Genomic DNA, 57,671 nt, shown 5'->3' with positions numbered 1-57,671 from the left:
TGCTCGATATTGGCAACATTCTGCAAACCGGTTTGTTCATTGGTCGCGCTGATCAGTAAGCCGCCTTGATTAATAACTACCACATTATCAATCAGGAACTGTTCGCTGTTCATGGAGTTGAATTCGGCACCCAGCTGGGAACCCGTAATCTGGTTGGTGGTACCGGTCTGGCGTATATCGATACTGCTACTCAGTGCGGATTGTTCTAAAGCCGCGTTGTTGCCCCCACCATTTTGGCGCAACTCAAGGGTATTAAAGGCACCGGTTTGGGTAATCGAGGTGATATTGGCATCGCCGAGCCTTTGGATAATCAGAAGGTCATTGAACAGACTGTCTACTTGGGTCGCAAAGGCGAAGTGGCGATTGTTTGTTTGCCGTAAGGTCATACTGCTGCTGACACTGGCAAATTGTGCGAGCCCGCCATAGATATCGCTGCCATCCTGCAGTATGTCCAAGGTGCCATCGATTGTGGCAACCAGGCTGGCGGTGGCGAAGTCGTCCCGATCAAACTGAAAGATTAAAACGGAACTGCCTATATTGCCTGCGGTTTCCTCTACCACGGCACTTTGCCTTTCGCCGTCCTGGAATACAAAAATGCTGCCGTTAGCACTGGCTTCCTGGCGACCAATAAAAAAGTGACTGTCTCCATCCTGGATATTGGTAATGGTATTACCGCTGCCAAAGCGCTGTTCGATAGTGGAAGCATTGGAGGTACCAAGTTGCAGAATAGAGACCTGGCTGTCGAGAGAGAGTTCTTGGGTGATCTCGGAAGTATTTTGCGATCCGATTTGTGTATTGGTTGCGCTTAGAGAAGCACCACCGGATTGAGATATCGTGGTCTCGTTTTGGCTACCGATCTGGGTACTCTGAATACTACTGTTAATAACACCGCCACTTTGAGTGGCGGTGGCGGTATTAGTATCACCTATTTGGCGTTTGATAATAGTATTGCCGAAACCCGCTTCAGTTTGATCGGAATTTGCTGAGTTACCTGAACCGACTTGTTCCAAGTCAGTAGAGTTGGTGCCCAGCGCATTGCCGCTAAAGGCAACCAGTGCGAGCGTCGCAATACTGGCGCATAACTTCATGAGTAACTCCTTTACTACAAAACTTCCAAGGAGCCCATTCGGGGCTGCTAATGAATATCGCCCACTCGGACTTCACAAGTGGACATCAAAAACTACGAGCCGAATACATCAGTATGGGATCTTAGCTACTTCTAGCCGTCTCTCTAAGCGCCAAATTATCCCTATGGGATAAACGGATGCCAGGTAGCTTTTACTTTCAGTATCTATTTCCCGCCGAATAGAAAAATTATTGCTGGCATCGAAGGGGTAGGATATGAGAAATAAGTATTGAAAATGTAGGAAGAAAGTCCCAGGGATGTGACTGGGAAATGGCGGCGATAACTGCCTTTCATTCTCTCGGGAATTATCGTGGGGACTTTCGACACTCGCGGTCCACGCGTTTCAATAAAGTGGGGATACGGTGGTCTCCATGCATCTTTTTCACCAATTTTTTGGCTTCCGGCAAAGGGAGACCGAGGCTGCTGATATACAGTGGTTTTACACTCTTTCCCCGCAGCAGTTCCGCCTTAACAGGTGTGTCCTTAAACGGTTTCTTGGCGACACCGATGATGGGAACTTCCTGCTGGAGAGCAGAGTAGAGATGGGCACCCAGCCCCGGTTTTTGTTCCCCTCCGAGAAATACATAACCATCGATAACAATCAGTTCTGCTTCTATCTTGTGCTCCTCGATTAGGGTGAGGATACAGGGGAGTTCTCGCTTGTAGAAAGCACCGGGCTCATAGGCCAAGGTACTCTCTATTTTACTGAGATAGAGTTGCTCGGGCTCAGGAGCTGACCAATCGTCAAAGCCGACCCCGGCTACCATTGCTCCGGGGTCCCGGTAATCTACATCTACCGCCAAAATCATATTGGGAGCCTTTTTTTTCCATTGAGCCGAATGTTGCGATTGGTTCAGGATACTTCCAGTTTTGCCTGCTTTAACAGCTGCTTATGAGTCGCTTTGTAGTGCTTGCCCAGTGTTTTGGATTTATCAAGGATTTCATTGAACAAGACATTGGCCTTTTCCACCTGGGATTGATCTTTCAAGAATAAGGCAAAGTAAAAAGTCGCTTCTGGTCCGCTGTAGTATTGGTACAGCGTTTCATACTCGTGGTAGGCCTCTTTTACTTGCTTCAATGCCGCTAGTGTACGAGCGTAAAGTAAGTGAGCATCCTGATTTTTAAAATCGGGGTTCTTTTCGATTAATTGATCCAGTGTCTCCTTGGCCAGTTCAAACAGATTGAGAGCAAACTGACAGCGTGCCAACCCAAACATCAGCTCAGGGTCATCCTGATGAACCCCCTGGAGGCACTTTTCATAGAGAGTTTTTGCCTCGTGATAAAGGCCGCGTTTCACGCATTCATCGGCCATGCGCATAGAGTTTTCCACATTATTGGAACGGGACAATTCTTGCGCAGCCTGATGGATATCCCGATTGGGATTTAGAGTTTCCCGCACCGTCCTGCGCGCATTTTTGGCACTGCGTGACTGGTTTACTTCCGGCAGAATTTCCAGGACCAGGTAAGCAATAACTCCGGCCATGGGCAGCATCACCAGAACCCAAATCCAAGTGGTGTTGCGCCCGGTTTTGAGCACGTGAATTACAAAAGCTGCCTGAATAAGCATGGATAGAATAAGAAACGGCATAGGGATTACTCTTCTTATTTTCACTACTAACTTTTCGTGGGCAAGGTTAACCGAGTTCGCTTAGAACACAAGGGCTGTGGATTACGGAGTTGTGCACCAGGGTACCACTCTGTGTTGAGTGCACAGTTGTCGCAATATACTACTGGGCCATGGGAATAAGCCGTCTAAGATTTCTGGGGATAAAAATGACCAGTGCCCTAGACACTTGGAGCTATGGCGCATAGGGAGGTGAGCCCATGGCTCAATTGTCGCGACGGGAATTTTGTTTTGCCACTGGCGCATTGGGGGCGGCCTTGCTAACAGGGGTGTCGACTTCCAAAGCTGCCCAGGCACAGAAGGGCCGCCGTCAGGCTCTGCCGATTCCCCCGGAACTGCGTGCAGATGGGCAAGGCCGGATTAAATTGGCAGCGCGCCCGGGCAAGCAGTCTTTCCTACCGGGGGTGACTACACGTACTTATGGGTTCAATGGTCCGTTTTTAGGTCCGGCGATACGGGTGCGCAAGGGCGAGAAAGTAACCGTCAGCGTGGTCAATCATCTGCCGCAAAATGTAACTGCGCATTGGCATGGACTAATCGTACCCGGCAATGCCGATGGTGGCCCCTATATGCCATTGAAACCTGGAGAAACCTGGACCGTAGATTGGAACATAATCCAGCCCGCCGCTACCCTGTGGTTTCATCCCCACCTCTACCCGACAACCGCCGAGTTGGTACTCAAAGGCCTGGCGGGATTGATTATCATCGATGATGAAGAAAGCGATGCACTGCCGATACCTTCGCGGTGGGGTGTGGATGACATTCCGTTAGTGATTCAGGATCGCCGCTTTACCGATGATGGTCAGTTCTTCCATCGCTTTAACGAAGTGACGGTTGCGGCGGGCTATTGTGGGGATCGACTTCTGGTTAATGGCGTTATTAATCCGGTGGTCAGGCCACCTAAAGGCTGGGTGCGCTTTCGTATTTTGGATGGCTCCAACGGGCGCAACTATCGGCTTGCCACCAGTGACAAGCGACCACTCTACGTGATCGCCAGCGATGGCGGTTTTCTCTCGGAACCAGTGAAAGTGGATGTACTGCCTATTGCTGCGGGAGAGCGCTACGAAGTAATGATCGACACCCGCGATGGCAAGCCTTTCGACTTCCAAACACTGCCAGTGCCCCAGCCAATAATGCGCCTGCCGCCATTTGATCAGGCTCACAGTTTTCTCAGTGTGGTGCCTGGAACATCTGAGGGAAAAGGACAGTTGCCGGAGAGCCTGGTATCCCTGCCGCAGATCCCCCAAAACCTGCCACCAATCAGTCAGAAGCTGGTGATGCAAATGAACCGACAGAAGCAGGCGCAAGCAGTGATTGCTGCAACGGGGCTACCGCAGATGGTTGCCGCCGGTACGACCAACCCCGATGTGGTGGCCAAGGTATTGAAGCTAATTACTGAGGGGCCGGCATTGCCGTTAAAAGAGCAGCTAACTGCGAATGCGATTAATGGGGTTTCCTTTGCATTTACCGAGCCTGGATTTAAGGTTGCGAGGAATAAGGACCTGCGCTGGGAGATCTCAGAGGGACAGGACCGAATGCTACACCCGGTACATATCCACGGCTGCCAGTTTCGAGTCACGAAATACAATAATGCAGAACCGCCACTCTATATGCGCGGCTGGAAAGATACGATGCCCATATCCGATGGCGGCAAAGCGGAAATATTTGTTCGTTTCCCGCTGCCGGCGATGCCGGATATGCCCTATATGGTGCACTGCCATGTTTTGGAACATGAGGACTCGGGAATGATGACAGAGTTTAGTGTCTCCTGACTTTATTCGCTGCTATTCTGTCAGCGTCGCTTCTGTTTCCTGTCTTCCTTATGCTGTAACTTGGTAGCTTTCCTAATCAGGTTTTGGAAGTTGGGGCACTCCAGCTGATTGACCTCGGGACAGTTGGCCACATGGCGTAGCCCATCGCGCATAGCTTCGAGTCGGCGGATATTCTTTTCCAGATCGTCGGCCCTGGCGAGGAGCTGCTCCCTGTCGATAGCGGGGTTGCCATTAGAGGAAAACATCTCGCCAATTTCATCCAGGGAAAAACCGGCGTAGCGGCCAAGGGAGATAAGGGACAACTGTTCTATCACTGTGGCTTTAAAAATCCGTGTAATTCCCCGACGACCACATGACTTTATCAGGCCTTTTTCCTCATAATACCGAAGTGTGGAAGAGGGGAGTCCCGACAGTTTGGAGACTTCGCGTATATCCAGTTCTTCCCTGTTATTCATCGCTTATTGACCTCAAGCTCACTTGAAGTTGTATGCTAGTTTCACGCGTCATTACTGGCAAGTCAAAGTTCAGCTTATGCACACCGCGAAAAGTTATTCCGAAGATCCAATTTCCCAAGAGGCTGCTCAGGTTTCCAAAAGAGGAGTCCTGGTCACCTTGTGCTTGGCGACCTTGCTCGCAGCCTTGGGAGTCAGCGCAATTAATATGGCGCTGCCTGTATTAATCGAAAGCTTAGGAGCTTCCTTCAGTAATACTCAGTGGATTACCGTGGCCTACATGATGTGTATGACTGCGACCCTGCCTATTGCCGGCAGTCTCAGCGACAAGCTGGGTCGCAGGAAATTGTTCCTAAGTGGCGGATTGATATTCACCTTATCGACATTACTTTGCGCGCTGTCTTTTAATGTTTGGACCCTGGTTTTTTTCCGCGCAATACAAGGGGTCGGTGCCGCGATGTTCGTGGCTGTGTCTATGGCTATTGCCAGCGACGTTTTCGATAAAAGTGAAACGGGAAAGATAATTGGATTACTGGGCAGTCTGTCTGCGGTTGGGACTGGTATGGGCCCTATCGTGGGCGGCTTGATTGTCGAAAATCTGAATTGGCAGGCCATCTTTTGGCTGGTGGTGCCGGTGGGATTGGGGGTGTTTTTCCTGGCATATCGAACTCTGCCGGAAAACATAGTCGGCGAAGTTGTTGATGGCAGAAGTCGATTCAAACGTTACATGGCTGCGGCATTCCTGTTCTTTAGCATTGTTTTTTATACCCTGGCAATTAAACCACTGGGAGAGGGATATTCCGCAGTTAATGGCATTGCTATCGCTCTATCGGTGATATTTGGTGTGGGGTTGTTTTATGTCAGGCAGAAAGTGCACCCCCTGCGTGAAGGATTTACGGAGTCTTCTGGAAAGCAGACATTCCTGGCGAATGTGGCTGGAAACTTTTTGGTGGCTTCATCGGTAATGAGCAGCCTGATTGTAGGGCCTTTTTATTTGACCCTGGCACTGGATCTGGACCTTTTTATCGCAGGGCTGGTGATGACAACCGGTTCATTTATGGTGGCTGCTTGTTCAAATCTTGCCGGTCGAGCAGTGGATCGATTCAATAGTCGGGGTATCGTATTACTGGGTCTGTTAATTTTGCTTTGTGGAGCCATGGGAATGGGGCTGCTCAGGGTAGAGCAGGGCTTGGTAGGCTATCTGGTTTTTTCCGTCACTATGGCAATGGGTTACGGAACCTACCTGTCGACAGTTAATACCATGACCATGAATAGCGCCCGGGCCGAAGTTCGTGGGCGTATTTCCGGGTTTCTCAGCCTTTCACGAGGATTGGGTTTGTTGACCGGAGCTTCAGTGATGAGTGTGATTTTTGTAGGGCTTGTACCCAGCCAGCCCCTGCAAGACATGAGCCCTTCGCAGATAGCGGATGGTCTCAATGCCGTTTATCGCCTGGCATCAGTGTTCTTGTTAACCGCATTAACAATACAGGTGGTGTCTATTCTTGCCAGCAAGCTTGCTTCCAAAGCGCAAAATTAAAGATTACCTCCAGAGCTATAAAGTAAACCCATTAGCGAGTGCTTCGTTTTAGTGAGCACTCGCGGATATTAATAGCTGCTGGAGCTATTAATACCCATCTCTATTTCCTGATTTATTCCTATTTTCCAGTCCAGCGCTTTTACACTTCACCCACTACCTCAATAGCTAAAAATTCAGGCATAGATCTGGTTGACTTAAAGCTGGCTTCAAGTTGTATCTTGAATCTGTGGATTCCAACAAGATATCGAGAGAGCTTTAGGAGGACCAATCAGTGACGAATTCTTTGAGACAGTGTGTTGAAGCACTTAAAGCGAATTGGCAGGGACTTGATACTTCATCGATTGTGAGATGTCGAGAAGCCCTGGGAAAATTGGCGGCATCAAATCCTGATGAAGCATGGTTGGCTGATCTACACAGTCGCCAAGAACCCAGTGTAGAGTTATACCGGGATGAAGGTAAGGGTTTTATCTTGCTGGCTCATGTGGAGCCTCGTGGGCTCTATCGCCCACCACATAATCATGGCAATGGCTGGGTATTTTACGCGGTGCAACATGGTGAAGTGGAGATGTCTACCTATGGTTTGCTCAATCAAGACGACGGTGAACAACTGGTGAGCCGGGGCTGTTATCAAATGAAGCCCGGTGACTGTAGTGCGTTCTTACCAGGGGATATTCACGATACTCATTGCCTTTCCGAATATGTATTGATGTTTAGGTTGACCAGTTGTGACTTTAGCGAGGAGAAGCGTGAGGGACGTCTTAGGGTGTTTGCATCTTAAGCAAGAGTTTAACAATTGCCCGCTGGCCAGTTGCTAACGGGCAATTATCGATTGGGCGGTTCCTAAGCCCAGTACAGTCAAAACTCTCGATTAAAAATCGTAATCTTTATTATTGGGATATCATCCCGATATTGCCATTGCCCACTTGACTGGCTGAGATATTTCCATTGACTTCACTCTGTGAAATATCAATAAAATTATCCAGCCCATTCTGTTGAGATAAGGCGAAACTCGAAGTACCCTCCTGAAATGCAACAGCCTCATTAAACATACCTTCCTGTGTGGTGGTGATGTTCATGAGTTCACCTTCTTGTCGAGAGGAAGAGATATTGTCCGACCCGATCTGACTTGTTTGGGCGTAGCTGTTTTCATTGAATATTTGCCAGAGAATGGCATTGTTGCCATCACCTAATTGGGTGACTTCACTAGTAAGGAACTCGCCAAAGTTCTGCAAGCTGGTCGCCTCATTTCCTGTTCCGTTTTGTGTCACGGTAGAGGTATAGAAGGTACCGCGTAGTTGAATTAGGACACCATCATTCAAGGTTCCTGTTTGGAGAAGTGAGCCTGAGTGGAAATCACCACTTGTGGCGCGAACAAACCCCATATTACTTTGTCCAGATTGGAACAAGTAGCCTGTATTGCCAATGGAGTCACTTTGGAAGAGTCTACCGTTATTCAATAGCCCCTCCTGATAGATTTCCCCATTAGTCGTAGTGGTAAGTATCTGGGTACTGAGTGCGGTCTGATTATCACCCAGTTGCACAATTTGCACCGTGGTTGAAGTGCTTTCTTCTTGGCTGGCGATGGCGCTGTTACTGTCTCCAGTTTGCATTTGAAGTATGTAGCCCAAGGATGAATTCACAGATTGCATCGCTTCGGCAGAGTTGGAGCTACCTGTTTGCCTTTGTTCTATTAAGTTATTTTCAATGGTTGAGTCGGCTTGCTCGGCTGTTGCCAGATTGCTATCGCCGAATTGCTCTACAGTGGCAGTACTTGTGTCCGCGTGGCTAAGAGTACCTAACAACAGAATTGTGGATGAAAAAAGGATAGGGTAAGGCTTCACAAAGATCTCCCTTTGTTGAACTAATTTGAGTTCTTTCCTGCTTGGGGCACGGGGTGCTAGCCAAAGGATAAGTGACAGTCAGTTACGGCTTATTACTGCTGATATTGCCGATCTAAAGTGTCGCTATGGAGTGAGGGAAATACTATGGGCCAGAAGTACTTTTATTTTGAGAGAAAAGTCACTGACGAAAGATACAGGAATTGTGAAAAACTGCATTTATCAGTGGTGGTTCCTGGTTAGATTGGGAACTTTTTCTCACTTAGACGATGTAAAGCGCCATGAACTTGTCTATCGGTGTCTGTTGGCTAGGTAATTATCCTTACATTTTGATCCTGTATTGTTATTGGTAAAACTTTTCTCTTTTATGGTTTTATGTAGATTTAAAAACCTATAATTTCCGCTTTTTACGTGCCTTTGATCTTGAATTTAGACATTTGCTCACTGGCGCACGTGACCTGTGTCGATGTGGTCACGAAATATTCTGTTTAAATCTGGAACCATTCCGTTTGCTATTTATCGAAACTGCTGAGTACGTATGGGGCTATTTGAACAGCGTACAGAAATAAAGTAAGTGTTTGTGATAATTATTAAAGGTGCAGGGGCAGTTGCACCCAGTTGAGTAAATAAAGACGGGGAAGGGAAGTGGGCTCCTTTCAATTTAGAGCATCCTGGCAGTGTATAAATATTTATGCCAAGAATGTCTGCTCTATTTATTAATGCCTTCCGTTATACGTTATTCACACAAGCTCTCGATCTCTATTTTTGCAAATAATACCTGGCAGTTTGGTATTTGCCTCATCGCGTAAAACTTTAAATAGAACCCTAAAAACGACAATTGGAGATTCTATGAGCCATATTTTTATTCGCACAGCCATAGCATCGGCGCTGATGCTGGGCGCTCAAGGCTTGAGTGCGGCACAACCCGCCGACGACTACGTTGCGGGGCAGAGTTATTCCGGTGGCAGCCAGGTTTGCTACGGGGGAAACTTATATAAAGCTCAATGGTGGGCAACAGCTTCTCAAATTCCCTCGGATGCCCTGACAGCAGAAAACCGCTGGGACTCCCCCTGGATTTTGGAAGAGTCAGGTGCGTGCGATACCAGTGGTGGCGATGACTCCAATTCCGGTGATGGTGATAACACTGATTCTGATGATGATACTGATACCGGAAATAACGGAGACACGGATTCAGGTAACAATGATGATACAGGTTCCGGCAGCGGTGGTGGCACTGATGACTCCGATACTTATATTTCCGGTCAAAACTATCGCAAAGGCGAAGAAGTTTGTTACGACGGCGACCTATTTGTTGCCCAGTGGTGGGCTAATGGTGACGACCACCCCACCGATGCATTAACGGCTGAAAATACCTGGGGTTCCCCTTGGCTTCTTAAGGAAGCGGATGGTTGCTCCAGTGATGGCGGCTCCGATGACGACACCGGCACCGGTGGCGATGATAGCGGCAGTGGCAACGATGATAACGACAACAGCGGCGATGGCAACGATAACTCTGACAGCACTCCCATTACGATCAGTGCTTCAGTGTCGCAGTCACAAATTACCGGTGGTGGTACTGTAACACTTGATGCCAGTGCCTCCGGTGGCGACGGCAACTTGTCTTACAGCTGGGCTCAATTATCCCCGGCCTCTCCTGAAGCAGATATTGCCTCTGCGACCAGCGCATCCACCACTGTTACCCTACCTTCAAGCACCTTTGATGTGAGCTATGTCTTTAGCCTGATCGTCAGTGATGGTGACACTACTGAAGAAGCACAGATAACCGTGCAAAACCTCGCGGTGGACGATACCGATGAAGACGACGATGATGATAATACCGATGGTTCTGAAAGCTCAGTAACCGCAAATATATCGGCCTCAAGTATCAATGTAGGCTGTAGTGGAACGGTTAATCTGGATGGCTCAGGTAGTACCGGCGGCAGCGGCATCTCTTATATCTGGAGCCAAACCAGTGGCCCGGTTGTAAAGATGACCAACTATACCGGCAGCGCTACCTCAGTGACCCTGTCTGAGGTATACAGCGATGTAACCTACACCTTCCAGCTGACGGCTTCTGACTCCACCCAAGCCAGTGATGTGGACGAGGTCTCCATTAGCCAGGATGGCTGTGCCGCAGCCGATGGCTATGTGATGGGCATCAGCGAACTGGAAGCTGCAGAAGAGTCGATTACCAGCAGTGATTCCCTGCTTCAGGAAGTAAAGGACACTGTCGAAACCCGGGACAACGCCGTGGTTGAGGCGGTGCAACCTGGCCGCAGTGCAAACCCTGAAAATGTCCTCCGCGTTGAGAGCATCCTGTCTGAAGAAGACTGGGATTACCTTTTCGCCCTCAGAGCGGAAGAGTACACCTACACCAATTTCCTCCGAGCCGTAGCCAAGTTCCCAGCTTTCTGTGGTGACTATACCGATGGCCGCGATGCCGAGGCGATCTGTCGCAAGTCGATGGCTGTCATGTTTGCACACTACGCCCAGGAAACCGGTGCCCACGCAACCGGTTGGGAAGTGCCGGAATGGCGCCAGGGCCTTTACTGGTTGCGGGAAATTGGCTGGACTGAAGATACTTCCGGCGGCTACGGCGCCTGTGATACCAGCAGCAGCTGGGCAGCTGAAGCATGGCCCTGTGCGATCAATAGTGATGGTGGCTACAAGAGTTACTTCGGCCGCGGCGCCAAGCAGTTGAGCTGGAACTATAACTACGGTCCCTTCTCCCAGGCGATGTACGGTGATATTTACACCCTGCTGGAAGCACCGGAGTTGGTAGCGGATACCTGGTTGAACCTGGCAAGCTCCATCTTCTTCTTCGTCTATCCACAGCCACCCAAGCCAAGCATATTGCATGTAATCGATGGCACCTGGGAACCGAACAGTGTGGATCTGGCCAATAACCTGACTGCTGGATTCGGTGTTACCACCAATATTATTAATGGAGCGATCGAATGTAGTTCTGGTACTGAAGACTACCGCTCACAGTATCGGATCGAGTACTACCAGAGCACAGCGGAATACTTCGGTGTAGAAATTCCGGCAGATGAAGAACTCGGTTGTGCCAATATGGGGCAGTTCCAGACTGGTGGTGCAGCATCCCTGGATATTTACTGGGATAAAGATTGGGGATGGTCTGCGGATACCCCAAATAATGAGAGCTACGCATGTCAGTTGGTGAATTACCAGACTGCCTACTCAGCACTGAATGAGGGCGATTATGCCAAGTGTGTTGAGGGCAACTTTGATATGACTATCGATTACCAAGACTAAAAACCAGGGGGCCGAATAGCCCCCACCCAAACCCTTTCAGTGACCTGGTTCTCCCCCGCAGCCAGGTCACTTTTTTATTGCCTTTCCTTCGGTGTTATCTTTCTCTGAATCTATCTACAGGCATATACATTCCTGTTAGACAAAAATTTAATCCAGGCAGCTGGGGTTAGCCGTTGTAAAAGTGTTAGAGATCCATGTATTGGAAGACGTACAGGCATCGGCATTGGCGTCATTAAGGTCGAAGCCAACGCCGAAGCCGCCCGCATCAACTCTGTTGCCAGTGATAAGGTAATTGGTTTGCGCAAACTCCTGCATCAATATGCCGCTAAACATAATATTTAAAACGGTATTTTGCGTAATAATACCCCCGGACGAGCTTCCGATAACGATACCATTCTCTCCTGTTACGAAACTTCCAGTTACTGGCTCTATGGTGTTTTGCGAAACGAGTGCATAGTCCCCTTGGATAACAATAGAGTCCCTCTCGTTATTTACAATTTCATTTGAAAGTATGCTGTTAAAATCCCCATCGGAAGAGATACCCATTTCGGTATTTAAAGAAATTGTCGAACTGCTAACAAAGTTGTTATTGCTGGTTAGGGAAATACCTATTTCGTTAGTTTGCACTAGGATATTGTAAATTCCATGAAATCCCGAGTCCTCTGCGCTGACGCCGGTATAACAATTCTCAATGGTTCCGTTTGCAAGAAATGCCCCCTGACCAGATAAAATGATGCCAGTATTCAGCACTGGAAGTGCGGCACAGTGCACGGTAAATCCATTCATATCCAGATTGCCGCCGGGGCCGGATATAGTGATTGGCGGTGTGGCAGTACAGAATAAAATATCTTCTGTCATTGTTTCAGCGGTGGTAATGGTATCTCCGCACTGAACGTCGGCAAAACATAGGGCTGGTAAAAGCATGGGTGCACAAATTAACGGGAAATATTTTCCGGTTTGCATAGGATTTCTTCTCTGCCAGTTACTTTAAGGTGACGTTTAAAAGAGATCTTTTGAGCGGATCTTCTGAGAAAAATATAGATATGATTGATTGGCGGGTGAGGTAATAGATGACGGAGATCAGGCCTGGAAAACGGGTACATATTATCAATATTTGCATAGATTCCAGCCAAACAAGTAGGAGTAATTAGCGGCTCAGAACTTCCTCAATAGGCTGATTTTATACGTGCAGATTACTCTTTTTAATCTGTGGTATTGTGCTCGCGCCTTGTGTATAAGGCGGAAATATACGATAGGGCTAATAAACTATAATGCCGCCGGATATCACAAAGGATATTGGCGGCATGGTGTTACAACATATTCAAGAGCTACTTAAAAATAGGGGTGCCGGTTTACTCCTACTGTGTGACCTGGGCAAAGTTGGCGCTGCCGATTTGGATCGTGAAAGAGGAATGACCTTCACCAGATTGTGATATCTCCTTGTAATGCCCTTCGCCAATTTGTAGGAGTGTGAGGGAATTATTCAGGCCACTTTGTGAGATCACTGCTTCACTGGAATTGCCAATTTGGGCAACATCTGCACTGAGAATAGTGCCATCCTGCTGTAGGCTGACGGTATTAGCTGTTCCGATCTGTGCAACCAGCAAGTGTACATCAAGCCCTAACTGATCAGTATCCACTGCATTTTGGCTTCCGAGCTGAGCAATCTCACCACTACTTATCAGTGTATTTTGGTCGGCCTCAACACTATTTCCTGAACCGCCTTGGGTAATGATTAGGGAGCCATCTTCAGATAGATTCTGGTTAGTAGTCGCTGTATTTAAGGTTCCTAGCTGGGCAATAAATACACTATTAGAGTTACTAATAGTCTGGGTAGTTTCAGCGGAGTTCTGAGTGCCATTTTGTAATACTTCTGCACTATCAGAAGTGGCATCCAGCTGAGAAATCTTCGCATAGTTATTACCTCCAATTTGGGTAATAGACCCTTGAGCGGTGTCGCTGTCAATTTGATCAATACGGCCTGTATTTAATGATCCGACCTGAAGCAGAGTTCCAGTGCTACCAGACCTTAGCAGTTGCAGAATATTCCCCGTATTTGATACTCCAAATTGTTGAAGTGTGCCACTAGCAGAACTTATATTCTCCTGGTAAATTTCCGCAGAGTTTTGTTCTCCCACTTGAGTGGTGAGTGATGAGATTGAAGAGGTCACAACCTGTTGGGAGGTAGCGGTATTCGATACGCCGATTTGATTGACGATAATCGATCCGTCTGATGAGCTTCCCTGGCCAGCATTAGCGCTGTTACTATCCCCTGTCTGAGAAGTGTTGATATGCCCATTACTGGTATTTTCCTGGGCAGTCTCACTGTCATTGGCGACACCGATCTGGCTTTGCACGATGGTGCTTTCACTGGTTCCATCAATTTGGAGGGCATCCTCGCTGTTATTGACTCCAATTTGAGTTTGTACTATTAAGCTGTTGTTAACATCAGAGTCTGCATTATTGGCTGTGGCGGTATTACCTATGCCAGTTTGGTTTTGGATTACAAAATTGTTTTCGGCAAAAACCACACTGCTGATTGCCAACGCAAGTGAGCTAAAGATAAGTGGTGAGATTTTCATAAGTTACTCCTTTAAACTAAAAATCCCTAAATCATTGTCCGTTCAGTTACTGCTTCCTCCTTGTAAATCGAATTGACCACTGATATCCACTAGAGGCTCTGCCGATGAACGATACTGCATACAGAGCCTAATCCTGTGAGTTTTGGATATAACTATTGCTGCACACTGGCAAAGTTGGCATTACCAATTTGTAACGTAAATGAAGTTTGGTTTACATACACTTTGTGAAATTTCTTCAGAATGACAGCAGCCAATCTGGATTAATATCATCAAATTTCTCAGATCCGTATGGGTATTGTCTGCCTCATGGTACTGCCATTTTGTGTTACAGCGGTGCTCAGAAAGGCCCTACCTTGCTGTGAAGTAACAAAATTATTCTCGGCGATAGCAGCACTGCTGATGGTCAGCGCCAGGGAATCGGTAAGGAAGGAAGAGATTTTCATAAGATACTCCTTGACTACAAAATCTCTATGACAGCATATGGTGATGTTTAGGCGATGTGCTTATTAACTTTTGCATATTGAGTAGGTTAAGATGCCCAAAGGGCACCTTAACGAAAGTCTCTATCAGTCTACTGTATAAATGTAGCGCTATTGCCGTCTCCAAGTTGGGTAACACTGATAGCATCATTAAAGCCAGTTTGCGTAACCGATATGTAGTTACTGCTACCGTCTTGAGATAATGTTGCAGTGTTTTGCATGCCGCTCTGGGCCAATTCAATCAAATTCAAGTTACCTGCCTGCAGCATGGTTGCTGTCTCCATATCTCCATCCTGTGTTGAGGTAATTTCGTTCTCATCACCTTCCTGGGTGATATCCAGTGAGCCACTGAATGCTGATTGGCTAGCTGAAACCATATTCATATTTCCAATTTGTTCAACAGAGGATGTATCCGATGAACCGCTTTGTGTCACAGTAGCATCGTTTTGTGTACCGTCCTGGGAAATAATATTGGAGCTATTGTCAGTCGACGCCTGTAAGGCTGTAGCCATATTGGATGAGCCTGACTGATAAATTTCAATGTTGTCACTGGCTCCTGATTGTGTTGCCAAAGCCATATTATTGTCATCACTTTGGCTAATATAAATGTTACTTTCAAAAGCACTACTTTGTGTGGCAACCGCTGATTGATTATCCCCATATTGGTAGATGGATAATGTATTGTCTGCAGTATCAAAACTAGTAGCACTGGCAAAATTGGAGTCTCCGGACTGTACTACGATAGCACTATCGGAACTTGAGGTGTTTCTGTTAATTGAGGCATTGTTGAAATCACCAACCTGACTTATCAAGTCTGAATTGGTAAAGGAGTTAAGGTGAGATATCCCAGCAGCATTTTGTTGCCCGAATTGAATTGTGGTAGCGCTGTTACCAGAGCTTGCTGTGTTTTGCAATGTAGTTGAAATATTTAAGTCACCGGATTGAGTAATGACTACAATATTGCTGGAACTCGTGTCCTGAGTACTAGTAGCCAGGTTTTGATCGCCATACTGGCTGATTGAAATAGAATCAGAATCTGAGGAGGTTTGTTCAGAGCTGGCAAAGTTAGTGTCACCATTCTGGAGGATTTCACTGCTACCGTTTGAAGCGGTTTCCTGACTGGTTAAAACGATATTGTTATCCCCGACCTGGAGTGCTGATGCCGTAGTGCTGGTTGTGGCATCTTGTGTCGAGGTGACACTATTATTATCTCCCTGCTGTGTTTGATAAATGACGCCGCTGACATTGCCATTAGTTTGACTGGCATCAGCGTCGTTGTTATCACCAATTTGTGTTTGCACAATAAGGTTATCAAACACGGTCGGATCACTTTGATCAGCTGTCGCGTTATTATCTGTACCCATCTGGTTCTGGATGACAGTATTTTCCGCATAGGAAATCCCACTGATCATAAAGGATAAGGCCGTGGCTATAAGGGAATAGGTCTTCATTGGATAACTCCTTTACCAATTTGGACTTTGGGTGGTAAGCATATACTCTGCCTTTAACATCCATATAAAGGCAGAGTGTTTTTCGTGTTTCTACGAAAAATTATGTGCGGTCAATAATGATTGGGAATCTTAAGTGGAGGCTAGTACATAAAAAGTATCACTCTACTACACGATGATATGGTTTAAAGCCATAGGTTGGGTTGTTAGCCATTTGATTTATAGCGTCAGATCAATCAAAGGCTACTTTAATTTTTGTCGATGAATTGGTATGTAGCTATGAGAATTTAGTTTGGCAAAGTTAGGAATAAAGTCGAGTTTGTGTTTTGACTGACTACGTACTAGGCTGATCTATATTTTATAGATTGACAAGAATATAGGGAGGTTGCGCCCTGATGATCACATCAGCTCACCGATCAGCACAGCTTTCGAGACAACCTTGAAAGGGCTAGGTTATTTCTGCTGGTAGTTTGCGCTGTTGTCACCACCTATTCGTAGTATGTCAGCACTGCTATTAACCCCCAGTTTGCATCATTTGTATAAAGTTATTGCTACCAATTGGGGAGAGTTCGACAGTATTTTGTCTCCCACTCTGGGTTAGACTGAGCCTATGATCGCTACCTATTTGGTGAGTGTAGAGGTGAGTCTCTTCTCCACTCTAAGTGACATTTAAACTATTAATATATCCCTCCTGCAGTAGTTACAGTTCGCTACTTGTACCGCCCAAATTCACTATTTTAATATTACTACTGCCGAGTTGATTAATAATGACCTCATTATTAGCTGTAGAGATAAGACTAATATCGATAGTGTGCCTGGCCCCAGCTTGTATAAGCTCTACTTTGTCATTATCATTAACACTGTGAATTAGAAAAACCTGGTTGTCCGCACCAACTTTCTTGATATAGTCTATTGCTGAGTTTGTCGTGCTAATAAATACCTAGTTTTGATTGGTATCACCGATTTGAGCGGAAAGTGTACTATTACTAGAGCCATTGTTTGAATCTAGTATTGTTGGTTTGTTACTAAGTCCTATCTGATGAAATTGCATTTCTCCATTAATAATATTACCTTGTAAACTAGTGACAGAATCTTCTGTGTTTTTTTGATAGATAGAAATAGAAGCATTTTTAGAGTAGGTTTGAACACCTTGGGCGTTATTTTGATGGTCTAACTGGATATAGTTAAAGTGGCTGTTAGTAATGGAGTCTTGTAGTGAACTTCCCTGGTTGCTATCGCCAATCTGGTAGCTAATACTAGTAATATCACTTTGGTCAGTAGTGGCACTGTTAGCGCTACCCTACTGATACAGTGATGTACTATTTGCTTCAGCCAAAGAATTTGTGGCAATAAATGAAGATAGAGAGACGTAAATACCAGCCTTGGTGTACATGATAACTCCTTTCTATGACCGAACATTAAGTAACAGTTTCCCGAAGTTAGTACTTCTATCATGAGTAAATTTTATATAAATAACCTAAGTTATTTCATAATAAGCTGCATGCACTAGCTGGCGAATAAAATCGTACTTTCCAAAATTGGATCAGAGTATGGTGTTCTGGATTAAATGCTAGTAATCATTAAAAAGTAATTGCGCCAGCTTAAGATTCTATTTTTAATCGTTGCTATCGATATAGCTGTGCTAGCTTCTTCAAAAGAATGGCGTAGTTTTTATTCGTTCGAACGTCAATTATTTTAGGAAATTTTTCTTATGGTTGAAGCTATTATTACATCCAAACTTAGGGGACTCAGTATCTCTGTGCTGAGATGTATTCTTTATTCTGAACTGATAGGAGTTGGATGTGAAAATTAAGCAGTCTGTAGATAAGGTGGCACTATTAGCGATAATGGCTTTTTCGGCGTCTTCATATTCATCAATTGCCTTGGCTGAAGTGGCTTGTGGCGATGTAATTACAACTGCAGAAGTGCTCACTGAGGACTTATCTTGTGATCTAACTACCGATGAACCTGATGCACTTACTATTGTCGGCCCAAGTGGCAGCTTAAATATGGGCGACTATTCCCTGACCTGTACCACAGGAGGAGACCTAGGTGGTGCAGGAATTCGAATCGAAGGCAATGGCGCCACCCTCACTGGAGGCGTTATAGATGGCTGTTTTGATGGAATTTTCTTAGAGGGAGAGGGGTATCACAAAGTACTTGGTACCGAAGTTGTTAATAGTGTTAATGATGGGATAGATATAGATAGTATTTACAATACTATAAATGACTGCGTTATTACTGATAGTGGTAGAGTCGGAGTCGATATGGATGATGACTACAATACTTTTTCTGGCTGTACCGTAACAGGTAGTGTTGCCGACGGAATCCAGGTGGATGATAGTTTTTCGCGAGTTTTTAACAACACTTCAAGTGGAAATGGAGGAGCTGGTATTCTGATAGAAGGATCGTCAAATAATGTGATATCACAGAACACAACTACCGATAATGGCAACGGTGATAGCCAAGATGGTGGTATAGTTCTTATTTTTACTAATTCCAACTTCAATATTATTTCTGCGAACTCTTCTTTTGATAATGATCCTTTTGATCTGAGGGATACAGTTGACCCTGATTGCAGTGGTACTAATATTTGGGTAAACAATGAATATCTCACTAAAGATCCAGATTGCCTGGATTGACTATTCTTAATAGACAATTTCTTTTCCATGGGCTGTTAAATTTGGTGGTAACGTTTTGTGGAATTTTATAGATCGATTTACTTAATTTTTTTATAAAGCTTACCAATCAGCAATCTATTAGGGGCTCGTATATGAAATATATGAGCTTCCTTTATATAGCATAATATAAATATATTTATATCTATTATAGTGAAATGTGGTAGAGGTTTAATTAAAATAAAAATATCTCTAAGGTGAGCATCTTGTAAAGGGCTCTCAGGCGTGTATTTTTCACTTTAAATGTTATTGTATGAATTAAATAATATTTGCATCTAAGTGTTGATATGTTTCCATGTATGAGATTTTGATGTGGAAGATTAGATGAGTATTTTAAAAGTTAGGCATTAATAGGATGTTGAGTTGAACAGCAGGTATGCGGTTAGTAAGCATGATCTAAATGTTAAATATATATTCCTAAGTTCACCACTTAAAATACGTTGGATGTCTGATGGCGTATATGTAGCCAGGTATTTGAAATTTTCAAGAGGGGACTTTTTTGGAGAGTACTATGTGAGTGCAGCGATGCTGTAGTGTTTCAGTAATTTGGGGGGGCGCAAACAAACCGAAGAGTGTGAGTAAGTGTGGGTGTAATTTTAAATTGCCTCTTTTTGTGGTATTACCACGATATTCAATGTGCTGATGGTTGGTTCTATAAGAAATAGTAGTTTTGGGGATGCACTGAGACGATAGATATGATAACAAAACAGAATAATATATATTCAATAATTGTATCAGTTCAGTGAATCCCCAATTTATGATCACTAAATATTTTTCTATGAAATTAAAGTGAGCTTGAAGCCAGGCATATTATTGCATTATGTTTCCGCTATTGTTGTCTCCAAACTGTGTCATGGTAGTTGAGGCAGATGGGTTCGCCTGCATGGCCTGTAGAAAATTATTATTTCCACTTTGTGAGAGTGTGGCCCAGCTACTCATACCTGTCTGGTTAAGATCGATTTCGTTGAGCGTACCATTTTGGTCTGTATCAGCAGAAATCAAATCACCATCCTGAAAAATAGAGAGGACATTTTGTGTACCTGTTTGCGTACTTAGAAGGCTATTTGATGATCCAGTTTGGCTAGCCAAGGCCATATTTTGTTCGCCATTTTGTGAAAGGGTTAATATTGATGAATCACTCATAATTTGGAAAGCAATTGCATCGTTGGCAATGCCTATCTGATTGACCTCTACTGTACCATTGCTACTAAAGGCGTGGCCTGATCCCCCGATAATATTTTGATCACCTATTTGAGTGATAGAGCCGATTACATTATTACTTGAACTTATCGATACACCGCCTAAATTATCATTTCCTATTTGCTGGATAAATGTCTGGCTCATCGTGCTATCAATTTGGCTGGAACTTCCTTGGTTTGCATTACCATCCTGATTGGAAAAGGTACTTCCGAAACTGCTACTCGAGTTACTGGCTCCACCAAGGTTGTCTACGCCACTCTGAATAACGGTGCTTGTCATAAAGTCTGAGCTGTTAAACTGGGAAATTCCACCGTTGTTAAGTGATCCAGTTTGTAAAACTACGGAGGTGGTGTTGTCTGTATTAAGGCTTGCAGATGCAGAACTAATATTTTGAGATCCATCCTGGCTAATAAATATGGAGTTGTTATTTGAATTGTTGAAATGAGAAGCCGAAGATTGATTGTCAGTACCAATCTGAATAATATTTGTGCTGTTTGAGCTGGAGTTAAAATTTACAGTCGAAGTGAAATTGATTTCACCGGTTTGGGAGACAAAGTTGGTGTTATTAGAGTCACCAAGCATACTGGATGTAACTTCGTTAGTATTACCCATCTGCAAGGTTGTCAGCGTTGTGCCTGTACTATCCTCCTGGCTCGCGTTGGCTAAGTTTCCATCTCCAATCTGGGTCTGAATAATCACGCCATCACTGCTATTAATGATCTGTTCCGCCTCGGCTGTATTATCATCCCCATTCTGGGTTTGTACAATTAAATTATTGGTAACGGTGGGATCGCTTTGGTCTCCCATGGCCATGTTGTTATTGCCGGTTTGGTTTACAATATATGTATTACTAGCCTGTACTGTAGCGCTGATGCTAATTGCTAAAATACATGGGATTGCTGGAATATGAAAAGGCATTCTCATTGATAAAACCTCGACTTCTTTACTGTAGTCATTTTCCTAAAACAAAATTTTAAACAGGCTTGTTACATATTTAAATTGAGTAGGTACAAGCTTAAATGAATATCATTAATGTCCATTTCTATCTGGAGCTGATAGCAGGTTGGCGCTATAGAGATCAATATTTGCTTGGGGAAACTTCAGAACTGGCAAAAGAAATTTTCCGAAACTGACTAATCGGCATTAATACTTAGCTATGCCTGTTATTGATCAAAGCCGAACACGCTTAAGATATCACCAAATATGGACTACAAATTGTGCGATTACTAAATGCATGCTTACTGTCTAATTGTCCTTTAAACCTCCTGAAATCTATTAATGCCGGGTAGAGCTATTTAATCTTCTACCCTACCTATATATGATTACTGCCTTTGGTTTCCCTGAGTATGTTGAAAGTTTGGTAAAAGTATTGATGAAGCATGAGTCTTTTCAATGAGAGATAAGTGTGTAACTGCTAGTAATAAAGTTTACTTCCAGTGAGTTAGGCCAACTGATATTTTTTGCACTATAATTTTTCTCTTCTAGAATGGATCAAAATTTATCTGGTTGTGAATAATTTTAAATCTAGATAGAGGTTGCAGTCCTAGCTTATGAAAGCTTTAGGCTAACCCTGTTGCCTTGATTTATCAGGAAGATTATCCGGGGATAAACTTACACCCTTTTTTAACAGAAAAAATGATACCAAGCAGAAGCATTTGGTATCATCGACTACATATAAAGAAATTCACGTCTTAAGTGGAGTAAATGATATGAGCATTTCTCCTAATGCATGTCCTTTATGAATGGTCATGTATTCCGCTACTTTGTGTACTTTGAGCTAATAGTGGGTGAGTTACTGCATGATATTACCACTATTGTTTTCGCCAAACTGCGTCACAGTGGATGAGGCAGATGGATTTGCCTGCATAGCCTGTAGAAAATTATTGTTACCATTTTGTGTAAGTGTGGCAACACTACTCATGCCGGTCTGATCAAGGTCAATTTCATTAAGTGTGCCACTCTGATTGGTATCGGCAGAAATTGAATCACCATCCTGAATAATAGAAAGTACGTTCTGTATTCCTGTTTGCACGCCAAGAAGGATGTTAGATATCCCTGTTTGCCCCGCCAGGGCCATATTTTGTTCACCATTTTGAAAAAGAGTTAATACTCCCAAGTCGCTCATAATTTGGAAGGCAATTGCTTCATTCGCAATACCTATTTGAGTGACCTCTACAGTACCATTACTACTAGAGGAATGGCCTGCGCCACCAACTATATTTTGGTCGCCTATTTGTGTGAAGGAGGCGCTAACATTATCGCTGGAGTTTATCGATATGCTACCTAAATTGTCAGTGCCGGTTTGCTGGATAAATGTATGGCTCTGTGTGCTATCAATTTGGCTTGAACTTCCTAAATTTAAACTTCCCACTTGATTAGAAAAGGTACTGCCGAAGCTACTATTTAAATTACTGGCTCCCCCTAGATTATCATCGCCACTTTGAATGACCGTGCTCGTCATAAATTGAGAGCCACTAACTTGCCCAACTCCCCCATTGTTCAGCGATCCATCCTGTAAGATGACAATACTGTTGTTCTCCGCATCGAAACTTGCGCCTGGAGAACTCGTATTTTGAGATCCGCTTTGGTTTACCAATATGGAATTGTTACTTGAATTGAAGGCATGAGCAGTAAAAGTTTCATTGTCTGTTCCTATCTGTATAACATTGGTAATATTAGACATGGAATTAAAATTATTGGTAGAGGTGAAATTCAATTCACCACTTTGAAAAATGAAATTGGTGCTCGCGGTGTCATTTAACATAGAGGAATCAACTTCGTTATTGTTACCTATCTGTATGACTGAGTAGGTTGTGTTGGTGCTATTTTCCTGGCTCGCTATGGCTAAGTTTCCATCTCCAATCTGGGTCTGACTGATCACTGAATTATTGCTATTTATGATTTGTTCCGCCTCAGCAGTATTGTTATCACCATTTTGGGTTTGCATAATTAGGTTGTTGGTAACGGTGGGGTCACTTTGATCCCCCATGGCGGTGTTATTGTTACCATTTTGATTGACTATGTAGGTGTTGCTCGCTTGTGCTAGCTGTATTAAAGCAAGGGTTGACAGCCCGACAATAGTGGCTTTGATTTTCATTGTTGAATTCCTTTTCAAGTTAGGTTCTGGTTGAGATTTGGTTTAGTTAGTGACTTAGGTTTGAATATCATCGTTGAGGCTGCTTACTTTAATGATTTCAATACGTTTTCATTGGCAATGAAAGTTTGAAGTGCCAGAGTGCAGTCATTACAGTTGAGTCCGGTTACTAACAATTGTAGTGATGTAATTATTTCCCATGTTTAATTGAAGCTCCCCCTATGTGGAATTTCTAATTTGAACGGAAATTAATAAGCCCTATGAAGCTTCCTTCTTTGAGGGCCCATTATAGTATTGTCAATGTCACTGCTATTGAATATGGGAGTAAAGCACTGAAATTCTGGGAAGAAAATATTGAAAATGCAGATATTAATAGTGAAAGGTGTATCCGTATAAATTTTGGATATCTTGATTCTGGGCCGTGACAAGTTTTGCAATCAATATGTATCAAAGAAGAAGGTTGTATTTATCTTCTAGATGTAAAGGCTGTCAAGAAAATTTATAAGTTAGAAGTATGAGTTGTTGTGTTAATGACCTGCTCCTGTTAATGCCCTTGATGAATTACTAGCTTGCAGAAGTTTGGACATTTCGTGAGAGTGGGCTAATCGCTAGATCAGCCCAAAATCTAATTTTACTGCAAAATAGTGCTGCTATTATTGTCACCAGTTTGTGAAACTGTAGCAGTTGATGAAGTGTTCAGTTGCATTGAATCCAGCAAATTACTATTGCCATTCTGGGAAAAAAAAGCGTCGTTATCCTGACCCATTTGTACTGAGTTAATCGTGTTTAACATACCATCTTGATTTATATCGGCTATCAATAAATCGCCGTCCTGATCTAAATCTATTGTATTTTGATTGCCAACTTGCTCTGCATCCACAGTATTGGTTGATCCTGTCTGGAAACTAGAGATAAAGTTTTGGTCTCCAATCTGGTAGAGATTTGCATCACTATCGTTACTAAAAAAATGAAAACCGGTTGCCTCATTGCTAGCGCCAAGCTGAACTAGCATGGCGGAATCATTGACGCTATTAATTTGCACAAAACTTCCAGTGTTTTGATTGCCCATCTGAGTTATATTAATAAATCCATTGGTGGTTGCGTCCTGAATAAGTGCACCAACAATATTATCATTGCCTATTTGATTACTAATACCCTGGCTAAGTGTGCTATTGGTATGCACCGGGGAGGATAAATTGGCGTTGCCAGACTGAATCATTGTCACGCTACCAGAAGTACTTCCTCCACTAAAGATATTTCCAAGATTATCGTCACCAGTTTGAATGATTGTGCTACTCATAAATTGTGATGAGTCTGTCTGTGAGGCGCCGACTGAATTGAAGTTACCTGTTTGCTGAATAGCTATAGATGTATTTGCTGCACTATTAAAACTGGCTGCGCTGGCCGAATTTTGAATGCCGTTTTGGGTCACTGTAATGCTATTATTTGCTCCTCCTGAATTTTGGACGACCGAGCTGAAATTATCGGTTCCTTGCTGAAATACAATGCTGGTATTAAAGCTTGAAGTGTTATTGATTATATTAGTGGAATTTAATATCCCAAACTGTGAGATAATATTGCCATTAAAGTTGTCATTAATTTGGCTTGTGACAACTTCGTTGTTGTCCCCTACCTGCGTGGCGTTAACAGTACCATTGGTACTGTTATCTTGAGTACTGAGTGTATTGTTTAAGTTACCTTGCTGACTATGAATAATGACCCCATTAGCATTGCTGTTGATTTGTTCTGCTTCAGCGGTATTATTGTCTCCAATTTGAGTCTGGGAAATTAAATTGTTGCTGATTGTTGGATCGCTCTGGTCGCCAATGGCGGTATTGCCTGCACCAACCTGATTAACGATATATGTATTGTTGGCATAGGCGCTAATACAAATGCTGAAGAGGGTTGGGATTAATAGTATATTCTTCATGATAATTACATATTTAGATCGATTTAGGTTGCTATCAAGTAGCCGTGTAAAAAGTATGCCTACTTGAATAACTACTGCAGATATGTCGCACTGTTGTTATCTCCCAGCTGGGTGACACTAATGGTATCGCTAAAGCCGGTCTGCGTTACCATTAGGAAATTGCTATTGCCATCTTGGGATAATGTAGCAATATCTGACGATCCACTTTGAGTCAGATCTATTTCGTTGAGATTGCCGCTCTGGTTAAGCGTGGCTGAAATACTGTCACCATCTTGGAGGGAATTAATCAGGTTGTCCTCACCATCTTGTGAGGCGTAAAGATCGGCGTTTAAGTTGGTTTGCTCCGCATTTATAGTGTTTAATTCACTCATTTGAATTATCTCAGCCGAGTGGTTGGAACCGGTCTGTGTCAATTCCGCATCATTGCCATTACCAATTTGGCTGATGGAGTAGTTATTATCAGATACAGATTGCAGGTTAACAAAAATGTCATTGTTATCACCTTGCTGTAGGTTGGAGCCGACACTGTTATTGGCATTGTCATCTGAGGAGCTAAAGGAATTGTCATTTCCATATTGCTCAACTGTAGTAAATTGATCAGAACTTTGGCTTCGTACGGTAAATCCTACATTAAAATTTCCCACTTGTGTTACTTGAACTGTAGTGTTTGAGCTGCCGTCATCATCTCCTCCTCCACCGCTATTATCGTCACCCATTTGAAAAACACTGATACTGCTATTGAAGCTATCCGTTTGACCCGATGTGCCGACGTTTCTATCGCCAATAGAAACTACATTCAGAAATGCCGAATCCATATTAGTCTGTCCCGATGAACCAATATTATCGGTGCCAATCATGGTAAATTGCATCGAGCTATTGGTAGAGTCTCTTTGCAGTGAACTGCCAACACTACTTGTGCCGCTAATAGTGTAAATCATTGAAGTATTAGAAGTATTTTCCTGTAAGGAACTACCTATATTGTCTGTTCCCATAATGGTAAAACTCATTAAGGTGCTCGTTGTATTTTCCTGAATAGAGCCAGCACCATTATTTGTACCCATAAGGGTATTTATCATAGTTGTACTAGTAGCGCCTTCCTGCCTTGAGCTGCCAGAATTATCGGTACCGATATATGTCTCTTGCATTACACTATTGCTGGTTGATATTTGGTCCGTTCTTGCACTATTATTGTCACCTATCAAAGTAATGACGGCTGAAGAACTGCTGCTTCCATCTTGCTCACTATCTGCGGAATTGTTGTTGCCCTGCTGGGTTTGGATAATGGTTCCATTGCTGGTGGCATTGAATTGTATTGCCTCGGCATCGTTATTGTCTCCAATCTGTGTCTGCGAGATTAGACTGTCAGTGGCACCAGTTTGGTCCCCCATGGCCATATTTCCGGTTCCCTCTTGATTGACAATATAAGTATTGTCACCGTATGCAATACCGGAAATGGCTAACGCTAAGGCAGTGATTGCAAAGGCTGATGTTTTCATAAATGATTCCTTTCATTTAATGAGTTATGGATGGCGTTAAGAGCGGTAGATCTCTTGCTTCTATAAAGGTAATTAACGCATGAAACTTCTGTAGCCCAGTTAAATTTTAATGAGCGCTAGGTAAGAAGTTTAAAGGCCCAAAATAGTGAGGGAAGTAGTGAGAATGCTTGCTTGCACTGATCCCAAGCCATTTTTTGGCATTAATGCTTGGAGATGCCGAGGCCATGTTCATTTTTGCTTCGGTTAAAGTAAAATATTTATTCCTGTTTTTTTACCTGTATTGGGTGATTTTACTATTCATTTAATTTGCTCCTGTTTGGTTTGTCGGTTGATCAACCTATGGTGAAGTGATGAATGATCCCTACTTACGGTATCGCTTTTAGTATTGTTAATAAATAAGATAATTGGTATGAGATAAAAGCACTGAGATACTAGTAAAAAAGTCTGATTTATATAGTAATTTCATTGCAGATTTATATTTATGTTTGGTAGTGGATAGAATATGTATGGTTAGGAGGAGCCCATATATGAGTATATGGGCTTCCATTAACTAGTTATTGTGTAAAAGTGGCACTATTGTTGTCACCCAACTGGGTAACATTGATGCTATCGCTAAATCCGGTTTGGGTAACACTTAGAAAGTTGTTGTTACCGTCCTGAGATAGAGTGGCAGTGTCCTGTTGTCCACTTTGGGTGAGATCTATTTCATTCAGGGTGCCTGCCTGACTTAGTGTTGCCATTTCACTGTCCCCATCCTGCAGTGAATTGATCAGGTTGTCCTCACCGTTTTGTAGAGCGTACAGATCGTTATCAAAGCTTTGTTGATCTGCATTTATCTCATTTAAATCACTCATCTGAATGATCTCAGCAGTGTGACTTGATCCAGACTGGGTAAGAAATACCATATTTCCATCACCGATCTGTGATATGTAATAGGCGTTATCAGATACCGTCTGTAATAGGGCAAGACTAGTATTGCCATTTCCTTGCTGTAGGACCGTTCCAATACTATTGCTTGAGTCAATGGTTGCATTATCAAATAGGTTACCGTCTCCAAACTGCTCATACGTAGTGCTTTGACTAAAGCTATTAAAACGACCAAGTCCACCTATATTTGAGCTCCCAATTTGAGTAATTGTGGCTGTATTATTCGCACTGCCAATCTGCTCTCCAGCGGCCGCAAGATTACTATCCCCGGTTTGAAAGATCATTATCGTAGTGCTTGAGCTGACATTCTGGGTGGTGCTAACAAGATTATCGTCACCATAACTTTCAGCTACTAAAGTTGCGGAATCGGAGTCTTGTTGTACAGAGGAGCCAAGATTATCGTCACCTACAAAGGTAAAGCTCATTGAACTGTTGGAAACATTATTCTGAACTGAAAAGCCAAGATTGTCATTGCCTTCCATGATGTATATTAATGAGGTATCAGAAGTGGCATCCTGTGAGCCGCCTCCAGAATTATTATTCCCTGTTACATCCAATTGCATGAAGGAATTGCTGGTTGATGTTTGCGTGGGATCCATATCATTGCCGTCACCAAAGATAATGACCTCAATGATGGAGTCAGTGGTGGCATCTTGAGTGGCATCTGAAGTGTTATTATCCCCTTCTTGAAATTGAATAATAGTGCCGTTGGTATTGCCATTAGACTGGATGGTCTCAACATCACTATTATCCCCAATTTGAGTCTGTTCGATGAGGTTGTTAAATATAGAGGGATCACTTTGATCCCCTGAGGCTGTATTTCCCGTACCTTCTTGATAGAGAATATATTCATTGTCATCTGCATGAACCAGGCCACTTATGGCAAGGGATAGAGCGGTAACGGCTATAGGTAAGATCTTCACAAGTAACTCCTTTACTTCAACTCGCTATGGCGCTTTGATGGCGTCCACAGTACTTCCTGTACAACACAGGTGAAATCCATATCCAATCCCGTGTAATCGAACGTCGACCTACCATCCGTCGGGCATTGGAGGTTATTTGATCGGCCCTAAATGGTGAGAGAAGTAGTGAGACTGCTGACTTGCACTGGCTCCAAGCCATCGGCATTAATACCTGGCTATGCCGGGGCGGTGATCATTGGCGGCTTTATCTAAAAGGCTCAATGATTCCAAATTCTGGTGGGCATAAGTGCTCACCGTTTGTCATAGATATTTCTCCTCTGTAATCCGTTTGGTTGGGCTCTCCAAAAGTCGAAATCCAGCTCGTTTCAGATATTGGAGCCTTGGAAAAAGTATTGACCATGAGACTCCTCAGGGGAATGAGATAAAAACACTGAGATACTGGGACTAAAGTCGGAAAATATCTGATATTTTCAGTGTGTTAGGATGTGGCTGCTGGGAGGAGGGTTGGATGATAGATTCTGGGAGATAGCTGTCTGAACATACAAATTTCTAGAGATAGGCACATGGCTTTACTGCAGAGAAATCGCGGTATTATTACCAATTTAAGTAGTGGTGATGCTATCGTTCATTCCTGCCTGCGTGGGCATTATTTAATTGTTGTTGCCGTTAAATTGTGTTGCTTCAACGTTATTATTATCACCAATCTGAGCTTGATTTATTAAGTTGTTAGTGGTTGTTTGTTCAATTTGATCTTCAGTAGCAGTGTTGCCAGTTCTTACTTGGTTGATGAGTAAGTACTGTTCGCCAGGGCCTGATGGCCATGATTGATCGAGAGAATGGTAATGGCTAAAGATAGCACCTTGATGGGAAAATCCTGTCAGTCTTTGATTTTTGATTTATAAGAATTGGAGAAGGGGCCCCGCTCAAGCCTGTCGATCAATCCTGATTGATCATCGGCTGATAGCTTTAAATACTTCTGCTACCGGATACTGCTTTTTGGGTTGATCGATCTGCTTAACATGGAATGAGGATTAGTGAGACTGCGGACTTACACTGACATCAAGCCATTGTTGTTGGCATTAATGCTTGTCTATGCCTGAGCTGGGACCTAATCAGAGTATTGCGGAAGAAAGTAATTCTGGATATAGGAGAAAAGCACCGAGATTCTAGTAATAAAGTTTATGAGAACCCCATTGGTTCTAGGCTGTTACTTGGTGTTGCCTGATAATTTGCGCTGCAGTTGGTCCTTCATTGGTCCAAGCTTATATATCCATTGCATAACTTGCAAAGTGTGAAGTTTGGCATTTATGGCAGCCTCAAAGACCCCGCTATCGCGATCACAGATTATTGGCTTAACAGCATTGTCGTTGGCAGTCTTTTTGGTGGCCAATGATTTTACGGCCTTCTCCGTCGCTATCCCTGCAATGGAAAAACACTTTAACGCAGATATCTCCACCCTTCAGTGGGTGATTAACGGTTATGCATTGGTGTTCGGGATTTTTATAGTTACTGGCGGGCGCTTGGCGGATATGTTTGGTCGGCGCCGGCTATTTTTTGTTGGAACCTCAATCTTCGTCTTTTTCTCAGTTTTGGGTGGTCTGGCCGTCAATGAATGGATGCTGCTGGGAAGCCGGGCATTAATGGGTGTTGGTGGTGCTCTGATGTGGCCCGCTGTGCTCGGCATGACCTATCAGATCATGCCTGATGACCGCGCCGGTCAGGCAGGCGGTTTGATAATGACGGTGTGTGGCTTTGCGAACTCTGTAGGGCCACTGTTGGGTGGTTTCTTTACAGATTTTCTTAGCTGGCGCTGGATTTTTTTTATTAACTTACCCATCGCTTTGGCGGCAATGTTGGTGGGCTGGAAAGTAATTGAGGATGATAAGCCCGATGAGAGCAATGAAAAGGTTGACTATTGGGGGATGGCCTCATTATCAATTAGCCTTTTGGCTTTAATGTTATCTCTGGATTTTGTTATCGATGTAGGATTTAGAAGTCCTTTAGTGATTGGACTTTTAGTAACATCGGTGATTTTCTTTTTGGTATTTGCCTGGGTTGAGCCCCATACTCGCGCTGACCCGCTTATTCCCCCTGACGTTGCTACTAATTGGCGCTTTTTCTCCATCTGTTTGGTGACGTTGCTTCTTTCGGTCACCTTTGTATCTATGTTGCTTTATATTCCTCAATTTTTAATTAAGGAATTGAGCTATTCTGCGGTTTGGTCTGGTGCGGGTTTATTGCCGGTGATGATTACCTATGCGGTAGTCTCTTATATAGCGGGATGGTTGTATGAATTCTTGGGGGCTCGATTAATTTTAGCTGGGGCGGCGCTCTTTTTAGGTTTGGGAATGTTTTTGCTTTCTGGTCTAGTGGTTCATGATCACTATCTGCACCTGGTGCCAGGAATGCTCACCCTTGGCATAGGGTTAGGTTTATATTTTCCTACGATAACGACCACCGCTATTACCGTACTGGGGCCTGCCAGGGCAAGCTTGGCGGCGGCCTTAATTTATATGTTCCAAATTATCGGCGGTGCTATTGGTCTGGCGATGAATACAACGGTTGTTGCGATGGCTCCGGAATTATCTGAAGGTATTGATCGGGCATTTACTGTTAATGCGTGTTTGGCTGCTGCAGCACTGATTGTAAGTTTGCTGTTTGTGAAAGGGGATGTTTCCCAGAAAGAAAAAATCTGAGCAATAAATAATATGGTTTTTCTTAGCCTCTTTCTCTACTGTATGTATATCGCAGAATTGTTACTGCCAATCTGTGAAATGGAGATAGTAGCACCAAAACTCAATTGAATTACCTGGAGAAAGTTGTCTGTACCTAGTTGTAGTAGCTCTGCACTATTAAAGCTGCCGGTTTGAGTGAGATTGATAGTGTTTAGCTCACCCAGTTGAATGATGTCCGCATCATCAATATAACCAGACTGCGTTGAACTTACTTGATTCTGTAGGCCTTGTTGCAGCAACTGTAGTCTTGCACTAAAGCCATCTTGAATGGCTATTAATGTATTTTGATCAAATTCCTGGTCTATAGCTGCCTCAGAGGCTGATCCACTTTGACTAATATCAGCACTATTATCCGATCCACTTTGTGTGACAACACTACTGGCCCCTTCAATAGCGAGTTGTATTGACGTGGCGCTATTACTTGTTCCTGTTTGTGTTATCTCGGAAAAATTATTGATGTTTATCTGGTTGATTGTGGACCCGTTGTTTGTTCCACTTTGAGATGTAAAGGCCTGGTTGTTTTGAGCAAGATTAACAATTATAGAAGCGCGATTACTCTGTCCTTGCTGGATGGAACTGTTAAATCCCTGAATAGAGTTGCTTGTTTGGATGCTAGTAGCACTGGAATCTGTAAGTTGTACTATTGAGTTGGTATTAAAGGCGCCGTTAGTATTTGTTATCCGGGCAGTGTTGTTATTGCCAAATTGTTGAATTTGATTATTGGTTCCCAGAGACTGTATCAGGATAATTCTAGTATCAATATTCTGGCTTCCACTTTGGATAATACTGGCAGAGTTTGCTATGCCACTTTCTTTATCGATAATCTCAGCTCTATTAAAATTACCTAACTGGCTAATAGAGACATCACTAAGAGCAACATCATCTTGGATAGATTCCGAAAAATTTAGGGTTCCTATCTGCGAGATGTTAGCAGTTGTACCAGTGGAAAGGTTTTGTATGCTCGTAATTTGATTTAGGGATTGTTCCTGACTGATGCTTATAGTGCTAAACAGTGTACTTGTCTGTGAGGTTTCGGCCTTGTTGAGAACATTAAGCTGGGAGACTGATGTCGTGCTACCCAGGCTGCTGGATTGGACTGACATTAGCTCGTTTGATACGCCTCTCTGCAACTGGATAATAGATCCTTCAGTATTGCCGTTGGATTGCTGAGCCACCACATTATTAAATTCACCATCTTGTGTTTGCATGATGAGATTGTTAATGATGGTTGGGTCGCTTTGGTCCCCTATAGCCCGATTGCCAATACCCTGTTGTGACAGGATATAAGTGTTGGTTGCGAGGGCCTGGCAGCAGAATAGTAAGGTTGATGCCGCGATAAGATAGCCTGGTATGAGCATAATTCCTCCACTGCACAGGCTGGCGTAAATCTTTAACTTAGGCTGTATCTTGCCGGCACTGGGCACCGTGTAATGATTGCCATATAAAATTATGGTGAAAATATAATGGTTTGTATATGAGAGATAAGTACTGAATTACTAGGGAAATAGGTTCAAGCTTTATTCCTGGTTGAGTGTTTGTTTATTGGTGGCTCCGTGTATGTTTCTGTAAATGGAAGTGCTTCCCAATTTGAGTAAACTTGTGAGATACTTCAAGTCCACTTCACCTTTGCCCAGTTTTTCCTGAAAATAGAAATAACCCTATAAAACGTGTGGTTTTTTCAGGTTATCTACACAGAAAAAGATTCTTCACCCCAGTTAGAATAATTCACAGACTACTCATTTTTTTGTTAACTATTTTTGTTAATTGAGTGAGAATAGGGCTCTTTTCCAATCCCTGGAAATGGAATCTCGGGCGATATCCCGCACTGATGCGGATGACTGAAAAGTCGGCGCTTTTGCCTAGGTTGCGGCGCCGCCGGACAGATAAACCCCTGTGTCCTGCTTTTTTTAGGACGCCTTTGATTCTCCAAGCAAAGCAGGCCTGTCGGGGTGGTCTTGTACTGCGAATTATTTGTGTAGGGAGCCTGGTGTTCCCGTAGTTGGTAAGGAGAATGGATTTTGATACCTATCGTTGACCGCGCGCGCGCGGAGTCTATTGCACCTATTTGGCGTATGCCGTTTCGCCCTTTTTTCTGGGGAGCTGCTCTGTGGAGTATGGTTGCCCTGGTTATCTGGCAGGGGCAGTTATTCGGTTGGCAGATGCCGGCTTTTCGAATGGGGGTAGTCTGGCACTCCCATGAGATGCTGTTTGGGTTCGCGGCTACCGTTGTTGTGGGTTTTCTCGGCACGGCCATGCAAACCTGGACTGGTATCCCCTCGCCTAAGGGAACCCAACTTATTGCTTTGGTCGGCCTGTGGCTCTTGGCCCGTTTGGGTTACCTGTTGGCGGCGGTCCCTATTTGGATGCCGGTGATTGCTGAAGTCTCCTTTTTCCTGTTCTCAGCGTTTTTGCTCGGAGCCAGGGTGTTGCGAACCAAGCAGTGGCGAAATATGTTTGTATTGCCTGCGATGCTGATGTTTGCTGCATTGTCCGCTAGCCACTGGTTGCTGCCAGGGGCACAGAGCCGAATCGCCTTGCTGGCTTTGCTGTTGGTGACGGCGATTATTCTGATAATCGGCGGGCGGGTTATACCCTTCTTTACGGCGCGCCGCTTTCACTTGAGCCCAAGAGATAAGATACCGGCTGTAGAGTGGGGTACCCATATTGCTGCGGTGGGCTTGTTACTGTCGGTGGCTGTTGGTTTGCCGCAAATGGTTTGGGCCTTTTTTGCGGTCTCTCTGGGTATTTTTCAGGTGATCCGGGTGGTGCGCTGGCACCCTACAAAAATATGGGCAGAACCGATGGTTTGGTCTCTGCATGTGAGCTACTGGTTGGTTATTTTGGGGTGTTTTCTCGCGGCTCTGGCCTGGAGCCAAATTGCCCCTTCCTGGCAGAGTCCCGCCTTGCACGCATTTGCCGTTGGCGGTATCGGCGGATTGATCTTGTCTATGACGAGTCGCGTCAGTCTCGGCCACACAGGTCGGATATTGAAGGCGCCGCGCTTGATGCCCCTGGCTTTTATGGCTCTGGCGTTATCTGCTCTCGCACGTGTTTTTTGGGCACCCGCCCCGAGTGGTTTACTCGCAGCAATTATTGCCTGGGTAGTCGGTTACACGCTTTTCCTGCTGTATTACACCCCGGTGCTATTCCAGCCGCGTGTTGACGGTCATCCCGGCTAATGCTCTCTATGTGACCTTCAGTTGCTGCGAGAAACCTTATCATCGCAGCAACTGTGGTCGAGTAAAGCCACCATTAACAGGTCTATTCAGAGTCCGCACTAGCCACCTGGGGTAGTTTGTCTACTTTAGGTACTGCTTCCAGTTCCCGATCCCACTCGGCTTTACTGCCCATAAAGATATGGGCATTAGGTCTTACATCTATTGGCCGGTCCAGGCTGCCAGCGGGAACCGCTAAGAGGCCAACTTCGGGATCTTCTCGTGGCACTGCGGAACCGCATTGGCCGCAAAAGCTTTTGCTGTGCCTCGTCCCTGCTAACTTAAAGGTTTTGACCTGTTCTGCACCGGATAGCCATTCAAGTTTCGCTGATGCAAAGAATAGGTTTGCTGCATGAGCTGAACCGGTATCTTTGCGGCAGTAACTACAGTGACAGAGAAAGAAGCCGCCAAAGTCACCTTCGATTTCGAAGTTAATAGTGCCACATAGGCACGATCCTTTTTGTTCCATTGCTCAATGCTCCTCTGTTTAGTTGTACCGATCGTAATTGGGGGAAATTGTGATTTATTTTGGATATCCCGGCGGATTTTCGGGGTATCAAACCCGTATGGTCCCGCTCAAATAGGGTACTGCTTTGCCTGAGATAATGACCCTGTCCCCGGCGATGGTGCAATTCAGCAGGCCGCCGCGCTTGGAGGCTTGATAAGCGATCAGCTCTTTCTTATCCAGAATTTGTGACCAGTAAGGGGTGAGCCCTGTGTGAATAGAACCGGTCACCGGATCTTCGGCACCACCATTGGATGGCCAAAAATATCGAGAGATAAAATCGTACTTATTGGATTTTGCTGTGACGACCACATCGTAGGGGGCGAGCTTTCGCAGGCTGCTCGCATCCTGCTGTACATCCAATACTTCTCGCTCACTATCGTAGATGGCAAAGTAAGCTTGGTTGTTAAGTAACACCTGACTTGGTGTTATTGAAAGCCCCTCCAGTAATTCTGGCGGTATGCGATCTATGGGTTGTGGCTCCCTTCGTGGGAAGTCCATGGAAATAATTCCATTTTCCCCTCGGCTTATTGTCATTTTGCCCACAGCGGCCGCATGGAGCTGGAGTTGCTCACATTGAGGGTTTTGAGAAAAAAGAACATGGGCTGACGCCAGGGTGGCATGACCACAAAAATCAATTTCCGTTAACGGTGAAAACCAGCGAATTCCATAACTGGTATCTGGGCGTTTTACCAGGAACGCGGTTTCGGAAAGGTTATTTTCTGCAGCGATGGACTGCATTAAATTTTCATCCAGCCAATTCTCAGTAACAACAACTCCTGCTGAATTTCCGTGAAAGACTTTGTCGGTAAAGGCGTTAATGAAATGAATTTTAAGTTCCATATTTGAACTCCATGGTGCTCCAGTTTTTCAGAAGCGCTGGTGGCGGGCGTGATATTTTATACCCCTAAAGTTCACCAATTTATACCTCTGTAGAGCGGCTTGGGATTGGCTTTAACCTGATCTGGATCAGTTTATCCCGGATGTGAGTCACTAGAGTGACTTGTATTTGTTGCGTGCAAATCAGGGGTGTGAAAATGACGGAGTCCGATGTAGCTATCGTAGGTGCTGGACCGGCGGGACTTTCCTTGGCGGTGATGCTCGCCCGCAAAGGGTGTCAGGTGGCAATTATTGAGCGCCAGGATAAGTCGGCGCTGTCCGCTCCCGTTGATGATGGCCGCGAGATTGCTCTGACACATAAATCCTACAAGCTGCTGCAAGAACTGGGGGCTTGGCAGAGATTATCCCCGGAAGAGATTAGCCCGCTAAATGCTGCCGAAGTAGTCGACGGCAATTCCCCTTCGACACTCCACTTTAGCCCGGGAGAGAGGGGGCCTCTGGGTTTTATTGTCTCCAACTCTGCAATCCGGCGAATCTTATATGAGGCAGTTTTGGAGACTGAGAATATAACGCTGCTCGATAACTCGACCGTTACCGGGATGACATTGAGTGGCGCTATGCGTCATCTTGAGTTGGCAGAGGGGGAGGGCGTGCGCGCTTCCCTGGTGGTTGCAGCCGACAGCCGTTTTTCTGAAGTGCGACGCATGGCGGGAATTGGCGCCGATATGCGCGACTTTGGCCGAGTGGCGATTGTCGGCCCTGTACGCACCGAATTAACCCACGATGGTATTGCCCGGGAGTGTTTCCGCTACGGCTCGACACTGGCGCTGTTGCCTTTGCCCAAGCCAAATATTTCATCGGCCGTGGTTACTGTTCCCGCCAGTCTCTCTGCCCAGATTATGGCGATGGGTAATGAAGAGTTTGCCGGGCACGTATCCCGCGAAAGCGCGTCCCAACTCGGCGGTGTCGAAGCTTTTGGTGGGCGCCACTGTTATCCATTGGTTGCGGTCTATGCACATCACTTTTTCACTGAGCGCTTTGCCTTGGTGGGAGATGCTGCTGTGGGGATGCATCCAGTGACCGCACATGGATTTAATTTGGGCTTGGCCGGTGCGGATACTTTGGCTCGTCAACTGGATAGTGTTAGCCGTCTATATAACCCGGCCAAGCTGACTCGGGCCTTGGCCCGTTACCAGATGCTGCACCGGGTTGAATCCAAGCCGATTTACTCTGGAACTAATAGGGTGGTGGATTTGTTTACTGACGATCGCCTGCCGGCCAAGTTGCTGCGCAAAATGGTGTTGCGGGTCAGTGATCGCTTTCCCCCAATTCGAAAAGCAATAGTGCACCAGTTAACTCGCTAGCTTATTCAGAGGCTTGTTAAGAGAGTTTTACTCTTCGTTCTTTTTATAAAAAGTACATGTGCAAGAAAGAAGACGGTATATGAAGGTGGTCTGCTTGCGGGATTTTCTTCCTTTTCTATACTGATTTGCGAGATGGTAGAGACGGCTTTACCCCCTCGGTGAAAACAAATGCCAATTACGGCTTGACTCACCGGGTCAGCACCAATAGAATGCGCAGCCTCTTGAGTGGTTGGGCTGGTCCCGCCGCAGGGAAACAAAGATCAACCAGGCTTTGTTTCTTGGAGTTGTTGCGGGGTGGAGCAGCCTGGTAGCTCGTCGGGCTCATAACCCGAAGGTCGTAGGTTCAAATCCTGCCCCCGCTACCAATTTTCCTTAGGGAAAAATTTGATTGCGCTTTTGTTGTTGCGGGGTGGAGCAGCCTGGTAGCTCGTCGGGCTCATAACCCGAAGGTCGTAGGTTCAAATCCTGCCCCCGCTACCAACTTTCCTTAGGGAAACTTTGATTGCGCTTTCGTTGTTGCGGGGTGGAGCAGCCTGGTAGCTCGTCGGGCTCATAACCCGAAGGTCGTAGGTTCAAATCCTGCCCCCGCTACCAAATTTTGCATTCGTGCACACTGACTGCGCGAATGTGCGGTCAAAGCCCCGTCAGGGGCTTTTTCGTATCTGCAAGAAAAGTTGCAGATATTTTTCGAAGTGGGCCGTAGGCCCATTTTTTGTATGTGGTGACGAGAATGGCGAGCAAACGCGAATTGCTGGAAGAGCTTCTGGCGCCGGTGGTGGCATCGCTGGGGTGTGAGTTGTGGGGTATTGAGTACCAAACCCACGGTCGCAACGCGCTGCTGCGCATTTATATCGACTCCGAAAACGGTATTTCCGTTGAGGATTGCGAGAAAGTGAGCCGCCAATCCAGTGCTGTACTGGATGTGGAAGATCCCATCAGTAGTAAGTACACACTTGAAGTCTCTTCCCCAGGGCTCGACCGCCCTCTTTATAAGCTGGCCCAGTACGAGCGCTTTATCGGCGCCCAGATTGAAGTTCGCCTGCGTATGCCTCTGGATGGGCAGCGTAAGTGGCGCGGACTGCTGGCCGGTGTAGAGGGTGATGAAGTGGTTCTGCGTGTAGATAGTGAAAACGAATACCTTTTGCCGATCGACAGTATCGAAAAAGCAAATATCATTCCCCAATTTACCAAATAACCTGTAGGAGCCTGAGCTCAGGCGATTTTGAGGCACAGTTGCATGAACAAAGAGATCTTGCTGGTAGCCGAGGCGGTATCCAACGAGAAGGGCGTTGACCAGGAGATTATTTTCCAGGCCATCGAAGCGGCATTGGCAACGGCCACGAAGAAGCGCTACGACGAAGATTCAACCATTGAGGTTATCATTGATCGTCGTTCAGGCGATTACGAGACTTTCCGCAGCTGGGAAGTGGTCGGTGATGAAGTCTTGGCTGAGTTGGGTACCCAGTTCACCCTGGAAGAAGCCCACGAAAAAGATGCTGACCTGAAAGCAGGTGACGTTTTCCGCGAGCAGGTGGAAAATGTAGAATTTGGACGTATCGCCGCACAGACCGCAAAGCAGGTCATCGTACAAAAGGTACGTGAAGCCGAGCGCGCCAAAGTTGTAGACGAGTACCGCGATCGCGTTGGCGAAATGGTTAGCGGCACTGTGAAGAAGGTGACCCGCGACTTTATCGCTGTAGACCTGGGTAATAACGCCGAAGCGCGCCTGCCCCGCGATCAGCTGGTTGGTCGCGAAATTTTCCGGCTCGGTGATCGCGTGCGCGCAATCCTGTTGGAAATCCAACCGGAAGCCCGCGGCCCTCAGCTGATGCTGAGCCGCTCCTGCCCGGAAATGATTGTCGAATTGTTCCGCATTGAAGTGCCGGAAATTTCCGAGCAGGTAATCGAAATTAAAGGCGCGGCTCGCGATCCCGGGCTGCGTGCAAAAATCGCTGTAAATACCAACGACGGTCGCATCGACCCGGTGGGTGCTTGTGTGGGCATGCGCGGCGCGCGTGTTCAGGCGGTATCCAACGAGCTGTCTGGTGAGCGCGTAGATATCGTTCTGTGGGACGAAAACCCCGCTCAGTTCGTTATCAATGCGATGGCGCCAGCAGAAATTGAATCCATCGTGGTCGACGAAGACACCGGTTCTATGGATGTAGCCGTGGCAGAGGAAAACCTCGCAATGGCTATCGGCCGCAGCGGCCAGAATGTGCGCTTGGCCTCCGAGCTTACCCAGTGGCAGATCAATGTCATGAGCAGTGACGAGTGGCAGAGCAAGCAGGAAGCCGAGTCCAGCTCCATCATGCAGGTGTTTATGGATCGCCTGGATATCGATGAAGACGTTGCTGGTGTGCTGGTTGAAGAGGGCTTTGCCTCTCTTGAAGAAGTAGCTTATGTACCCATCGAAGAGATGCTCGCAATTGAGGGCTTCGATGAGGATATCGCTGAGGAGCTGCGCGCCCGCGCCAAGGACACCCTGTTGACCCAAGCGCTGGCATCTGAAGAGAAGCTGGATGCATCTGAGCCCCAGGAAGACCTTTTGAATATGGACGGTATGGAGCGCCAGCTGGCATTCCAACTGGCCAGCCGTGGTATTTCCACGATGGAAGACCTGGCAGAGCAGGCTGTCGATGACCTGCTGGATATCGAAGGTCTCGACCAGGAGCGCGCTGCAGCGCTGATTATGAAGGCGCGTGAGCCCTGGTTTGCCGATGACAGCGGCGAAGAAGCTTAAATGCAGCGAAAAATAACTTACGTATAAGTAACCCCCTCCGACCAAGTGACTTTTAGGAGAGAGAATGGCCGAAGTAACAGTTAGTGAACTCGCCAAATCGGTTGGTGCCACCGAAGACCGTCTGCTCAAGCAGATGAAAGAAGCGGGTTTGCCTCACACCTCTGTGGATGCAGTGGTGTCAGACGAGGAAAAGCAGGTCTTGCTCAGTTTCCTGAAAAGCAGTCACGGGGAGCAGGGCGCCGCGCCGCGCAAGATCACCTTGAAGCGCAAAACCACAAGCACGCTGAAGACTGGCTCTGGCACCGGCCGCAAGACTGTGAATGTGGAAGTGCGCAAGAAGCGCACTTATGTGAAGCGCCCTCAAGCTGAGCTTGAAACCGTAGCGGCAGGCGAAGAATCGAGCAGCCCCGAGCAGGAAGCGGCAGTCGATGCCCTGCAAAATGAGCAGGAAAGACTGGAGGCCGAAGCCGAACGCGCTCGCGTAGAAGCCGAGGCAGAAGCTGCACGCCTAGCGGCGGAAGAAGAGGCGCTAGCCAAAGCCGAAGCCGAGGCGAAAGCCAAGGCTGAAGCCGAAGCGAAAGCCAAGGCCGAAGCAGAAGCAAAAGCCAAGGCTGAAGCCGAAGCGAAAGCAAGCAATGAAGTAAAAGCCGATCAAGATGCGGCTAAATCAGAGGATAAGACCGCGGAAAACGTAGTGAAAAAGGCAGAGCCCGCCGCACCAATCCGCTCAAGCTACTCAGACGATATCGAGGCAATGCGAATTGCCGCGATGGAGCGTCGCAAGCAGCAGGCTGAGCAGGAAAAGCGTGAACTTGAAGAGAAGAAAGCTAAAGTAGAAGCTGACCGACGCGCAGCCCAGGAAAAGAAAGAGAAAGCTGCACAAGCTGCACAGACAGCCAAGGCTAAGCCAGCACCGGCAAAAAGTGCTGAGAAGACCTCTGAGGTCAAGCCAGCTCTGCGTCGCAAGCTGGAGGCAGCATCCACTGCTCCCGCTGAAGCTGATCGCTCTGAGGATGAGCCGCGTAAACGTCGCGGTCGCCGCTCCAAGTCCGGCCCGAAAAAATCCAGCAAAACCGCTCTGTACGAACAGGCGCTGGAAGTATTTGAGGAAGACGAAGCATCCAAGCGCAGCACGCGCTCCCTGTCTCGTCCGACCTTGAAGGTTAAACCTACGCACGGCTTTAAAAGGCCCACGGAGAAACAGGTGTACGAAGTACAGTTGGGCGAAACCATCACTGTTGGCGAGCTGGCCAAACAGATGAATGTGAAAGCCGGTGACCTGATCAAGCGCCTGATGAAAATGGGCGAGATGGTTACTATCAACCAGAGCCTGGACCGTGAAACTGCACAGCTGATCATCGAAGAGATGGGCCATAAGGTGGTATTCCGCTCTGAGAGCGAGCTGGAGGAAGCGCTGGTTGCCGAGACCCAGGCCAGTGAAGGCACTGAGGTGTCCCGCGCACCAGTAGTTACCGTTATGGGTCACGTTGACCACGGTAAAACCTCCCTGCTGGACTACATCCGTAAGACCAAGGTGGCTTCCGGTGAGGCCGGTGGTATTACCCAGCACATCGGTGCTTACCGTGTGAAAACCAGCCAGGGCGAGATCGCTTTCCTGGATACCCCCGGACACGCCGCCTTTACTGCGATGCGCGCCCGTGGCGCCCAGGCGACTGACGTGGTTATCCTGGTGGTGGCTGCTGACGACGGTGTGATGCCGCAGACTGAAGAAGCTGTGAACCACGCCCGCGCTGCCGGTGTACCGCTGGTTGTTGCAATCAACAAGTGCGACAAAGAAGCTGCCGATCCCGATCGTGTTAAAAACGAGCTGGCTGCGAAAGATGTAATTCCTGAAGACTGGGGCGGTGATACCCAGTTTATCAATGTGTCTGCACACACTGGTGAAGGCATCGACGACCTGCTGGAAGCGATTTCCCTGCAAGCAGAGATGCTGGAGCTGAAGGCCAAGGTCAAGGTACCGGCAACAGGTGTTGTGATCGAATCCCGCCTGGAAAAAGGTCGCGGTGTTGTGGCCACCCTGCTGGTACAGAACGGCGAGCTGAAGCGCGGCGATATCGTACTGGCAGGCCAGAGCTACGGCCGTGTTCGTGCCATGACCAACGAGCTGGGCAAGCAGGTTAAAGAAGCTGGCCCTTCAACTCCGGTTGAGCTGCTGGGTCTGGACACCACACCCAACGCCGGTGACGAGTTCATGGTGGTTGCGGATGAGCGCAGAGCTCGTGAAGTAGCTGAACAGCGCGGTGATAAAGAGCGTCGTGAGCGCATGCAGCGCCAGCAGGCGGCCAAGCTGGAAAACATGTTTGCGAACATGGAAGCCGGCGAGCGCAAAGTACTGCCGGTTGTTATCAAAGCGGACGTTCGCGGCTCCCTGGAAGCTATCCTGGGCGCACTGGCGGATATCGGCAACGAAGAAGTTTCTGTCAACGTCGTGTCCAGCGGTGTGGGTGGTATCGCCGAGAACGATATCAACCTGGCCCTGACCTCCGGCGCTATCGTACTGGGCTTCAACACCCGTGCTGATGTGGCTGCCCGAAAGGTTGCTGAGACAGAAGGCGTAGAGATTCGTTACTACAGCGTGATCTACAACCTGCTCGACGAAGTGAAGCAGGCGCTGTCCGGTATGCTTGATCCGGAAATACGCGAAGAGATCGTGGGTATTGCCCAGGTTCGCGATGTGTTCCGCTCACCGAAGTTTGGCGCCATTGCCGGTTGTATGGTTACTGAAGGTACCGTCTACCGCAACAAGCCGATCCGCGTACTGCGCGACAACGTTGTGATCTACCAGGGCGAACTGGAATCCCTGCGTCGCTTCAAAGACGATGTGCAAGATGTGCGCAACGGCATGGAGTGTGGTATCGGGGTTAAGGACTACAACGACGTTAAGTCCGGTGACCAGATCGAAGTTTACGATATCGTTAAGGTTGCTCGCGAACTCTAAGGAGTTCCGCAGCGGATCGAGGATAAACCCGCGCGGCTTAGCCGTGCGGGTTTTCCTGTCTTTAAACCGCCATTCTCAATAGGTAAACAATGGCAAGAGAATTTCATCGCGCAGACCGCGTCGCCGACGCCATGCGCCGCGAGCTGGCCCAGCTGATCCAACACGAGATTCGCGATCCTCGCCTGGGTATGATCAACGTCAATGATGTTGAAGTCAGCCGCGACTTAACCGTTGCTAAAGTTTTTGTCACCCTGGTGGGTGAGGATGATCGCAGCAAAATTAATACCTCTATCGAAGTGCTGAACAAAGCCGCCGGCTTTTTGCGCACGCAGCTCGCGCGTGCAATCCAGATTCGCACTATTCCTCGTTTGCACTTCCGCTACGACGAGACCTCGGTGCGCGGCCAGGCGCTGTCTGCCCTGATCGACAAGGCGGTTAAAGAAGATCGCAAACACCAAGATGACGATAGCGACTCCAACGAAGATTAATCCATGGGCCGCAGACCAAAATGGGGCCGGCCGGTTCACGGCGTGCTGTTATTGAACAAGCCCGCCGGAATTACCGCCAACGACGCCCTGCAAAAAGCCAAACGACTCTTTTTCGCCAATCGCGCCGGTCACACCGGAGCGCTGGACCCCCTGGCAACCGGCGTGTTGCCGATCTGTTTCGGCGAAGCAACCAAGTTTTCCCAGTACCTGCTCGATGCGGACAAGCGCTATCGCAGTACTTTTGTTTTCGGCATGACTACAGCCAGTGGCGATGCCGATGGCGATGTACTGGAAGCCAAAGATGCTTCCGGTTTGACCGAAGAAGCCGTGCTGAAAGCGATGGAAGCCTTTCGCGGTCCTATCAAACAAGTGCCGTCCATGTACTCGGCCCTCAAGCATAAGGGGCAGCCGCTGTATAAGTTGGCGCGCCAGGGCTTGGAAGTGGAGCGCGAGGCGCGGCAAGTAGAGGTTTTTGAATTTGAGCTGCTGAGCTTTACACCGGGCGCCCAGCCCCGTGCGGAAGTTGAGGTTCACTGCTCCAAGGGCACTTATATTCGCAGTATTGCCGAAGACCTGGGCCAGGCCCTGGGTGTCGGTGCCTATGTGGAAGAGTTACACCGCAGCGCAGCCGGTCCCTACGTCGAGGCCGATTCAGTGACTTTGGATGAACTCACCGCAGAGCGCGGTGAGGGAATGGCGGAGGAGTTGGATCACCACCTGTTATCGGTGGATTCTCCCGCCTCTTCGCTGCCCAAACTCACCCTTCCGGACGAGTCTGGTTACTATGTGCGTCAGGGGCAGCCGGTAATGGATTTGCAGGTCTACCGTATCGGTGAAGAAGGTGATATGGTGCGCCTCTTCCTGGAAAATGGCGATTTTCTGGGCGTAGGAGAAATTACTGACGACGGGTGCGTAGCGCCTCGGCGTCTGGTAAGTAGTACTTAAGCAGAAAACGCTATATTGGTGAGAGCCGATAGCGGTTGATGTGAGAGTACTGCAGTGGACTAAGTCCACAACAGTGAGTAGCTGGTCTGTAAATATGCACGGGCCAGCCGAATCTTTTAAAGCATATTACGACGAGGTTAATCGTTATGGCACTGTCTGCAGTAGAAAAAGCAGCAATCCTGAAAGAGCACGGCCAATCTGAAGGCGACACCGGTTCTCCGGAAGTCCAGGTAGCCCTGCTGACTGCCAACATCAACAAACTGCAGGGTCACTTCTCTGCGCACAAGCAGGATCACCACTCTCGCCGTGGTCTGATCCGCATGGTAAACCAGCGTCGCAAGCTGCTGGACTACCTGAAGCGCAAGGATCTGAACCGTTACGCACAGCTGATCGCTAAGCTCGGCCTGCGTCGCTAAGACCCTGGAATGCCCGCCTCTGGCGGGCTTTCTTCTTTAATGCTTGCTGAAAAGTGGCGCTGTTGTCACTTTTCGGCAGTTTCGCAACACAACCCCAGGGGCAAATATCCCGGCGGATGTGCTGCGTTTGCACCGGCCACCCGGGTCGGTAGCGGTACATCCCCGTATCGCTCTGGACTGAAGGTTTGGAACTTCTATCCAGGCAACCACTGTAGGGGTTACTGGAATGGGCCAGTAACCGTAAGGAAATAGGAAAAAAACTAGTGAATCCAGTAAGCAAAACTTTCCAATACGGACAACACCAAGTCACCATCGAGACCGGCCGTATCGCGCGCCAGGCTACCGGTGCTGCCCTGGTTAGCATGGGAGAGACTGTTGTCCTGTGTACTGTTGTCGGCGCTAAAGAAGCCAAGCCAGATCAGGGCTTCTTCCCGTTGTCCGTGCACTATCAAGAAAAAGCCTACGCGGCTGGCAAAATTCCCGGTGGCTTCTTCAAGCGTGAAGGCCGCCCGTCTGAAAAAGAAACCCTGACTTCCCGTCTGATCGATCGCCCGATCCGCCCGCTGTTCCCGAACGGCTTTATGAACGAAGTTCAGGTGATGTGTACTGTTCTCTCCGCTGAGAAGGACATGGACCCGGATATCGCTGCTATGATCGGCACCTCCGCAGCGCTGTCTGTTTCCGGTATTCCTTTCGCTGGCCCAATCGGTGCTGCGCGTGTGGGTTACACCCAGCAAGACGGCTACCTGCTGAACCCGGGCTACGAAGCTCTGAAGACCTCCGAGCTGGACATGGTCGTTGCCGGTACCAAAGACGCCGTACTGATGGTGGAGTCCGAAGCCCAGGAGCTGCCGGAAGACATCATGCTGGGTGCCGTACTCTACGCACACCAGGAAATGCAGGCCATTATCAAGGTTTGTGAAGAGCTGAAAGCGGAAGCGGGCAAGCCCCAGTGGGACTGGCAGGCTCCGGCGGAAAACACCGAGCTGAAAGCTGCCCTGGACGCTCAGTTTGGCGAGAAGGTTGCCGAAGCCTACCGCATCACCAACAAGCAAGAGCGCAGCACCCGCCTGGCGGAACTGCGCAGCGAAGCCGCTGAAGCCCTGGCTACTGAAGAAATTAGCTCCGATCTGGTAAAAAGCTACTTCGGCAAGCTGGAGAAGAAGCTGGTGCGTGGCGCTGTAGTGCGTGGCGAGCCCCGTATCGACGGTCGCGACAGCAAAACTGTACGTTCGATCGCTGTGGAAGTTGGCGCTCTGCCCAAATCCCACGGCTCTGCGCTGTTCACCCGTGGTGAGACCCAGGCTCTGGTAGTGGCTACCCTCGGTTCCACTGGCGATGCACAGATCATCGACGCCCTGGAAGGTGAGCGCAAAGACTACTTTATGCTGCACTACAACTTCCCTCCCTACTCTGTAGGTGAAGCGGGTCGTGTAGGTGCTACCGGTCGTCGCGAAATCGGTCACGGCCGTCTCGCTCGCCGCGGTATCGCTGCAGTTCTGCCGAGCCCGGACAGCTTCCCCTACACCGTGCGTGTAGTTTCCGAGATCACTGAATCCAACGGTTCCAGCTCCATGGCTTCCGTATGTGGTTCCAGCCTGGCGCTGATGGATGCGGGTGTTCCGCTGAAGGCACCGGTAGCCGGTATCGCTATGGGTCTGGTGAAGGAAGAAGAAGGCTACGCGGTTCTGACCGATATCCTCGGTGACGAGGACCACCTCGGCGATATGGACTTCAAAGTAGCGGGTACCGCCTCTGGTGTGACCGCGCTGCAGATGGACATCAAGATCGAAGGTATTACCGAAGAGATCATGGAGACCGCTCTGGAGCAGGCTCTGCACGCGCGTCTGCACATCCTCGCGGAAATGAACAAGGTGATCGACTCTTCCCGTACCACCGTGAATGAGAACGCACCGCGCTACGCGACCCTGAAGATCCACCCGGACAAGATCCGCGACGTGATCGGTAAGGGCGGTGCGACTATCCGCTCCATCACTGAAGAGACCGGCGCCTCCATTGATATCGAAGATGACGGCACTATCAAGGTCTTCGGTGAAGACGGTGAGAGCCTGGAAGCGGCGGTAACCCGCATCGAGGAGATCACTGCGGAAGCTGAGATTGGCGCTATCTACGAAGGTACCGTGGTACGTATCGTAGACTTCGGTGCGTTCGTTAACTTCCTGCCGGGCAAAGACGGTCTGGTGCATATCTCCCAGATCGCTGAAGAGCGCGTAAATGCCGTAACTGATTACCTGAGTGAAGGTGAGAAGATTAAGGTTAAAGTACTCGACGTTGACCAGCGTGGACGTATCAAGCTTTCTATCAAGGAAGCCAAGGCCGATGCAGCTGCCGCTGAAGAAGCCAAGCAAGCTTCCGACGAAGCTTAAGTCTACGGACTGAAAAAACCCGGCTTTTAAGCCGGGTTTTTTTGTATCTGCCGAAGCGGAATTGTCGCTTATTACCGGTTTTCTATTAGAATTCTGGAAAAAAAGGGCAAAACATTGGACAACTTCTGGCTGATCGACATTCTCCTCACCCTCGCCGCACTGCTGATTGCCAATCAGTACTGGCGTCTTACCAATGCTCGCTTCCAATCAGCTGCACTCTTGGTGATGGCGGGTCTTCTATTTATCGCTGTCTCCGCGATTGTCGGTGCCTATCGCTACGGTATTGATCCCGGGGCAACCCAATTACACCGGGCTTTACTGCAACTATCCGGGTTTAGTTCGCTGTTGCTAATTGGAATAGGGTTGGTTTGGGCACGTTTCGAGATAGGTATTGGACAGAGTACCCGGGGACCCGCTTATGTAGTGCTGGTGCTGGTATTGGCCTCGTCTATTGGCGTCTCGGAAAGTGGCAGGTTATCGCCGCAGGAAGTGACAGAGGTATTTTCCGCCCTGGGGCTTTTGTTGTGGTTGTGGGTTGCAATGATGGAATTGATGTCACCGCGACGACTATCGCCACCGGGTCCTTTGTTACTGGGGGCAGGGGCAGTAGTCATTGCAATGGATGGATTGTTTGTGGGTACCGGCGCTCCGCGAGTGCTGGGCTTGGCGCGTACAAACTGGTTCCACCTGCTGCTGGGCCTTTCGCTGTTTTCACTGTTGGCTGCCCGCCCGTTATTTGAAAAGGACAATAATTCAAATGAGTAAAGTTACTACTGAACTTCGCGGAGGTTGCCACTGTGGCGCTATTCGCTATCGGGCGCGGCACGAGCGCGACTCAGAGGAGAAACTGGTAGCCCATGCGTGCAATTGCTCGATGTGTGAGAAAGTGGGTTTTCTGCACGTCATTATTCCCGCTGAAAACTTTAAGCTGGAGTCTGGGGAAAAAGACCTGGATTGTTATACGTTTAATACGGGGGTGGCCAAGCACCTGTTTTGTCGCCATTGCGGCGTTAAGTCTTTTTATGTGCCGCGCTCCAACCCGGATGGCTATAGTCTTAATGCGCGCTGTTTTGATGAGAGACCCGGAGACTTGGAGGTCGAACCTTTCGATGGTCAAAACTGGGAGCAGAACGCCGCAGAGCTGGCCCATCTCAGTAAATAAGTCGCGAAAAGAAAGTGATGCTCCAATCAATATCAGGTGATATGAGAGCCTATGGAAACTGGTCTGGTCTACGCTGTCTTACTCGATCGCAAAGGCTCGGGCCGAGAGCTTTCCTGGGCAGAGGTGAAATCCTGGCAACCTGATCAGGGAATTCTCTGGTTGCATTTTGACTACGACAGCACCAACACCGTCGAGTGGCTGCAACAGGATAGTGGACTCACAGCTACGGCGATAGAGACCCTGTCTGCGAAGACAACGCGCCCCTGTGTAATGACTGTGGATCAGGGGCTGATGTTGGCTATGTACGGCATCGAGCGAAAATCCAAGCCGCGCGCAAAGGATATGATCGCCATTCGCATTTGGGCCGAGGAAAACCGTATTATCAGTACCGGCCGACGGAAGTTGCTTTCAGAGGATGACTTGCTTTCTCGCTTGCGCAGTGGCTTTGGTCCCCGTGGAACTGCGGCTCTTTTGATGTCCCTGGCAGATCTGTTGGTCTTGCGTATGTGTGATCGGGCCGAAGACTTCGAAGAAAAAATCGATGACCTGGAAAACCTGTTATTAGATAAGGGGGGGGCGGAGCTTTCTTCCCTACTGGTTCGGTTGCGCAAGAGAACTATCGTACTGCGACGCTACTTATGCCTGCAGCGGGAGGTACTCGGGCGTTTACAGCAGGAATCCCTATCCTGGTTTGATGAGCACAGCCACGCCCTCTTGGGAGAGGTAAATGATCGGTTACAGCGCCATATCGACGATATCGATGCGGTAAGGGAGCGCGCGGCAATCGCTCAGGAGGAATTGTTGAGTCGCACTTCGGATCAGTTGAATAGTCGTATGTATGTACTATCAGTGGTGGCAGCAGTTTTTCTGCCGCTGAGCTTTCTCACTGGATTGTTTGGGATTAATGTCGGCGGTATTCCCTGGGGACAGTCGTCCTTGGGCTTTATTGCTTTTTGCATCTTGCTGGTGGTGGCATTGGCTGGGCAGATCGCTTTGTTTTACTGGAAAAAGTGGTTGTAGTTATCTTTTGAAGTATCCTAGCTAAATAGGTTATTTCAGTTATCTGGGCTGCCAATCAGCCACGAAACCCTATAGACCTTACGATTCGATCAGCATTCGCCATAATGGTAAAGGTGATGGTTGAGCCTGCAATATTGGGAAAGTTGGCAGAATCCACAATATGGACATTTTTAAAGTGTGCCGGCCTTCCTAAGAGGTCTGAGCGGAATATCTCATGTTTTCCTCCCATCGGGAAACTGCCACCAAGGTGGAAGCTTTTGCCTGGTGGTAGTACGGTGAGAAAGAAGGGGGGGACCATACCAAGCCTTATCAGTGAACGCCTTATTAAAGACTGTGTTCTTTGGGCGATTTCTCGGGCTCTCGTATTTTCAATTCCTCTTATTTCTATTGAAGAGCTATCTGCTTGTTTGTCGGTTAAAGTTAGTTCCAATGAATCAGAATCCTCAGAGGACATAAAACCCTGAATTACGTATAAGCGATCCAAGGCGACTTGCTTTGGGAAAAGGGGGGGAAGTAGAGATGTTAATTGTTCTTCAATAATTTGGCTTCGACCATAAAGTTGGAGGTGTATTTGTTCAGGACTTATGTTTGGATTGTCAACTTCTAGAAAGATTTCTGCGAGGGTAAACTCAATCTCATAACGATACCCTTTGTAGAGAAAGAGGGGGAAGAAAAAATACTGGCTGTTTTTGATTTTGATTGGAGTATTTAATAGATTGAGGGATCTTGCCAGTATTGTAGTGGTGGCAAACTGGCCGGTTGCGAGAAAAACTTTCTGTGCGGTAATTTTTTTTATTTTGCTATTGGTTATATCAACTGCAATCACGTTTACGCCTTGACTTGTTTCATGAATCTCCAGGACAAGAAGACCTTTATGTATGGTGAGTTTGTCTTTTTGTAGTTTTTCAAACAAGTATTTAGGGTTGAAAATAGATTGGTATGGGCATCCGTCAAAGCAGTGGCCGCAATATCTACATCCATGCTCCCCCTTGCTTGCATCTACCGCTAAGCGGGCTCGACCAAATTCAATGCCATTCCTCTGGAGATTACTTTCAATAGCCTTCAATTTTTTCAATAAGAAATCTGTCGGCGCATTTCTTTTGATGGCAGTAAAGTTGTTAGGGAATAGTGGATACTTGTTATTGAGATTGTCTATCTCCGCACTTATAGGCATATAGCGGAGTACATTTTTGTAGGATGGCGTTAGTTCATTTAAGGAGATAGGCCAATTTGCTAGCTGACTTTCACTGTAGGGCATGATAGCTGCACCCCATACGTTCCCAAGCCCACCAAAGCCATGGGAAAATTCTGTATTACAGTTTTTTGTCGTAATGCTGAGAGGTTTTGGTACTCTGTATGGAAAGTCAGACCCAAATAGATATCTTCTTTCCAGGCCTTTTCGGGAGGCTACTGGAGCTGGAAACAGTTTATCTTTGTCCTCCTGAGTCCATGCATCAATGTTTTTTTTGGATAAGATATTAACTTGGTATTTGATATCGTCTTCAAGGTCATATGAAACATCAACGACTTCAACTTCTTGCCCAATATCTTGCAATGCCTTGACTGTAGCGATACTCGCAGGACCACTTCCGACAACTAGGTTCTTAATCCTGTCCACTGAAAGCCCTTCCCGCCAAGCATGCGGTTTATGCGTGGGTTAAAGTTCTCCTCAATAAGCAAAATTGTAGCTGGATTGTGTTTTCAGTCCGGTGTCGTTCACTCTGTCGGTAAATTGGTTAAGCCCCTTCCGATCCCCTGCGGAAGAGGCTGTGAACCGCTCGTTTAGTGCTTAACCCATGAGAAGTCTACAAATACTGGGTCGTGGTCGCTCAGCCCGGTGTACTCCGCGGAGCCAATATAATAATTGGTTACGTCCAGCGTGTAATTGGGGTTGTTATTAATAACGACGACATGATCGGTATCGTCCTGAAGTTCATCAGCACAGGCTTCCAAGCTGGTGTCACTGCCAGATAGCATATATTGGCAGGCATGCTTGCCGCCGGTTTTGGCAAAAAATGCTTTCCAGGTTTGGTAGTTTGTACCGCGCCAGCCGTCGTCATTTTCATCAAACGCCATATTGAAATCACCAGCCAAAATGACTGTGGCATTACTTGAGTGGGCGACGATCATATCGGCAATCTGGTCGAGTTGCTTGGCTTTGGCATTTAGGTCATCGTCTTGGTGTCCTGCATCCATATGGGTGTTGTACACATGAATATGGAAGTTTTTGGTCACTTCAACTTTTGCTACGGTAAAGCCTTTTTCGGTATCACAGTCATTACCTGCGCACTTATCAAAAGTTTCCTCCTCATAAGTGGCGAAGGTGTAGTCGTCGTCATCGCGATTATCTCGGTCAAACGGAAACTTGGAAAAGGTCAGCAGGCCATTGCCAAAGCTGGTACCAGTGCCTTTCCAGTGTTTGGAGCGATAGGGGACTGTGTCGTTATCGAGCTTGTCGTCGTCGTCCAGATAATTGGCTTTGGTTTTGCTCCAAGCCTCCTGCATCAACCAGAGGTCTTTGGGGTTATTATCAAAAGTGTTAATAATTTGTTTGAAGTCAGACTTGCTGTTGCCGCCTATACACTCCAAAAATCCATCCATGTTGTAGACGATCATGTCAAAACTGCCTGAATTGGCATCGGCAAATTCAGTGTCACCGTATTCATAGCCGTCCAGGTCTTTTGAGCCGGTATCGTCGACATCATCAATAAATTCAAACCAGTTACAAGAAGTAATTGCATCCCAAACGTCTTCAAAATCTACTGCTGCGGCGGAATGGCTGAATAGAAGTGTGAGTGAAAAAAATATTCTTTTTATCATTATTGCTCTCCAACTTTGTTATTACCGACGGTTTTGTAGTGGGGTCGAAAATTGGGGCGTTTCTCTGGCGGCCCCTTTGTTTTCGATGGAGGGGATGATGGATAGCGTAGATTACAAATTGGAGTAAAGGAGGTTTTTTTTATTTTATTTTTCTGTAAGGGCGGCGCGAATTATTTTTTTCATAAAAAAATAATAAAAATCACGAAAGTTGTATATTTTTATGCAGGTAATAATTGATTCGTTAGGCGGGTTAAGCAGGATCGGGAAGTATTATTTAGAGTTATCTGAAGGCTGCAGAAAAGTTACAAAATTCTTTAGGACCGTTTAAATGGTTCCATCCGTGGAGCCAAGGCACTCAATGAGTGGCGGTAAAGGGATAGTTGATCGACGAGTGCTGGTTAACCAAAGATAGTGACCATTTGGCGGGAGAGGGCGGTTAAACGTCCATCGGCATCCCACAAGCGGGCCTGTATTACTGCGTAGCCATCCTCAGCCTGTTCCACTTCGGCCTCGTATTGCCACCAGTCAGAAGCGGTGCGCTCTGGGAGTGGCTCCATAAACTCCACTGTCCATGTTAATGAGCTGGCGGGAGCCGGCTCTTTCATCATCGGGAGTGTCGCCGGTGGCCAGGCATCGATCAGTGCGAGTAAGTGGCTGATACCGGTACGGCCTTTACTGCCATCCTTAAATCGTACCCAGCCACCTAAAACTCTCTCTTTCGCGCCGCTGAAAGGCAGGCCCCCACATGCGATACGGTAATCGAACTTCTGTGTAAATTCCGGCACTACACCTTCGATATAGGGCAGGGGCAGGCATTTATCTGGGGTGGGGTACTCCGGTGCTGAGGGACCTTTGGCGAGAACGGATGACTCCCTGCCGCGACCAAAACTGGCGAGGCCCGCCAGCATAACGGCACCATTCAGATCGAGGTGCCCCTGTACCTGAGTGACAGAGCGGCCTGCGCGAAGGACATCCGCGCGGGTGTTAATCGCCCCCGGGGCAACCGGGCCTACGAATGAGGTGGTAAAAGAGCGCAAGCTGCTCTCAGAAGGCAGCTCTGAAGCCATCCGCTCATACAGCATTGCGGCTACAAGGCCGCCAAATGTAGCTCGCCCCTGGGTCCAGCCTTCGGGCACAGAAGTGGCGCCATTGGTCGAGAGCCAATCCTGGATTAGTTGGTCGAAAGTCATAGTGTTACCGCTTGAGAGCGGCAGGTGGGACCTGCCGCAGAAAAATACCGGGTGAGAAGCACCCGGATGAGGGGAGTATTATTTAAATATGTGTTCCTCGCCGGGGAAAACGCCTTGTTTGACGTCCTCGGCGTATTTGCGCAGGGCCCCGGGAATATCCTCGGCCTCTACCAGGAAGTTTTTGGAAAACTTGGGAGGCTGTTGGGTGAGGCCCAGGATGTCATTGATTACCAGTACCTGGGCATCGCAGTCGCGGCCCGCGCCTATGCCGATGGTGGGCATGGATACGGCTTCGGTAATACGCTTTGCCAGGTCGGCGGGTACACATTCCAACACCAGCAGATCAGCTCCGGCTTCGTCGAGTTGTAGGGCGTCTTCGAGGATTTGCTTGGCGTGTTCTTCATCGCGCCCCTGAACGCGATAGCCTCCCAGTTTGTGTACTGATTGAGGGGTGAGGCCCAGGTGGGCGCAAACGGGAATACCGCGATCAGTAAGAATCTTCACGGTGTCGGCGAGCCAGGCGCCTCCCTCGATCTTCACCATATGTGCACCGGCCTGCATGATCCGGGTTGCATTCTGGAGTGCCTGCTCCGGGGTGGCGTAGGTCATAAACGGCATATCCCCCATAATCAGGGACTTCTTATTGCCGCGCGCGACCGCCTCGACGTGGTAAATCATTTGCTCCATCGTCACTGGCACGGTGCTGTCGTAACCCAGCACGGTCATGCCCAGGGAATCTCCGACGAGCAGTGTCTCAACCCCGGACTTTTGTGCCATCGCAGCCATAGGGGCATCGTAGAGAGCAACGGTAATAAACTTCTCACCATTCGCTTTCATTTTTCGCAGGGTTTGAACGGTTACGAGCTTTTCTAATTCAGAGGGTGCATACATAACGATTAACTTCCTGGGTTGTAATAGTGCCGGCCACTGGTGATCGTGAACAGATATTCGACCAGCTGTTGGTAGTCCTCTGGGCTATCGACAATGTCGATCTCCTCGGTATTGACGATGAGTAGAGGCGCCTCATCGTAAAAATGGAAAAAGCGGGTGTAGGCGTTGTTGAGGGTGGCGAGGTATTCATTGCTTATCGCCTGCTCAGCCGGGATTCCCCGATTGCGGATTCGGGCTTGCAGCACATCGAGGGGGGCTTGCAAATAGATCACCAGGTCCGGCTTGGGTGCTTCCAGGGTGAGGTGTTTGTACACCTGTTCGTATAGGTGCAGCTCATCCTTATCCAGGGTGACTTCAGCAAACAGCTGGTCCTTTTCGATCAAAAAGTCCGACACCCGCACCGGCTCAAAGATATCGTCTTGCCGCAGTGCCTGGATTTGCTGTGATCGCTGTAGGAGAAAGTGCAGCTGGGTGGGCAGTGCGGCGTTTTGGGGGTCCCGGTAGAAACGCTCCAAAAAGGGGTTCTCCTCGGGTAATTCCAACAGCGTGTCGTAATTGAATGTGGAGGCCAGCTTCTTTGCCAGTGTGGTTTTTCCCACACCAATATTGCCTTCCACCGCGATAAACTTAGGCGGTGTTTTATTAGACCGGTTGAGTTCAGCTGTGCTGGTCTCGGGTTTTTCGATAACCACTTGAGCGACTCCTCTTTGTCTGGGGTCTTCCCTGATGAGTTGCAAACGCAAAAGTACTATTGAGAGGGCCGCCCGTCGAGTAGTTGGGGAGCCTCAGTCGATCAAACCTTTTCCAGGCGGTTTTCCGGGCAGCCCTGTAAGAGTGCTGGAAGGGCTCCCAATCCGGGCAGTTCCATCGCGGGAGCCAGTTCAGTAAGGGGTAGCAGTACGAAGTTGCGCTCGGTCATGCGCGGGTGTGGGACCTGTAGGCGGGGCTCATCGATTTGAGATTCCCCAAACAACAGGATATCCAGGTCCAGGGTGCGGGCGCCCCAGCGGATGGAGCGCTCGCGCCCGTGGGACAGCTCGATAGATTGGAGCTGGTCCAGTAGTGCCAGCGGGGACAGTGTTGTTTTCAATGCTGCGACGGCATTGATGTAATCGGGTTGATCGCCGGGGCCGACCGGGGCGCTTCGGTAAAAGCTCGAACACCCCAATAATTCTGTACTGGGGATTCGTTCCATGGCCGATAGGGCGCTGCGCAGTTGTTTGCCGGGCTCTGCCAGGTTACTGCCCAGGCCGATGTATACCGTTTCCATTACTGTTCTGCTCTCGGCTTGCGACGGCGGCCGCGAGAGTTGCGGTTGCGGCGCCCACCGCTGCCTGTGCGCTGTAGCTTGCGCACCATTTGCTGGCGCTGCTCATCGTCAGCCTGTTGGAAGTCGGTCCACCATTTGCCCAGGCCCGCTTCAATCTCGCCACTTTCTTCCCGCAGCAACAGGAAGTCGTAGGCGGCGCGGAAACGGGGGTGTTCCTGTAAGCGCTGGGCCCGACTGCCACCGCGCTGGGGCAGGCGCTGTTGCAGGTCCCAGATTTCCCGCATGGGGATTGAGAAGCGCTTGGGAATAGCGGTGTGGGCCAGCTGTGAGCTGGTAACTTTTTGTGCCGCTTGGGCCAGCGCTGGCGCTGGTGGGGTGCCCTTGGCAACCAGCTTTTGTTGCTCGGTGCTCACCGCAGGCCAGAGTAGGGCGGCGTAGAGGAACGCTGGGGTAACACGCATATCGGCGCGGATACGTTGGTCCGTGTTGCGCAGGGCTTGTTGGGATAGTTTCAGGGCCGCGCTGTTGGCCTCAATTTGTGCAGCGTTATCCGGGAACAGGTGTTGCCAGAGCTGGTACTGGCGCAGCAGCTCAAAGGTGCGCTCTCCGTGGCCACTCATCAGCAGCTTGAGAATCTCATCGAACAGGCGAGCCGGGGCAATATTGCGTAACAGTGGCGCCAGCTCGTGCAGGGGAGCTTCCGTCTTGCCTTCAATAGTGAAATCTAACTTGGCGGCGAAGCGCACTGCGCGCAGCATGCGCACAGGGTCTTCCTTGTAGCGGACCTCTGGGGAGCCGATCATTCTAATCAGGCGCTTTTCAATATCCTCGACACCGCCGGTGTAGTCGTGGATTTCGAACCCTTTGGTGGTGTAGTAAAGCGCATTGACCGTGAAATCCCGACGCATGGCATCACTTTCCAGGTCGCCATAGACATTGTCACGCAGCAGCATACCGTGTTCGGACTGCTTGGCTTCGTGAGTCTCGCCATCGCTGTGGTGACCGCGGAAGGTAGTCACTTCGATAACTTCACGGCCTATACGGGCGTGCAGGATGCGAAAGCGGCGGCCGACAATGCGGGCGCCGCGAAACAGCACCTTGGCCTGCTCTGGAGTGGCGTCGGTGGCCACATCGAAATCCTTGGGGTGGCCGCCGAGCATCAGGTCGCGCACACCTCCACCTACGATATACGCCTGGTATCCGGCATCCTGAAGGCGCTTCATAACTGTTAAGGCCGCGCGGCTGATTTCTCGGCGCGAGATGCTGTGGTCGTTGCGGGCGATAACCCTGGGGCCTTTACTGGCCGGCTTGCGCCAGCGCTTGATACTACTAATCAGGTTGTTGAGCATACGGCTGTCTATGTTGACTGCTGCCATTTAGGGATGGCCGGGAAAGCCCCGCTGTGCTTGGCCACGCATTGGTTGGCGGCCTGTATAAGTGGTGGTCCCTCTGGGGAGATTCACGATGGCACTGCTGGAGCCTCTATACCTGGGCTACCCCAGGAGCGAGTCCGGAAATGAGCCTCAGTGGCTGTTTATCCTCAGAGATCGGGACTCGCGGGCGCGATTCTAACACACGCAAAGGAATGCGCCCGCAATATGCGGGTGCCTGTAAGTTCGGGGGAAAAGAAATATGGGAATTATTATTACCAGTATGAAGGCAGCGGCTTCCTTGCGCTCTCAATTTGCTTTCAAGCAAACACCCTCTCCCAGGTACAGTTCAGTCAGTTTGCAACGCGCTTGTTGTTATTCTTATTCTTCTTGAGTTTTATTGTTATTGTTTATTGTTGTTCTTGCGGTTTTGGCCACTCATTGCTTTTATTGTCGGCCGCCCCATTATTTTTATTATGTTTCGCCCCACTTATTGTTAGTTGTTATAGGGCTTTTAACAGTCATTTATTTTTATTGTTGGCTGTTTTCAATTTTTGTACTAAGAGTAAAGCACTTAGTATGCCAACTTTTAAAAACCTTTATAAATCAATAAGTTACGATCTTTACGAAATTTGACGGAACTTTTCTGAGAGCTATTGCGTTACGGAAGGTGCGAGAGTTGTTACTTCTGGGTGGGTGTGGGTAACACTCTGGTTGGTAACCCCTGTGGGGGTGGGGTAACAAAGTGGTCGAAGGAGTTTGACAGGTGAGGACGGATTGGGAGCAGGGGGCGAAGCCCCCTGGGGATAGCGTTAGTTTTAAGCTTCTGCGGCGGCGCTACGACGGCTCTTCTTGCGGGGGATGCCCAGCTTTTGGCGTCGTTCCCACAGGCATTTGCGGCTGACGCCGAGCTTCTTGGCCAGGTCTGTCTCACTCATGGTGTCCTGGTGCTCAATAACGAAGCGGGCGAAG

44 protein-coding genes and 3 tRNA genes (2 of these 47 only partly in view) are annotated in these 57,671 nt (G+C 47.7%); 21 read left to right on the top strand and 26 right to left on the bottom strand.

Features of this window, described 5'->3' with window-relative positions; all coding sequences use genetic code 11:
- The 3 genes from ACJJIY_RS01185 to ACJJIY_RS01175 all read right to left on the bottom strand — a co-directional run.
- Window positions 1–1,088, bottom strand: the 5' portion of a protein-coding gene (locus tag ACJJIY_RS01185) for a hypothetical protein (protein WP_445358935.1). Its footprint begins 271 nt before the window's first position; the window shows 1,088 of its 1,359 coding nt (coding positions 1–1,088); it begins with the start codon at window positions 1,086–1,088; its stop codon lies beyond the left edge, outside the window.
- A gap of 343 nt (window positions 1,089–1,431) precedes the next feature.
- Complete coding sequence (locus ACJJIY_RS01180) at window positions 1,432–1,935, bottom strand: endonuclease V (protein ID WP_445358934.1); 504 nt, start codon at window positions 1,933–1,935, stop codon at window positions 1,432–1,434.
- Window positions 1,936–1,979: 44 nt separating this feature from the next.
- Window positions 1,980–2,714, bottom strand: coding sequence for a tetratricopeptide repeat protein (locus ACJJIY_RS01175; RefSeq protein ID WP_445358933.1), 735 nt, complete (start codon window positions 2,712–2,714; stop codon window positions 1,980–1,982).
- Between the two features lie 236 nt (window positions 2,715–2,950).
- On the opposite strand from ACJJIY_RS01175, the gene cueO reads away from it, so the two are divergent.
- Complete coding sequence (gene cueO, locus ACJJIY_RS01170) at window positions 2,951–4,522, top strand: multicopper oxidase CueO (protein WP_445358932.1); 1,572 nt, start codon at window positions 2,951–2,953, stop codon at window positions 4,520–4,522.
- A gap of 20 nt (window positions 4,523–4,542) precedes the next feature.
- Here cueO and ACJJIY_RS01165 read toward each other — a convergent pair whose 3' ends face one another.
- On the bottom strand, window positions 4,543–4,977 hold the full coding sequence (locus ACJJIY_RS01165; protein WP_282931385.1) for a helix-turn-helix domain-containing protein: 435 nt from the start codon (window positions 4,975–4,977) through the stop codon (window positions 4,543–4,545).
- Between the two features lie 76 nt (window positions 4,978–5,053).
- Between ACJJIY_RS01165 and ACJJIY_RS01160 the strand changes: the two genes are divergently transcribed.
- Together ACJJIY_RS01160 and ACJJIY_RS01155 are read left to right on the top strand one after the other, a co-directional pair.
- The gene (locus tag ACJJIY_RS01160) at window positions 5,054–6,511 is read left to right on the top strand and encodes an MFS transporter (RefSeq protein ID WP_445358931.1); all 1,458 of its coding nucleotides are present in this window, start codon (window positions 5,054–5,056) and stop codon (window positions 6,509–6,511) included.
- A gap of 271 nt (window positions 6,512–6,782) precedes the next feature.
- Window positions 6,783–7,289 (top strand): hypothetical protein, encoded by a 507-nt coding sequence (locus ACJJIY_RS01155; RefSeq protein WP_445358930.1) that lies wholly within the window; start codon window positions 6,783–6,785, stop codon window positions 7,287–7,289.
- Window positions 7,290–7,398: 109 nt separating this feature from the next.
- Here the strand turns inward: ACJJIY_RS01155 and ACJJIY_RS01150 are convergent, their stop codons facing one another.
- Window positions 7,399–8,352, bottom strand: a complete 954-nt coding sequence (locus ACJJIY_RS01150; protein WP_445358929.1) for a hypothetical protein — start codon at window positions 8,350–8,352, stop codon at window positions 7,399–7,401.
- Window positions 8,353–9,198: 846 nt separating this feature from the next.
- Between ACJJIY_RS01150 and ACJJIY_RS01145 the strand changes: the two genes are divergently transcribed.
- Window positions 9,199–11,625: a glycoside hydrolase family 19 protein gene (locus ACJJIY_RS01145; protein WP_445358928.1), complete on the top strand. Its 2,427-nt coding sequence runs from the start codon at window positions 9,199–9,201 to the stop codon at window positions 11,623–11,625.
- A gap of 147 nt (window positions 11,626–11,772) precedes the next feature.
- Here ACJJIY_RS01145 and ACJJIY_RS01140 read toward each other — a convergent pair whose 3' ends face one another.
- The 5 genes from ACJJIY_RS01140 to ACJJIY_RS01120 all read right to left on the bottom strand — a co-directional run bounded on the left by ACJJIY_RS01140 (window position 11,773) and on the right by ACJJIY_RS01120 (window position 16,759).
- A complete protein-coding gene (locus ACJJIY_RS01140; RefSeq protein WP_445358927.1) occupies window positions 11,773–12,588 on the bottom strand; it encodes a NosD domain-containing protein in 816 nt (271 codons plus the stop codon).
- A 395-nt stretch (window positions 12,589–12,983) separates the two neighbouring features.
- A complete protein-coding gene (locus tag ACJJIY_RS01135; RefSeq protein WP_445358926.1) occupies window positions 12,984–14,207 on the bottom strand; it encodes a hypothetical protein in 1,224 nt (407 codons plus the stop codon).
- A gap of 278 nt (window positions 14,208–14,485) precedes the next feature.
- Window positions 14,486–14,650 (bottom strand): hypothetical protein, encoded by a 165-nt coding sequence (locus tag ACJJIY_RS01130; protein WP_282931392.1) that lies wholly within the window; start codon window positions 14,648–14,650, stop codon window positions 14,486–14,488.
- Window positions 14,651–14,778: 128 nt separating this feature from the next.
- Entirely contained in the window at window positions 14,779–16,137 is a 1,359-nt protein-coding gene (locus ACJJIY_RS01125) for a hypothetical protein (protein ID WP_445358925.1), read from the bottom strand.
- A gap of 511 nt (window positions 16,138–16,648) precedes the next feature.
- Complete coding sequence (locus ACJJIY_RS01120) at window positions 16,649–16,759, bottom strand: hypothetical protein (RefSeq protein WP_353057086.1); 111 nt, start codon at window positions 16,757–16,759, stop codon at window positions 16,649–16,651.
- Window positions 16,760–17,936: 1,177 nt separating this feature from the next.
- Between ACJJIY_RS01120 and ACJJIY_RS01115 the strand changes: the two genes are divergently transcribed.
- On the top strand, window positions 17,937–18,776 hold the full coding sequence (locus ACJJIY_RS01115; protein WP_445358924.1) for a right-handed parallel beta-helix repeat-containing protein: 840 nt from the start codon (window positions 17,937–17,939) through the stop codon (window positions 18,774–18,776).
- An 846-nt stretch (window positions 18,777–19,622) separates the two neighbouring features.
- Here ACJJIY_RS01115 and ACJJIY_RS01110 read toward each other — a convergent pair.
- From ACJJIY_RS01110 to ACJJIY_RS01090, 5 genes are all read right to left on the bottom strand, one after another.
- Window positions 19,623–20,936, bottom strand: coding sequence for a hypothetical protein (locus ACJJIY_RS01110; RefSeq protein ID WP_445358923.1), 1,314 nt, complete (start codon window positions 20,934–20,936; stop codon window positions 19,623–19,625).
- An 868-nt stretch (window positions 20,937–21,804) separates the two neighbouring features.
- The gene (locus ACJJIY_RS01105) at window positions 21,805–23,109 is read right to left on the bottom strand and encodes a hypothetical protein (protein WP_445358922.1); all 1,305 of its coding nucleotides are present in this window, start codon (window positions 23,107–23,109) and stop codon (window positions 21,805–21,807) included.
- A gap of 628 nt (window positions 23,110–23,737) precedes the next feature.
- Complete coding sequence (locus ACJJIY_RS01100; protein ID WP_445358921.1) at window positions 23,738–25,036, bottom strand: hypothetical protein; 1,299 nt, start codon at window positions 25,034–25,036, stop codon at window positions 23,738–23,740.
- Between the two features lie 71 nt (window positions 25,037–25,107).
- Window positions 25,108–26,532, bottom strand: coding sequence for a hypothetical protein (locus ACJJIY_RS01095; RefSeq protein ID WP_445358920.1), 1,425 nt, complete (start codon window positions 26,530–26,532; stop codon window positions 25,108–25,110).
- Window positions 26,533–27,086: 554 nt separating this feature from the next.
- Window positions 27,087–28,382: a hypothetical protein gene (locus ACJJIY_RS01090; RefSeq protein ID WP_445358919.1), complete on the bottom strand. Its 1,296-nt coding sequence runs from the start codon at window positions 28,380–28,382 to the stop codon at window positions 27,087–27,089.
- A 1,307-nt stretch (window positions 28,383–29,689) separates the two neighbouring features.
- Between ACJJIY_RS01090 and ACJJIY_RS01085 the strand changes: the two genes are divergently transcribed.
- Window positions 29,690–31,078, top strand: coding sequence for an MFS transporter (locus ACJJIY_RS01085; RefSeq protein WP_445359686.1), 1,389 nt, complete (start codon window positions 29,690–29,692; stop codon window positions 31,076–31,078).
- Window positions 31,079–31,113: 35 nt separating this feature from the next.
- Here the strand turns inward: ACJJIY_RS01085 and ACJJIY_RS01080 are convergent, their stop codons facing one another.
- On the bottom strand, window positions 31,114–32,325 hold the full coding sequence (locus ACJJIY_RS01080; RefSeq protein WP_444907372.1) for a hypothetical protein: 1,212 nt from the start codon (window positions 32,323–32,325) through the stop codon (window positions 31,114–31,116).
- Between the two features lie 810 nt (window positions 32,326–33,135).
- On the opposite strand from ACJJIY_RS01080, the gene ACJJIY_RS01075 reads away from it, so the two are divergent.
- Window positions 33,136–34,296, top strand: coding sequence for an NnrS family protein (locus ACJJIY_RS01075; protein ID WP_445358918.1), 1,161 nt, complete (start codon window positions 33,136–33,138; stop codon window positions 34,294–34,296).
- Window positions 34,297–34,378: 82 nt separating this feature from the next.
- On the opposite strand, the gene ACJJIY_RS01070 is transcribed toward ACJJIY_RS01075, so the two are convergent.
- Together ACJJIY_RS01070 and ACJJIY_RS01065 are read right to left on the bottom strand one after the other, a co-directional pair.
- On the bottom strand, window positions 34,379–34,801 hold the full coding sequence (locus ACJJIY_RS01070) for a GFA family protein (protein WP_445358917.1): 423 nt from the start codon (window positions 34,799–34,801) through the stop codon (window positions 34,379–34,381).
- A gap of 87 nt (window positions 34,802–34,888) precedes the next feature.
- Window positions 34,889–35,680 carry a PhzF family protein gene (locus tag ACJJIY_RS01065; protein ID WP_445358916.1) on the bottom strand — a complete coding sequence of 264 codons (792 nt, stop codon included), beginning with the start codon at window positions 35,678–35,680 and terminating at the stop codon, window positions 34,889–34,891.
- A 194-nt stretch (window positions 35,681–35,874) separates the two neighbouring features.
- Here ACJJIY_RS01065 and ubiM point away from each other — a divergent pair, with 194 nt between their 5' ends.
- From ubiM to ACJJIY_RS00995, 14 genes are all read left to right on the top strand, one after another.
- On the top strand, window positions 35,875–37,041 hold the full coding sequence (ubiM, locus tag ACJJIY_RS01060) for a 5-demethoxyubiquinol-8 5-hydroxylase UbiM (RefSeq protein WP_445358915.1): 1,167 nt from the start codon (window positions 35,875–35,877) through the stop codon (window positions 37,039–37,041).
- 288 nt (window positions 37,042–37,329) lie between these two features.
- Window positions 37,330–37,406, top strand: a tRNA-Met gene (locus tag ACJJIY_RS01055).
- A 38-nt stretch (window positions 37,407–37,444) separates the two neighbouring features.
- Window positions 37,445–37,521, top strand: a tRNA-Met gene (locus ACJJIY_RS01050).
- Window positions 37,522–37,558: 37 nt separating this feature from the next.
- A tRNA-Met gene (locus ACJJIY_RS01045) sits at window positions 37,559–37,635 on the top strand.
- Window positions 37,636–37,771: 136 nt separating this feature from the next.
- Window positions 37,772–38,236, top strand: coding sequence for a ribosome maturation factor RimP (rimP, locus tag ACJJIY_RS01040; RefSeq protein WP_108734364.1), 465 nt, complete (start codon window positions 37,772–37,774; stop codon window positions 38,234–38,236).
- Between the two features lie 42 nt (window positions 38,237–38,278).
- Entirely contained in the window at window positions 38,279–39,781 is a 1,503-nt protein-coding gene (gene nusA / locus ACJJIY_RS01035; protein WP_413663186.1) for a transcription termination factor NusA, read from the top strand.
- 64 nt (window positions 39,782–39,845) lie between these two features.
- A complete protein-coding gene (gene infB / locus ACJJIY_RS01030) occupies window positions 39,846–42,740 on the top strand; it encodes a translation initiation factor IF-2 (RefSeq protein WP_413663185.1) in 2,895 nt (964 codons plus the stop codon).
- A gap of 89 nt (window positions 42,741–42,829) precedes the next feature.
- Window positions 42,830–43,228 (top strand): 30S ribosome-binding factor RbfA, encoded by a 399-nt coding sequence (rbfA, locus tag ACJJIY_RS01025; RefSeq protein WP_108734361.1) that lies wholly within the window; start codon window positions 42,830–42,832, stop codon window positions 43,226–43,228.
- A 3-nt stretch (window positions 43,229–43,231) separates the two neighbouring features.
- Entirely contained in the window at window positions 43,232–44,173 is a 942-nt protein-coding gene (gene truB / locus ACJJIY_RS01020; protein WP_445358914.1) for a tRNA pseudouridine(55) synthase TruB, read from the top strand.
- Between the two features lie 146 nt (window positions 44,174–44,319).
- A complete protein-coding gene (gene rpsO, locus ACJJIY_RS01015; protein WP_252083174.1) occupies window positions 44,320–44,589 on the top strand; it encodes a 30S ribosomal protein S15 in 270 nt (89 codons plus the stop codon).
- A 263-nt stretch (window positions 44,590–44,852) separates the two neighbouring features.
- A complete protein-coding gene (gene pnp / locus ACJJIY_RS01010; RefSeq protein ID WP_445358913.1) occupies window positions 44,853–46,976 on the top strand; it encodes a polyribonucleotide nucleotidyltransferase in 2,124 nt (707 codons plus the stop codon).
- A gap of 114 nt (window positions 46,977–47,090) precedes the next feature.
- Window positions 47,091–47,741: a hypothetical protein gene (locus tag ACJJIY_RS01005; RefSeq protein ID WP_413663183.1), complete on the top strand. Its 651-nt coding sequence runs from the start codon at window positions 47,091–47,093 to the stop codon at window positions 47,739–47,741.
- Complete coding sequence (locus tag ACJJIY_RS01000) at window positions 47,734–48,138, top strand: GFA family protein (protein WP_413663182.1); 405 nt, start codon at window positions 47,734–47,736, stop codon at window positions 48,136–48,138. The genes ACJJIY_RS01005 and ACJJIY_RS01000 overlap by 8 nt, the downstream gene beginning before the upstream one ends.
- 51 nt (window positions 48,139–48,189) lie before the next feature.
- Complete coding sequence (locus tag ACJJIY_RS00995; protein WP_444896204.1) at window positions 48,190–49,158, top strand: zinc transporter ZntB; 969 nt, start codon at window positions 48,190–48,192, stop codon at window positions 49,156–49,158.
- 55 nt (window positions 49,159–49,213) lie between these two features.
- Here the strand turns inward: ACJJIY_RS00995 and ACJJIY_RS00990 are convergent, their stop codons facing one another.
- The 8 genes from ACJJIY_RS00990 to ACJJIY_RS00955 all read right to left on the bottom strand — a co-directional run.
- Entirely contained in the window at window positions 49,214–50,776 is a 1,563-nt protein-coding gene (locus tag ACJJIY_RS00990; RefSeq protein ID WP_444907380.1) for a hypothetical protein, read from the bottom strand.
- A gap of 164 nt (window positions 50,777–50,940) precedes the next feature.
- Window positions 50,941–51,978 carry an endonuclease/exonuclease/phosphatase family protein gene (locus ACJJIY_RS00985; RefSeq protein WP_413663179.1) on the bottom strand — a complete coding sequence of 346 codons (1,038 nt, stop codon included), beginning with the start codon at window positions 51,976–51,978 and terminating at the stop codon, window positions 50,941–50,943.
- 398 nt (window positions 51,979–52,376) lie between these two features.
- A complete protein-coding gene (locus ACJJIY_RS00980) occupies window positions 52,377–53,168 on the bottom strand; it encodes an acyl-CoA thioesterase (protein WP_444896206.1) in 792 nt (263 codons plus the stop codon).
- A gap of 78 nt (window positions 53,169–53,246) precedes the next feature.
- On the bottom strand, window positions 53,247–54,059 hold the full coding sequence (gene panB / locus ACJJIY_RS00975; RefSeq protein ID WP_413663177.1) for a 3-methyl-2-oxobutanoate hydroxymethyltransferase: 813 nt from the start codon (window positions 54,057–54,059) through the stop codon (window positions 53,247–53,249).
- 5 nt (window positions 54,060–54,064) lie between these two features.
- Complete coding sequence (locus ACJJIY_RS00970) at window positions 54,065–54,751, bottom strand: deoxynucleoside kinase (RefSeq protein ID WP_444896207.1); 687 nt, start codon at window positions 54,749–54,751, stop codon at window positions 54,065–54,067.
- 101 nt (window positions 54,752–54,852) lie between these two features.
- Entirely contained in the window at window positions 54,853–55,329 is a 477-nt protein-coding gene (gene folK / locus ACJJIY_RS00965; RefSeq protein WP_444896208.1) for a 2-amino-4-hydroxy-6-hydroxymethyldihydropteridine diphosphokinase, read from the bottom strand.
- Entirely contained in the window at window positions 55,329–56,705 is a 1,377-nt protein-coding gene (gene pcnB / locus ACJJIY_RS00960) for a polynucleotide adenylyltransferase PcnB (protein ID WP_444896209.1), read from the bottom strand. The genes folK and pcnB overlap by 1 nt, the downstream gene beginning before the upstream one ends.
- An 812-nt stretch (window positions 56,706–57,517) precedes the next feature.
- Window positions 57,518–57,671, bottom strand: partial view of a sigma-54-dependent transcriptional regulator gene (locus ACJJIY_RS00955; protein ID WP_444896210.1) — the final stretch only. The gene runs 1,238 nt beyond the window's last position; the window shows 154 of its 1,392 coding nt (coding positions 1,239–1,392); its start codon lies beyond the right edge, outside the window; its stop codon occupies window positions 57,518–57,520.

Source organism: Microbulbifer maximicatervae (SeqCode) (genome assembly GCF_052468155.1).
Note: the sequence above shows the minus strand (reverse complement) of the source record. Positions and strands in the feature narration are given on the sequence as shown.

Bases quoted from the DNA above. Each gene is read 5' to 3' on its own strand.
- ACJJIY_RS00995 (WP_444896204.1), top strand. From the start codon at position 48,190: ATGGAAACTGGTCTGGTCTACGCTGTCTTACTCGATCGCAAAGGCTCG.
- ACJJIY_RS01110 (WP_445358923.1), bottom strand. From the start codon at position 20,936: ATGAGAATGCCTTTTCATATTCCAGCAATCCCATGTATTTTAGCAATT.
- ubiM (WP_445358915.1), top strand. From the start codon at position 35,875: ATGACGGAGTCCGATGTAGCTATCGTAGGTGCTGGACCGGCGGGACTT.
- ACJJIY_RS01165 (WP_282931385.1), bottom strand. From the start codon at position 4,977: ATGAATAACAGGGAAGAACTGGATATACGCGAAGTCTCCAAACTGTCG.
- rpsO (WP_252083174.1), top strand. From the start codon at position 44,320: ATGGCACTGTCTGCAGTAGAAAAAGCAGCAATCCTGAAAGAGCACGGC.
- nusA (WP_413663186.1), top strand. From the start codon at position 38,279: ATGAACAAAGAGATCTTGCTGGTAGCCGAGGCGGTATCCAACGAGAAG.
- ACJJIY_RS01105 (WP_445358922.1), bottom strand. From the start codon at position 23,109: ATGAAAATCAAAGCCACTATTGTCGGGCTGTCAACCCTTGCTTTAATA.
- panB (WP_413663177.1), bottom strand. From the start codon at position 54,059: ATGTATGCACCCTCTGAATTAGAAAAGCTCGTAACCGTTCAAACCCTG.
- ACJJIY_RS01140 (WP_445358927.1), bottom strand. From the start codon at position 12,588: ATGCAAACCGGAAAATATTTCCCGTTAATTTGTGCACCCATGCTTTTA.
- rbfA (WP_108734361.1), top strand. From the start codon at position 42,830: ATGGCAAGAGAATTTCATCGCGCAGACCGCGTCGCCGACGCCATGCGC.
- ACJJIY_RS01085 (WP_445359686.1), top strand. From the start codon at position 29,690: ATGGCAGCCTCAAAGACCCCGCTATCGCGATCACAGATTATTGGCTTA.
- ACJJIY_RS01070 (WP_445358917.1), bottom strand. From the start codon at position 34,801: ATGGAACAAAAAGGATCGTGCCTATGTGGCACTATTAACTTCGAAATC.
- ACJJIY_RS01180 (WP_445358934.1), bottom strand. From the start codon at position 1,935: ATGATTTTGGCGGTAGATGTAGATTACCGGGACCCCGGAGCAATGGTA.
- ACJJIY_RS01130 (WP_282931392.1), bottom strand. From the start codon at position 14,650: ATGAAAATCTCTTCCTTCCTTACCGATTCCCTGGCGCTGACCATCAGC.
- ACJJIY_RS00980 (WP_444896206.1), bottom strand. From the start codon at position 53,168: ATGACTTTCGACCAACTAATCCAGGATTGGCTCTCGACCAATGGCGCC.
- ACJJIY_RS01080 (WP_444907372.1), bottom strand. From the start codon at position 32,325: ATGCAAACACAAGATGGTGAATTTAATAATGTGGTGGCTCAGCAATCC.
- ACJJIY_RS01000 (WP_413663182.1), top strand. From the start codon at position 47,734: ATGAGTAAAGTTACTACTGAACTTCGCGGAGGTTGCCACTGTGGCGCT.
- ACJJIY_RS01160 (WP_445358931.1), top strand. From the start codon at position 5,054: ATGCACACCGCGAAAAGTTATTCCGAAGATCCAATTTCCCAAGAGGCT.
- ACJJIY_RS01125 (WP_445358925.1), bottom strand. From the start codon at position 16,137: ATGAAGACCTATTCCCTTATAGCCACGGCCTTATCCTTTATGATCAGT.
- ACJJIY_RS01135 (WP_445358926.1), bottom strand. From the start codon at position 14,207: ATGAAAATCTCACCACTTATCTTTAGCTCACTTGCGTTGGCAATCAGC.
- ACJJIY_RS01100 (WP_445358921.1), bottom strand. From the start codon at position 25,036: ATGAAGAATATACTATTAATCCCAACCCTCTTCAGCATTTGTATTAGC.
- ACJJIY_RS01065 (WP_445358916.1), bottom strand. From the start codon at position 35,680: ATGGAACTTAAAATTCATTTCATTAACGCCTTTACCGACAAAGTCTTT.
- cueO (WP_445358932.1), top strand. From the start codon at position 2,951: ATGGCTCAATTGTCGCGACGGGAATTTTGTTTTGCCACTGGCGCATTG.
- ACJJIY_RS00985 (WP_413663179.1), bottom strand. From the start codon at position 51,978: ATGATAAAAAGAATATTTTTTTCACTCACACTTCTATTCAGCCATTCC.
- ACJJIY_RS01095 (WP_445358920.1), bottom strand. From the start codon at position 26,532: ATGAAAACATCAGCCTTTGCAATCACTGCCTTAGCGTTAGCCATTTCC.
- ACJJIY_RS01175 (WP_445358933.1), bottom strand. From the start codon at position 2,714: ATGCCGTTTCTTATTCTATCCATGCTTATTCAGGCAGCTTTTGTAATT.
- pcnB (WP_444896209.1), bottom strand. From the start codon at position 56,705: ATGGCAGCAGTCAACATAGACAGCCGTATGCTCAACAACCTGATTAGT.
- infB (WP_413663185.1), top strand. From the start codon at position 39,846: ATGGCCGAAGTAACAGTTAGTGAACTCGCCAAATCGGTTGGTGCCACC.
- rimP (WP_108734364.1), top strand. From the start codon at position 37,772: ATGGCGAGCAAACGCGAATTGCTGGAAGAGCTTCTGGCGCCGGTGGTG.
- truB (WP_445358914.1), top strand. From the start codon at position 43,232: ATGGGCCGCAGACCAAAATGGGGCCGGCCGGTTCACGGCGTGCTGTTA.
- ACJJIY_RS01145 (WP_445358928.1), top strand. From the start codon at position 9,199: ATGAGCCATATTTTTATTCGCACAGCCATAGCATCGGCGCTGATGCTG.
- folK (WP_444896208.1), bottom strand. From the start codon at position 55,329: ATGGAAACGGTATACATCGGCCTGGGCAGTAACCTGGCAGAGCCCGGC.